Origin of the sequence: Hymenobacter montanus (assembly GCF_014699115.1) — a bacterium.
In the GTDB taxonomy this organism is placed as follows: Bacteria; Bacteroidota; Bacteroidia; order Cytophagales; family Hymenobacteraceae; genus Hymenobacter; species Hymenobacter montanus.
Genome location: NZ_JACXAD010000027.1, coordinates 1 through 57,671, shown reverse-complemented (window position 1 = coordinate 57,671; position 57,671 = coordinate 1). Strand labels below are relative to the sequence as shown.

The 57,671-nt window shown below is 60.2% G+C and carries 47 protein-coding genes; 30 read left to right on the top strand and 17 right to left on the bottom strand.

The annotated features are described in order from the left end of the window. Positions 1 to 6 precede the first annotated feature (6 nt). The 4 genes from IC235_RS19380 (at position 7) to IC235_RS19365 (ending at position 3,298) form a co-directional block, all read left to right on the top strand. Positions 7 to 432 carry a hypothetical protein gene (locus tag IC235_RS19380; RefSeq protein ID WP_191006865.1) on the top strand — a complete coding sequence of 142 codons (426 nt, stop codon included), beginning with the start codon at positions 7 to 9 and terminating at the stop codon, positions 430 to 432. Between the two features lie 542 nt (positions 433 to 974). Further along, positions 975 to 1,418, top strand: a complete 444-nt coding sequence (locus tag IC235_RS19375) for a tellurite resistance TerB family protein (protein ID WP_191006864.1) — start codon at positions 975 to 977, stop codon at positions 1,416 to 1,418. Positions 1,419 to 1,422: 4 nt separating this feature from the next. Further along, entirely contained in the window at positions 1,423 to 1,875 is a 453-nt protein-coding gene (locus tag IC235_RS19370) for an NINE protein (protein ID WP_223847425.1), read from the top strand. Between the two features lie 7 nt (positions 1,876 to 1,882). Next, positions 1,883 to 3,298: a DUF4041 domain-containing protein gene (locus IC235_RS19365; protein WP_191006862.1), complete on the top strand. Its 1,416-nt coding sequence runs from the start codon at positions 1,883 to 1,885 to the stop codon at positions 3,296 to 3,298. Between the two features lie 246 nt (positions 3,299 to 3,544). On the opposite strand, the gene IC235_RS19360 is transcribed toward IC235_RS19365, so the two are convergent. The 5 genes from IC235_RS19360 to IC235_RS19340 all read right to left on the bottom strand — a co-directional run bounded on the left by IC235_RS19360 (position 3,545) and on the right by IC235_RS19340 (position 8,848). Next, entirely contained in the window at positions 3,545 to 4,489 is a 945-nt protein-coding gene (locus tag IC235_RS19360) for an N-acetylornithine carbamoyltransferase (protein ID WP_191006861.1), read from the bottom strand. Positions 4,490 to 4,761: 272 nt separating this feature from the next. Beyond that, complete coding sequence (locus tag IC235_RS19355; RefSeq protein WP_191006860.1) at positions 4,762 to 6,021, bottom strand: aspartate aminotransferase family protein; 1,260 nt, start codon at positions 6,019 to 6,021, stop codon at positions 4,762 to 4,764. A 67-nt stretch (positions 6,022 to 6,088) separates the two neighbouring features. Continuing rightward, on the bottom strand, positions 6,089 to 7,069 hold the full coding sequence (gene argC, locus IC235_RS19350; protein ID WP_191006859.1) for an N-acetyl-gamma-glutamyl-phosphate reductase: 981 nt from the start codon (positions 7,067 to 7,069) through the stop codon (positions 6,089 to 6,091). Next, positions 7,059 to 8,249 carry an argininosuccinate synthase gene (argG, locus tag IC235_RS19345; protein ID WP_191006858.1) on the bottom strand — a complete coding sequence of 397 codons (1,191 nt, stop codon included), beginning with the start codon at positions 8,247 to 8,249 and terminating at the stop codon, positions 7,059 to 7,061. Before argG ends, argC begins: the two co-directional genes overlap by 11 nt. Then, on the bottom strand, positions 8,246 to 8,848 hold the full coding sequence (locus tag IC235_RS19340; protein ID WP_191006857.1) for a GNAT family N-acetyltransferase: 603 nt from the start codon (positions 8,846 to 8,848) through the stop codon (positions 8,246 to 8,248). Before IC235_RS19340 ends, argG begins: the two co-directional genes overlap by 4 nt. Before the next feature lie 410 nt (positions 8,849 to 9,258). Between IC235_RS19340 and argB the strand changes: the two genes are divergently transcribed. The 3 genes from argB (at position 9,259) to argH (ending at position 12,598) form a co-directional block, all read left to right on the top strand. After that, positions 9,259 to 10,041 (top strand): acetylglutamate kinase, encoded by a 783-nt coding sequence (argB, locus tag IC235_RS19335; RefSeq protein WP_191006856.1) that lies wholly within the window; start codon positions 9,259 to 9,261, stop codon positions 10,039 to 10,041. Further along, entirely contained in the window at positions 10,029 to 11,117 is a 1,089-nt protein-coding gene (locus IC235_RS19330) for a M20 family metallo-hydrolase (RefSeq protein WP_191006855.1), read from the top strand. The genes argB and IC235_RS19330 overlap by 13 nt, the downstream gene beginning before the upstream one ends. 167 nt (positions 11,118 to 11,284) lie before the next feature. Beyond that, complete coding sequence (argH, locus tag IC235_RS19325; RefSeq protein WP_191006854.1) at positions 11,285 to 12,598, top strand: argininosuccinate lyase; 1,314 nt, start codon at positions 11,285 to 11,287, stop codon at positions 12,596 to 12,598. A gap of 141 nt (positions 12,599 to 12,739) precedes the next feature. Here argH and IC235_RS19320 read toward each other — a convergent pair whose 3' ends face one another. After that, positions 12,740 to 13,627, bottom strand: coding sequence for a hypothetical protein (locus IC235_RS19320; RefSeq protein ID WP_191006853.1), 888 nt, complete (start codon positions 13,625 to 13,627; stop codon positions 12,740 to 12,742). Between the two features lie 312 nt (positions 13,628 to 13,939). Here IC235_RS19320 and IC235_RS19315 point away from each other — a divergent pair, with 312 nt between their 5' ends. The 3 genes from IC235_RS19315 to IC235_RS19305 all read left to right on the top strand — a co-directional run bounded on the left by IC235_RS19315 (position 13,940) and on the right by IC235_RS19305 (position 16,393). Beyond that, positions 13,940 to 14,662: a PD-(D/E)XK nuclease-like domain-containing protein gene (locus IC235_RS19315; RefSeq protein ID WP_191006852.1), complete on the top strand. Its 723-nt coding sequence runs from the start codon at positions 13,940 to 13,942 to the stop codon at positions 14,660 to 14,662. Positions 14,663 to 14,790: 128 nt separating this feature from the next. Continuing rightward, positions 14,791 to 15,393, top strand: coding sequence for a TetR/AcrR family transcriptional regulator (locus IC235_RS19310; protein WP_191006851.1), 603 nt, complete (start codon positions 14,791 to 14,793; stop codon positions 15,391 to 15,393). 73 nt (positions 15,394 to 15,466) lie between these two features. Beyond that, a complete protein-coding gene (locus tag IC235_RS19305) occupies positions 15,467 to 16,393 on the top strand; it encodes an alpha/beta fold hydrolase (protein ID WP_191006850.1) in 927 nt (308 codons plus the stop codon). 340 nt (positions 16,394 to 16,733) lie between these two features. On the opposite strand, the gene IC235_RS19300 is transcribed toward IC235_RS19305, so the two are convergent. Both IC235_RS19300 and IC235_RS19295 read right to left on the bottom strand, forming a co-directional pair. Then, complete coding sequence (locus IC235_RS19300) at positions 16,734 to 17,756, bottom strand: J domain-containing protein (RefSeq protein ID WP_191006849.1); 1,023 nt, start codon at positions 17,754 to 17,756, stop codon at positions 16,734 to 16,736. 45 nt (positions 17,757 to 17,801) lie between these two features. Beyond that, a complete protein-coding gene (locus tag IC235_RS19295) occupies positions 17,802 to 18,704 on the bottom strand; it encodes a histone deacetylase family protein (RefSeq protein WP_191006848.1) in 903 nt (300 codons plus the stop codon). 1,016 nt (positions 18,705 to 19,720) lie between these two features. Between IC235_RS19295 and IC235_RS19290 the strand changes: the two genes are divergently transcribed. The 6 genes from IC235_RS19290 to IC235_RS19265 all read left to right on the top strand — a co-directional run bounded on the left by IC235_RS19290 (position 19,721) and on the right by IC235_RS19265 (position 29,076). Further along, entirely contained in the window at positions 19,721 to 20,884 is a 1,164-nt protein-coding gene (locus IC235_RS19290) for a PcfJ domain-containing protein (RefSeq protein WP_191006847.1), read from the top strand. Between the two features lie 57 nt (positions 20,885 to 20,941). Next, on the top strand, positions 20,942 to 22,468 hold the full coding sequence (locus tag IC235_RS19285; protein WP_191006846.1) for a TROVE domain-containing protein: 1,527 nt from the start codon (positions 20,942 to 20,944) through the stop codon (positions 22,466 to 22,468). Positions 22,469 to 22,744: 276 nt separating this feature from the next. After that, positions 22,745 to 23,596 (top strand): TIGR02452 family protein, encoded by an 852-nt coding sequence (locus tag IC235_RS19280; RefSeq protein ID WP_191006845.1) that lies wholly within the window; start codon positions 22,745 to 22,747, stop codon positions 23,594 to 23,596. A gap of 924 nt (positions 23,597 to 24,520) precedes the next feature. Next, on the top strand, positions 24,521 to 25,810 hold the full coding sequence (locus IC235_RS19275) for a PcfJ domain-containing protein (protein WP_191006844.1): 1,290 nt from the start codon (positions 24,521 to 24,523) through the stop codon (positions 25,808 to 25,810). 356 nt (positions 25,811 to 26,166) lie between these two features. Beyond that, positions 26,167 to 27,567 (top strand): RtcB family protein, encoded by a 1,401-nt coding sequence (locus tag IC235_RS19270; protein WP_191006843.1) that lies wholly within the window; start codon positions 26,167 to 26,169, stop codon positions 27,565 to 27,567. Positions 27,568 to 27,675: 108 nt separating this feature from the next. Further along, the gene (locus IC235_RS19265; protein ID WP_191006842.1) at positions 27,676 to 29,076 is read left to right on the top strand and encodes an RtcB family protein; all 1,401 of its coding nucleotides are present in this window, start codon (positions 27,676 to 27,678) and stop codon (positions 29,074 to 29,076) included. Between the two features lie 236 nt (positions 29,077 to 29,312). Here IC235_RS19265 and IC235_RS19260 read toward each other — a convergent pair whose 3' ends face one another. From IC235_RS19260 to IC235_RS19250, 3 genes are all read right to left on the bottom strand, one after another. Continuing rightward, positions 29,313 to 33,194, bottom strand: a complete 3,882-nt coding sequence (locus IC235_RS19260) for a DUF4394 domain-containing protein (RefSeq protein ID WP_191006841.1) — start codon at positions 33,192 to 33,194, stop codon at positions 29,313 to 29,315. Positions 33,195 to 33,407: 213 nt separating this feature from the next. Further along, on the bottom strand, positions 33,408 to 33,923 hold the full coding sequence (locus IC235_RS19255; RefSeq protein ID WP_191006840.1) for an MOSC domain-containing protein: 516 nt from the start codon (positions 33,921 to 33,923) through the stop codon (positions 33,408 to 33,410). Between the two features lie 155 nt (positions 33,924 to 34,078). After that, the gene (locus IC235_RS19250) at positions 34,079 to 34,543 is read right to left on the bottom strand and encodes a hypothetical protein (RefSeq protein WP_191006839.1); all 465 of its coding nucleotides are present in this window, start codon (positions 34,541 to 34,543) and stop codon (positions 34,079 to 34,081) included. Between the two features lie 370 nt (positions 34,544 to 34,913). Between IC235_RS19250 and IC235_RS19245 the strand changes: the two genes are divergently transcribed. From IC235_RS19245 to IC235_RS19235, 3 genes are all read left to right on the top strand, one after another. Then, a complete protein-coding gene (locus IC235_RS19245; protein WP_191006838.1) occupies positions 34,914 to 35,876 on the top strand; it encodes a M48 family metalloprotease in 963 nt (320 codons plus the stop codon). A gap of 241 nt (positions 35,877 to 36,117) precedes the next feature. After that, entirely contained in the window at positions 36,118 to 37,032 is a 915-nt protein-coding gene (locus IC235_RS19240) for a PhzF family phenazine biosynthesis protein (RefSeq protein ID WP_191006837.1), read from the top strand. 112 nt (positions 37,033 to 37,144) lie between these two features. Continuing rightward, positions 37,145 to 38,026 carry an Fpg/Nei family DNA glycosylase gene (locus tag IC235_RS19235; RefSeq protein ID WP_191006836.1) on the top strand — a complete coding sequence of 294 codons (882 nt, stop codon included), beginning with the start codon at positions 37,145 to 37,147 and terminating at the stop codon, positions 38,024 to 38,026. 548 nt (positions 38,027 to 38,574) lie between these two features. On the opposite strand, the gene IC235_RS19230 is transcribed toward IC235_RS19235, so the two are convergent. After that, positions 38,575 to 39,126: a hypothetical protein gene (locus IC235_RS19230; RefSeq protein WP_191006835.1), complete on the bottom strand. Its 552-nt coding sequence runs from the start codon at positions 39,124 to 39,126 to the stop codon at positions 38,575 to 38,577. A 250-nt stretch (positions 39,127 to 39,376) separates the two neighbouring features. Here IC235_RS19230 and IC235_RS19225 point away from each other — a divergent pair, with 250 nt between their 5' ends. The 4 genes from IC235_RS19225 to IC235_RS19210 all read left to right on the top strand — a co-directional run bounded on the left by IC235_RS19225 (position 39,377) and on the right by IC235_RS19210 (position 41,064). Continuing rightward, positions 39,377 to 39,952, top strand: coding sequence for an RNA polymerase sigma factor (locus IC235_RS19225; protein WP_223847421.1), 576 nt, complete (start codon positions 39,377 to 39,379; stop codon positions 39,950 to 39,952). Between the two features lie 6 nt (positions 39,953 to 39,958). Continuing rightward, positions 39,959 to 40,294, top strand: a complete 336-nt coding sequence (locus tag IC235_RS19220; RefSeq protein WP_191006833.1) for a hypothetical protein — start codon at positions 39,959 to 39,961, stop codon at positions 40,292 to 40,294. Further along, positions 40,287 to 40,802, top strand: coding sequence for a hypothetical protein (locus IC235_RS19215; RefSeq protein WP_191006832.1), 516 nt, complete (start codon positions 40,287 to 40,289; stop codon positions 40,800 to 40,802). The genes IC235_RS19220 and IC235_RS19215 overlap by 8 nt, the downstream gene beginning before the upstream one ends. A gap of 103 nt (positions 40,803 to 40,905) precedes the next feature. Further along, positions 40,906 to 41,064, top strand: coding sequence for a hypothetical protein (locus tag IC235_RS19210; protein ID WP_191006831.1), 159 nt, complete (start codon positions 40,906 to 40,908; stop codon positions 41,062 to 41,064). A gap of 307 nt (positions 41,065 to 41,371) precedes the next feature. Here IC235_RS19210 and IC235_RS19205 read toward each other — a convergent pair whose 3' ends face one another. Beyond that, complete coding sequence (locus tag IC235_RS19205) at positions 41,372 to 42,415, bottom strand: SDR family NAD(P)-dependent oxidoreductase (RefSeq protein ID WP_191006830.1); 1,044 nt, start codon at positions 42,413 to 42,415, stop codon at positions 41,372 to 41,374. A 183-nt stretch (positions 42,416 to 42,598) separates the two neighbouring features. Here IC235_RS19205 and IC235_RS19200 point away from each other — a divergent pair, with 183 nt between their 5' ends. After that, entirely contained in the window at positions 42,599 to 43,111 is a 513-nt protein-coding gene (locus IC235_RS19200; RefSeq protein ID WP_191006829.1) for a hypothetical protein, read from the top strand. A 638-nt stretch (positions 43,112 to 43,749) separates the two neighbouring features. On the opposite strand, the gene IC235_RS19195 is transcribed toward IC235_RS19200, so the two are convergent. Further along, positions 43,750 to 44,706 (bottom strand): MBL fold metallo-hydrolase, encoded by a 957-nt coding sequence (locus IC235_RS19195; protein ID WP_191006828.1) that lies wholly within the window; start codon positions 44,704 to 44,706, stop codon positions 43,750 to 43,752. 109 nt (positions 44,707 to 44,815) lie between these two features. Here IC235_RS19195 and IC235_RS19190 point away from each other — a divergent pair, with 109 nt between their 5' ends. The 3 genes from IC235_RS19190 to IC235_RS19180 all read left to right on the top strand — a co-directional run bounded on the left by IC235_RS19190 (position 44,816) and on the right by IC235_RS19180 (position 49,993). Then, complete coding sequence (locus IC235_RS19190) at positions 44,816 to 45,688, top strand: helix-turn-helix domain-containing protein (protein WP_191006827.1); 873 nt, start codon at positions 44,816 to 44,818, stop codon at positions 45,686 to 45,688. Positions 45,689 to 46,265: 577 nt separating this feature from the next. Continuing rightward, entirely contained in the window at positions 46,266 to 48,764 is a 2,499-nt protein-coding gene (locus tag IC235_RS19185) for a TonB-dependent receptor (protein WP_317173612.1), read from the top strand. 29 nt (positions 48,765 to 48,793) lie between these two features. Continuing rightward, positions 48,794 to 49,993, top strand: a complete 1,200-nt coding sequence (locus IC235_RS19180; RefSeq protein ID WP_191006825.1) for a PepSY-associated TM helix domain-containing protein — start codon at positions 48,794 to 48,796, stop codon at positions 49,991 to 49,993. Positions 49,994 to 50,029: 36 nt separating this feature from the next. On the opposite strand, the gene IC235_RS19175 is transcribed toward IC235_RS19180, so the two are convergent. Next, positions 50,030 to 50,803, bottom strand: a complete 774-nt coding sequence (locus tag IC235_RS19175) for a sulfite exporter TauE/SafE family protein (RefSeq protein ID WP_191006824.1) — start codon at positions 50,801 to 50,803, stop codon at positions 50,030 to 50,032. Positions 50,804 to 50,900: 97 nt separating this feature from the next. Between IC235_RS19175 and IC235_RS19170 the strand changes: the two genes are divergently transcribed. Next, positions 50,901 to 51,617 carry an SIMPL domain-containing protein gene (locus tag IC235_RS19170; protein ID WP_191006823.1) on the top strand — a complete coding sequence of 239 codons (717 nt, stop codon included), beginning with the start codon at positions 50,901 to 50,903 and terminating at the stop codon, positions 51,615 to 51,617. Between the two features lie 328 nt (positions 51,618 to 51,945). Here IC235_RS19170 and IC235_RS19165 read toward each other — a convergent pair whose 3' ends face one another. Continuing rightward, entirely contained in the window at positions 51,946 to 52,392 is a 447-nt protein-coding gene (locus IC235_RS19165) for a hypothetical protein (RefSeq protein ID WP_191006822.1), read from the bottom strand. Positions 52,393 to 52,395: 3 nt separating this feature from the next. Beyond that, entirely contained in the window at positions 52,396 to 55,038 is a 2,643-nt protein-coding gene (gene dnaB, locus IC235_RS19160; protein ID WP_191006821.1) for a replicative DNA helicase, read from the bottom strand. 296 nt (positions 55,039 to 55,334) lie between these two features. Between dnaB and IC235_RS19155 the strand changes: the two genes are divergently transcribed. Beyond that, entirely contained in the window at positions 55,335 to 56,744 is a 1,410-nt protein-coding gene (locus IC235_RS19155; RefSeq protein WP_223847420.1) for a UDP-N-acetylmuramate--L-alanine ligase, read from the top strand. Beyond that, positions 56,744 to 57,442: an alpha/beta fold hydrolase gene (locus tag IC235_RS19150; RefSeq protein WP_191006820.1), complete on the top strand. Its 699-nt coding sequence runs from the start codon at positions 56,744 to 56,746 to the stop codon at positions 57,440 to 57,442. Before IC235_RS19155 ends, IC235_RS19150 begins: the two co-directional genes overlap by 1 nt. Positions 57,443 to 57,671 lie beyond the last annotated feature (229 nt).

Here is a 57,671-nt window from a genome sequence, read left to right as displayed (position 1 = left end):
CTGCTGATGATTCCTGCTGCTACGCCTAAACTTTACTTTGAAAACCCGGTCGGCCGCGTGCTCGAGCACCCCGACGGCTATGTTATTTTCCGATACAATCCCGGCAAGCGCAAACTTTCCGAGCTGCAAGCTGTGCTTGCCCACACCCGTAACTTACTCGCGCGCAACCGCTGGAACCGCTTGCTCGGCGACCAGCGCCTCATGGCGCCCTTCACCGACGAAGAGAGCGCTTGGATAGTGGACTACTGGCTCGATAGTTCCCGGCAAGGGCCCAACGGCCTCTACGGCGCGGTCCTCTTGGCCCACGACGTATTTGCCCGTCTATCCAATGCCCAGGTCATGCACGAAGCCAAAGCTTCGGCCCTGACCTACCGCGTCTTCGACACCGAAGAAGCCGCCGTTGCCTGGCTCAAACAACTGCCTCGCTTCTAAGCTTCTAATAGGGGTACGCTACTGACGTAACGCAACACCCCGCTGCCCTCGCTGGATTTCTTAAGAAGAAGCCTCGGCCAGTAGAACAGTCGGGGCTTCTTCTTCACTGGGTTGTTTTACTTTGCTCATGCGCCATTCTTAGCTAACTGCGACTTCGGCACCATCGCTGTCGGGGCTGCCTTAGGCCTCGCATCCGCCACCGCCCGGCGCTCACTTATATGGGGCGTAAGAACGTGAAATTCACGCTAAGAACAAATCGTCCAGGAAAAAGAAGTATCTAGCTATTCATAGCATGATTCTCAGACTTTACTCTTTGGAAAAGAGAAAATGCAGATGAAAAACTCCACTATTAAGGGGCTTTCTTGTAAATCATTCAACCAATAAGATCAAGGCTAGATAGTATCTGTTTATGGAAATGCTTATTTATTTTTTAGAAAGCTTGGTCTCTTGATAGAAGTTGTTTAGGTTACGCCGATTTTGCAAAATCGGCGTTGCTTTTTGGGCTTCATTGTTTCATCCACTTCTAACTTCTACCACAATTTATGGGACTTTTTGACAAAGTATTTAGCAGCAATGCTGTCCAAACTAACCCTTTTACTGACCCACGTGAAGCCTTCTTTGCCGTGCTCTATGCCTGCATGTCAGTTGATGGCAACGTTGCCGACGAGGAAATCAACGCGCTTGTAGTACTGACCCAGCAGAAGGCCTTATTCCGAGGCGTAAACGTCGTGGAGATGTACCGGCGCATTGTGCCGAAGGTCATCGCTCTTGGAGCCCGTAAAGAAATCATCACGCTGGCCGCGCCTCATGTTCCCGCAGACCTGCGTCTGACGCTCTTCGCCAACTGCGTTGATTTTGCGGCCTCTGATGGGGTTGTAGGAGCTGCTGAGCAGGCCATTTTAGAGCAGATAGCGCAAGCACTTGCTCTTAGTGAACAGGAAAGCCAAAATATTCTTGAGGTCATTCTTATTAAAAACAGAGGATAGTCTTATGCGTAACAAAACTACCGCAGCCCTTATGGCATTTTTTCTGGGTGGCTTGGGCGGCCAGTACTTCTATCTAGGCCGCGTCGGTGCGGGCATTGCCTGCGTCCTCTTTTGCTGGACATTCATACCGTGTTTCATTGCCTTCTACCATTTTATTAAGTTTCTCCTCATATCGGATGCTGCTTTCGACCGGCAGTATAACCGCGAACACCTCGCCAGCATGGCCAGCCAGCAATTGGCTGCTCAGCAAGCCACCCCTCGGCAGCCCGCTCTTACACCGGGTCTAGTACAAGGGACTGAGCCGGTGGTGCACACGATGACCCGTTCAGCTGCGTCGCACACCGCACCTGCTAGCTTGAACCTGACTGACGAGCTGGAGCGCTTGTTTAATCTGAAAGAAAAGGGCGCTCTCACGGAAGAAGAGTACTTGGTTCGCAAAGCCAAGTTGCTAGCCTAGTCCTGCCATGATACCTGTATTAATTTTAAGCCTGCTGTGTCTAGTCTTGGCAGCTAGCAGCTATTGGTTCTGGAAGAAGTCTCAACAGAGCGTAGCTGAGTGCGACGCCGCTCGGCAGGAGGGCGAAAAAAACCGACAGCAAATCAGTGCCTTAGAAGACCGTTTTCGTTCCGTGGTAGATGCCGATGCCGAGGCTAAGCGACTTGTCAGCGAGGCAAACGCCGAGCGCAGCCGCATTATCCAAGACTTGACCGATACCAGGGGGCGACTGACGCAGACCATCTCGGACCTTGCCGACCAGCACGAAAGGCAACTAGAGGAACAGCGGGCCTTGCAGAAACAGATTGGAAACTTACAGACAGAGTTTGCCGCTCTTGACGAAGAGGCCAACCTGCAATCCTTTGGCTTCTATAAACCCAAGTTCGACTTCGTTACCTCGGTGGAGTACCAGCAGAAGCTGGAGTATACGCGCACGGCCCAGAAGAACCTTATTATCGCCGGCACCGCTGCTACTTGCAGCATCGAGTGGCAGGTCAACGGTAGTGTAGCCGAGGGCCGCAAGCAGACGGCTCAATACCTAAAACTCATTCTTCGCGCCTTCAATGGGGAATGCGATGCAGCAATTGCACGGGTGAAGTTCAACAACGTGGGGGTGATGGAAACGCGCATTCGGAAGTCGTATGAGGCCATCAACAAAATCAGCAAGCCACAGCACAGCAGCCTTGCCGCGACTTACTTAGACTTACGCCTACGAGAACTTTACCTTATTCACGAGGTGCAAGAAAAGATTCAGCAGGAGAAAGAAATCCAGCGGCAGATTCGGGAGCAGATGCGCGAGGAGGAAATTGCCCAGCGCGAGTTGGAAAAAGCGCGCACCGATGCTGAGAAGGAAGAAAAACGTTATGCAGACGCCCTTCGCAAAGCACAGCAGGATGTGCAGAAAGCTACTGGAGAAGCCCAGCAGAAGCTACTGGCACAAATCGAAGCCTTGGAACTTCAGCTCACCCAAGCTCAGCAGATTAAACAACGCGCTATTTCTCAGGCCCAGCTTACTCGCTCAGGCCATGTGTACGTCATTTCTAACATTGGTTCTTTCGGGGAGGACGTGTATAAAATTGGTATGACACGCCGGCTTGACCCCCTTGACCGAGTGAAAGAGCTTGGCGATGCTTCGGTGCCTTTTCAATTTGATGTGCATGCCATTATCTACTGCGATGATGCTCCTAAGCTGGAAAACACCCTGCACCGCTTGTTCCATCAACGGCGCTTGAACCGTATCAATGAGCGCAAGGAATTCTTTCGGGTCACACTTACGGAAATTGCCGAGGCGGTACGAGCTAATCACGGAGAGATTGAGTTTCTTCATGAAGCTGAAGCGCAGGAGTACCGTAAGACTATGGCCTTGCTTGCAGAAATAGCCTAAGCCATCATTAAAATCAGCATTTGTAGAAGCTTGTATAATGAAATAGCCTCAGTATCACTGGGGCTATTTTGTGCTAGCGGGTCATAACCAACCATTGTAGTCCCCTAACCAAGTGCTCATCGCCGCTGCTCAGTTCTGAGGCGTTAAACGTCTGCCAATGCAGGGTGTTTCCTCTCATCTAAGAGTGGTCACCGTTTGATTCCCGGTATCGACTGCGATAAAGATAATGCGTGGATCACCGGCTAGCTACTTCAGCAGCTCGTGCAGCACGGTTTGCATAGAGAACACGCGGTTGGCCGCTTCCTGAATAACCAGCGAGTTGGGCGAGTCGAGCACGGCATCGGAGACTTCCACGTTACGGCGCACGGGCAGGCAATGCAGAAATTGGGCATCGTTGGTGCCCGCCAGGTGCGCGGGCGTGAGCATCCACGAAGGGTCGTTTTGCAGCACCTGGCCGTAGTGGCGGTAGCTGCTCCAGTTTTTGGCTTGCACGAAGTCGGCGCCTTCGAGGGCCTGGTGCTGGTCGTACTCAACGCGGGCGCCCTTGGTGAACTTCTCGTCCAGCTCGTAGCCGGCTGGGTGGGTGATGACGAAGTCGACCCAGTCGACTTCCGAGAACCAGTCGGCGAAGGAGTTGGGCACGCACTGGGGCAGGGCGCGCACGTGCGGGGCCCAGGTGAGCACCACTTTCACCCGCTCCTTTTTCCTGGCTTCGGCCACGGTAATTAGGTCGGCGAACGACTGCAAAGGGTGCAGGGTAGCGCTTTCCAGGCTGATGACGGGCACGGTGGCGTACTGCAAAATCTTGTTGAAAACGACTTCCTCGTAGTCCTCGGCTTTGTTCTGGAGCGTCGGAAACGTGCGCACGCCCAACACGTCGCAGTACTGGCTCATCACGGCAATGGCCTCCTTGATGTGCTCCTGGGTGCCGCCGTTCATCACCGCGCCATCGGCCATTTCCAGGGTCCAGGCGTCGGCACCGGCGTTGAGCACCCAGGCTTGCGCGCCCAGGTTGTAGGCCGCTTTGATGGAGCTCAGACGGGTGCGCAGGCTGGGGTTAAAGAAAATCAGTCCGACGGTTTTATTCTTACCAATGTGCTGGTAGCCGTAAGGATTGGCTTTGATTGCCAGCGCTTGCTGGAGCAAGGCTTTGTAGTCGCCGACATCGGCGAAGGAGGTGAAGTTTTTCATGGCATAACGCAAGCTCTGTAGTTCGCCCCGGCGCCGTTACAAACAAGTGCAACGACTACTGTTCAGCGACCCGAGCTGCAAAGGTCGCGCTACAATGAGTTATGGCCACTATCAGAAAATAGGAGAGAAGGCACCTTAGCTGCCGCTGACCTTCGGTTACGACTGCTTATTACCCAGTTTGGGGTCGCTACGGCCCCAAACATTTGCGGAACCAGCCACTCCAGAAACTCATTTCCAGCACTCTGGGTATGAGTTGGTGAAGCGTAGGCAGCCTAACCGCAGCAGCCGTCGCTTGGGAGGCCAGTGCTGCGCCCTCTTTGAAGGCTTCGCGCCTCAAGCGAACAGGGGTCTAGGAGGTGTTTTAGAACTAGTTCCCCCTCTCCCCCGGAGAGGGGGCTAGGGGGTGAGGCAACCCTCAGCGCATACAGGGCCTGCAAAAACCGGTCAACTTCCGCCCGGGTGATGTTCAGCGGCGGCAGCAGCCGGAGCACGGTAGGGTCGGAGGCATTGCCCACGAAAATGTGGTGCTCGCTCAGCAGCCGGTCGCGCAGGTCTTTGATGGGGAAGCCATACTTGATGCCGACCATCAGCCCCCGGCCGCGGATTTCTTCGGCCCCGGCCTGAGCTTCCAGTTCGGTGCGCAGGTAGTGGCCTAGCTCGGTGGCGTGGGCTAGCAAGTCTTCGTTCTCAATAACTTCCAGTACGGCCAGGGCCGCTGCGCAGGCCAAGTGGTTGCCGCCAAACGTGGTGCCCAGTAGGCCATAAGAAGCCTGCAAAGCCGGCGCAATCAGAATGCCGCCAATGGGAAAGCCGTTGCCCATGCCTTTGGCTACCGAAATGATGTCGGGCCGAATAGCCGCGTGCTGATGCGCGAAAAACTTGCCGCTGCGACCGTAGCCGCTTTGCACCTCATCGGCAATCAGCAAAACCTCATGCGCCCCGCACAGCCGGGATAGGCCCACCAGAAAATCATCGGAAGGCCTGAGGATGCCGCCCACGCCTTGAATGGGCTCCACGATAACGGCACACACGTCGCCACCCCGCAGAATTTCAGCTACGGCCTGCAAGTCGTAGTCGACGAAGGAGATGGCGTGGCCGGCGTTGAAGGGGGCCACGATTTTGGGGTTGTCGGTGGCCGCCACCGCACCGGACGTGCGGCCGTGAAAAGCGCCTTTGAACGCCACCACTCGGGTTTTGCCAGTGTGAAAGGACGCCAGCTTCAACGCATTCTCGTTCGCTTCGGCGCCCGAGTTGCACAGAAACAGCGTGTAATCCTCGTAGCCCGCGACCCGGCCCAGCTTGTGCGCCAGCTCCTGCTGAATCGGAATTTGCACCGAGTTGGAGTAGAAGCCGATATTTTGCAGCTGCTCGGTAAGGCGCCGGACGTAGTGTGGGTGGCTGTGGCCGATGGAAATCACCGCGTGCCCGCCGTAAAAATCCAGGTACTCCCGGCCCTGTTCGTCCCACAGCTTGGCGCCCCGGGCCCGGACCGGCGTGATATCGACGAGCGGATAAACGTTGAAAAGCTCCATAGTTAGATTATGTATTTAGCACATCCCGCCGATAGAACGCCATGCTTCGGCCAGCTCAGCATGAAAGTCAAAAAAGCGCTGATTTAAGGTGAAGGCCGGTTGTTTCCGGCAGGCCAAAAAGCAGGTTCATATTCTGAACCGCCTGCCCGGAAGCCCCCTTCACCAGATTATCAATAGCCGAGGTGATGAGTAGCTGCCGACCTATTTTCTGCACGTGCAGCAGGCATTTGTTGGTATTCACTACCTGCTTGAGGTGAATTTCCCGGTCGGCTACCGTCGTGAACGGCGCGTCGGCGTAGAACTGCTGAAACAGTTGCCGCGCCTCGTCCTGGCTCAGGTCCGAAGGGGTGTAGACGCTGGCGAAAATGCCCCGCGAGAAATTGCCGCGGTAGGGAATGAAGTGAATGGCCGTTGCCAAGGGCGTTTGCAGCTGGGTCAGGCTTTCGCCGATTTCGCCGAGGTGCTGGTGCGTGAAGGGCTTGTAGACCGACACGTTATTGGTCCGCCAGGAGAAATGCACCGTCTCCGATAAGCCCTGGCCCGCGCCGGTAGAGCCCGTGATGGCCGATACGTGCACGTCGTCAGCGAGCTTCGCCGCGGCGGCCAGGGGAAGCAGCGCCAGCTGAATAGCCGTGGCAAAACACCCGGGATTGGCAATATCCCGAGCCTGCTGAATGCGGCCCTTGTTCAGCTCCGGCAGCCCGTACACAAACTCCCGGCCGGCAAATTCCCCGTCCGCCTTCAGGCGGAAATCGTTGCTCAGGTCGATGACGCGCGCAGTGGCGGGCAGGTTGTTGCCCTGCAAAAAAGCCTTGGAGTTGCCGTGCCCTAGGCACAGAAATACCACGTCCTCGTCGCCGGCCAGCTCGGAGGCAAACAGCAGGCTGGTTTCGCCCACCAGGTCGTCGTGCACCTGGGCCACTGACTCGCCCGCGTGAGAAGAGCTGACGATGGCACCCAGCGCCGCATACTCGTGGTGAAGCAGCAGGCGGATAAGCTCGCCCGCCGTGTAGCCGGCCCCGCCTACGATGCCGACCTTAATTCTCATCGTGAAGGCTATTGCTGATCTTCAGCTGATTGCCGAAAATCTTGATAAAACCTTTGGCGTCACGGGCATCCCAGGCGTTGTTTTCCTCGCCGTAGGTTGCCACTTTCGACTGCATCATGTCGTACTTCGACTCCATGCCCAGCAGCTCGAACTGGTAGGGCTTCAGCTCCACGAATACTTTGCCCGACGCGCGGCTTTGCGACGAGGTCAGGAACGCTTCCATGTCGCGCATCACCGGGTCGAGGTACTGGGCCTCGTGCAGCAGCGTGCCGTACCAGTTGGCGATGTAGTCCTTGTGCAGCAGTTGCCAGCGCGTGCTGGTGTGCTTCTCCAGCAGGTGGTGCGCCTTGATGAGGATAAGGGGCGCCGGCGCCTCAAACCCTACCCGACCCTTGATGCCCAGAATGGTGTCGCCCACGTGGGTGTCGCGGCCAATGGCGTAGGCCGAGCCCAGCTCGTTCAGCCGCTGAATCAGCCGCACGGGCGCCAACTTCTCGCCGTTCAGCGCGACGGGCTCGCCCTTTTCGAAGGTGATTTCTACGCGCGTCGGCTCGGTGCGCTGCAGTTGCGATGGGTAAGCACTTTCCGGCAAAGCCTGGTGCGAAGTCAACGTTTCTACGCCGCCCACGCTGGTGCCCCAAATGCCCTTATTGATGGAATAGCGGGCCTTCTCCCAGCTCATGGCAAACCCCTGCTGCTGCAGGTAGTCGATTTCCGCCTGGCGCGACAGCTTCAGGTCGCGGATGGGCGTGAGAATCTCCGTGTTGGGCGCGATAACCGCGAAGGCCACGTCGAAACGGACCTGGTCGTTGCCGGCCCCGGTGCTGCCATGAGCGATGTAGTCGGCCCCGTTGGCCCGCGCGTATTCGGCAATAGCCAGCGACTGAAACATGCGCTCGGCACTCACCGACAGCGGGTAGGTGTCGTTCTTCAGCACGTTGCCAAACAGCAGGTAGCGCAGGCAGTCGCAGTAAAAGCGGTCCGTCACGTCAATGACCTCGTGCTTCGCCGAGCCCAACTCGTAGGCGCGCTTTTCGATGGCCGCCAACTCGTCCGCCGAGAACCCGCCGGAGTCGACAATAACTGTGTGCACTTCCAGGTTCAGCTCGCGCGATAAATAAACCGCGCAAAACGACGTGTCGAGGCCGCCGCTGTAGGCGAGGATGGCTTTTTTCTTCATGATGCAGAATCGGGAGAAACGAGTTGGGGGTCGTGAGTGCCGGCCGAAAAGTCCGGCACCTGGAGCTGCACGAGCGGGGCGCTGCCGTCGAACAGCATGCCCGTGCACAGACACATTCGGCGCTCGTTTTCCGTCAGGATGCCGTAGTTCTTGCAGCTCTTGCAGCCTTTCCAAAAATCTTCGCTGCTGGTCAATTCCGAGAACGTGACCGGCTTATACCCCAGCTCCGTGTTGATTTTCATGACCGCCAGGCTGGTGGTGATGCCGAAAATCTTGGCATTCGGGTATTTCGACCGTGAAAGCTCGAACACGGCCTGCTTGATGGCCCGGCCTACGCCGTGCTTGCGGATTTCGGCGTTTACTACCAGTCCCGAGTTGACGACAAAGGTCTTGTCGTCGAACGTCTCGATGTAGCAAAACCCCGCTAGCTGGTCATCGACGAACGCAATGACGCTGTCGCCGCTGGCCATCTTGTGGGCCACGTAAGCCGGTTCGCGCTTGGCGATGCCCGTGCCCCGTTGTTTGGCCGAGTCAATGTACCATTGACATAATTGGTCAGCGTACTGCGCGTCCGCTGTCGTTGCAACCCGAATAGTCATTGTTAGTTAGAAACTTAGGGATAGATGCGCGGCTGCCCGGACGCCCGCTTGCGGCGTGTCAGCTAAAGCCCAAAATCTGTCGGTAAGCGCTGAGCGGATACTAACCCGGCTCAAAGGGGCTGGCCAAGGGGCCAACGGGCGGCTGTCGAAGCCGCTAGGGTCGTCGCACCAGGGGGCAGGCGGTTGCGCGCCGGCTAGCTGCTCCCAACCAGGAGGTGGGTGCGAGCGAAGCAGACAGGTAAACCGGGTGGTCCATAGTGGAGGTTTTGACTTGGCCGCTTTAACGAGTGGCCGAACCAGGAGGTTCCATTCAGCCGCAAATGTAAAAGCCCCTACTTTTGTTCGCAACAAATCCCCCGTTTATTTTAAAGCCAGCCCGGACTCCGCACGCGCGCCGGCCGAAAGTACCTATGAAGCCTCGGTTGAAAATAGTTAAAATCGGCGGCGGAATAATTGACCACGAGCCGGCCTTGCGGGAGTTCCTGCGGCTGTTTGCTGAAATAGCCGGGCTGAAAATCCTGGTGCACGGCGGCGGCAAAGGGGCCAGTGAAATGCTGGCGGCGCTGGGGCAGGTTCCGCACCTCGTCAACGGCCGGCGCATCACCGATGCGGCCACCCTGGAGGTGGTCACCATGTTTTACGCCGGTAAAATCAACAAGCAAGTAGTGGCGGGCCTGCAAAAGGCGGGCGTCAATGCCCTGGGTCTCAGCGGGGCCGATGCCAACGTGATTCAGGCCCTGAAGCGCCCCGTACAGGAGGTAGACTACGGTTTTGTGGGCGACCTCAACGAGTCGAGTGTCAACGCCGACATCATTCACCAGTTTCTGCAGCTCGGACTTACGCCCGTATTCTGCCCAATCAATCACGACGGCCGGGGGCAGCTGCTCAACACCAACGCCGATACCGTCGCGGCTTCGGTGGCCAAGGCCTTGAGCCGGCAGTACGCCGTGGAGCTACATTTTTGCTTTGAGAAAAAAGGAGTTTTGGCGGATGTCAACAACGATGAGTCGGTCATTAAAAAAATAACACCCGCTGAGTACATCGAATTAAAACAGCGCGGAGTCATTGCCAATGGCATGCTGCCAAAGCTGGAAAATGCCTTTGAGGCGCTGCGCTACGGCGTCGAAAAAGTAATTATAGAGCATGCGCTGCACATCGGGGAAGCCCTGAAAACCGAGCTATGCCTGAGTTAGTCGACCTGCTTAGCGAGGCAGCCGTAGCCTTATTGACCCAGCTAATCCAAACCCCTTCCATTTCACGGGAAGAAGCGGGGACGGCCACCCTGATTCACGAATTTTTGGCGGCCCACGGAGTAACTGCGCAGCGCAAGCACCATAATGTGTGGGCCATTGCGCCGCATTTCGACGCCGCCAAGCCCACCCTGCTGCTCAACTCGCACCACGATACGGTAAGGCCGGGCGCCGGCTGGAATCATTCACCTTTCGAGGCGGTCCGGGAAGGCGATAAATTAATCGGCTTGGGCAGTAATGATGCCGGGGCTTCGGTCGTGAGCTTGCTGGCGACGTTTCTGTACTTCTGCGCCAAGGATAAGGCCTTTAATGTAATTTGCGCGATTACGGCCGAGGAAGAAGTTTCAGGCGCCCAAGGGATCAGGAGCGTACTGCCGGAGCTGGGCCGGATTGACGTGGGAATTGTCGGTGAGCCCACGGGCATGAATCTGGCCATTGCCGAGAAAGGACTGATTGTACTGGATGCAACCGCCCACGGCCGCACCGGGCACGCGGCCCGCGATGAGGGAGATAATGCCCTTTACAAAGCCCTGGACGACATTCAGTGGCTGCGGCACCATCAGTTTCCGCGGGTCTCGCCGCTACTGGGGCCGGTGAAAATCAGCGTAACGCAGATAACGGCCGGCCAGCAGCACAACGTAGTGCCCGACCGCTGCCAGTTCGTGGTGGACGTGCGCCCCAATGAGCTGTACCAAAACCAGGAAATCGTCGATATTATCCGGGCCCACGTGCAGTCGGAAATAGTGCCGCGCTCCCTGCATCTCAATTCTTCCTGCATCAGCGAAACGCACCCGCTGGTGCGCCGAGGAATAGCCATGGGCAAGCAGGTTTACGGCTCGCCCACGCTATCCGACCAGGCAATGATGCCTTTCACAACGTTGAAGATGGGGCCGGGGGAGAGTGCTCGCTCGCACACCCCCAACGAGTACGTGCTGGTGAGCGAGATACACGCGGGAATCCGTGACTACATCACCCTGCTCACCGATTTTGAGATGCCAGATTTCGCGCCCCGGAAATAAGGCCGCTCCATAGTTATGAACAGTACTACGGATGCTTCGCCGGGTTCAGCCCCCGCAGATACGAGTTCATCACTGAGCCGCAGCTGTAGCAGTCCATTTCATTCCAGCCTCCTAACCCCGATTTTAACTTTGCGAAACCTAACATCACCTTCGCGAAACCTTGCGCTATGAAGATTTGGGAAAAAGGATTTTCGATCAATGACACCATCGAGAAATTTACGGTGGGCCAGGACCGCGACTTGGACCTGCAGCTGGCCTATTTCGATCTGCGGGCCTCCCAAGCGCAGGCTAACATGCTGGCCAAAGTAGGCTTGATCTCAACCGAAGAGCGGGCCCAGCTCATTGCCGGCCTGGATGAGTTGCTGGCGCAAGTGGCCGCGGGCACCTTCCGGATTGAGGCTGATTTTGAAGACGTGCACTCCAAAATAGAGCACTATCTGACCGAAAAGTTTGGCGACGCTGGCAAGAAGATTCACACGGCTCGCTCGCGCAACGACCAGGTACTGACGGCTATTCAGCTTTTTATCAAGGATTATACCCAACGGATTGCCGCTCAGGTCGTGGCGCTGGTGGCCGTGCTGCTGCAAAAAGCCGAAGCGCACCAGGCCGTTTTATTGCCGGGCTACACCCATTTCCAGGCGGCCATGCCGAGCAGCTTTGGGTTGTGGTTTGCCGCGTACGCCGAGCATCTGCTGCTTGACCTGGCGCTATTCGAAGCCGCGCACACCGTGGCCGACCAGAACCCGCTGGGGTCGGGCGCGGGCTTTGGCAGCAGCTTTCCCATCGACCGGGAAATGACCACCCGGGAGTTGGGCTTCGGCCACGTGGCCGTGAGTGCCGTGGGCGCCCAGATGCTGCGCGGCAAAACCGAGAAAACCCTGGCGTTTGCCATCGCGGGGGCCGCGGGCACCCTGGGCAAGCTGGCGTACGATTTGGTGCTTTATAACAGCCAGGATTTGGGCTTCGTGACCCTGCCGCAGGAGTTCACCACGGGCTCCAGCATCATGCCCCACAAGAAAAACCCCGACGTATTCGAGCTGGTGCGGGCCCACGCCAATCGCCTGCAGGCGCTGCCCAACGACATTATGCTGGCCACCAGCAACCTGCCCAGCGGCTACCACCGCGACTTCCAGCTGCTGAAAGAATTGCTGTTCGGCCCAATGATGCAGTTCGCTGATTTGCTCGATATCCTGCTGTTTGCCCTGCCCGAAATCAAGATTAACTCCGGCGTTATCGAGCAGGCCAAGTACGACCCCATCTTCTCCGTCGAAAACATCAACCAGCTAATCCTGGCCGGGGTGCCGTTTCGGGATGCCTACCAGCAGGTGGGCCGGGCCGTGCAGGACGGCAGCTACGTGCCAAAGCGAGAGTTCCAGACCACGCACTTGGGCAGTATCCATAACCCCGGCCTGGCTGAAATTGCAGCTAAGCTTGAGTGGTGGAAGGAGCGGAGTCCGTTGCTAAATTCTCCAGTGGGCTAGGATACGCAACCTGGAGAATGGGGTAAGGCGCATAATCCGTTATAATAAACCGGCCCTATGAACTCTGATAGTCAGTTTAGTAAGGGAATTCTCTAATCATCGTATGAGCAGGGGATAGCGGCGCGGCGCAGGATCGCAGGGTTAGTGATGATGGTGATGATGGTGGTGCCCGCCAGTATCAGCGGGGCCTAAGGCTGCTTCCAGGCCTTCGACGGAGTGGTAGCTACTGCCAGAGGGCAGGTCGAAGGCATGGGAAGGTGGACGAGAGGAGTCGAGCCCACTAAACTGGACGTCTGGAAAAAACTCCCGCCGCAGCCGGTTGCGCAAGTCGTCGAACAGGCTGGACCGGCTGTCAGGATCTGGCGTAGCGTAATGCACCGCTAAGGCCAAGGAGGGTAGCGTGGCGGGCGAATTATGCTCTACGTACGCAAGCACCTCGGCTGGCGCTCGCACCTGTTCCGAGTAGATAACCTCGCAACGGGTTTGCTTTTCGAAAAAGTACAGTATTTCCCGGCAGTCATGCAATGAGCCTAGGGTAAGCACGGGCTTCACTACCTGATGCAGCGAGCCGGCGTCGCTGGGCAACGGGGCGAAGACGGAGCTGTAGGGCCGCTTGTCGGGCGACGTCAGGATGGGCGTATTAGCCCGCACCCGTTCCAGGTATTCGGCGCGTTTGAGGCTACAGTGGTCGTTGTGGGTAGCGTCCTGCACGTAGTAGGTGACACTATCGGTACGCAGGTCGGCAATAATGCCGTGGCGCTCGGTGGAGTCGGTGAAGCTGTGGGAGCGTACCTCCCTTCGCAGCCGGGGGCCATTCAGGGTAATGATGACGTAGTCTAAATCATCTCCTAAGGTGGCCTGGCGCTCTAGCAGCCGGATAGTACCCACGAAAAAGGCTGGTTCCGCTTTCTTCGGGGTGGTTCCCGCTTTCGACCCAGTGTTATTCTTATCGGTGTCGGACGGAGAACAGGCAAACAAGAGGAAGCTCAAAGCTGCTGCTATGGGCAGGCGCAAGGCATCAGTTGTCATCAGAAGCAGAAAAAACGGGATTATTACGCGTAAGCGGCGGTAAGATAGTGCGTAGCCAACGGCCGCTCTACGCTCGCTGATATTGTGAGATCAATTAATCCGCTCGCCATCGTTCTGATTCTGGAAAAAGTTAAACGCGGTTCTAAGTAGCAGCAGTGGGCAGTCAATCCAGGAATCGGTAGCCAAACTAAATAAGTGGCCAATCGAGGACTGCATCCTCATCTATGTCGGCCGAGCCGAAACCGCCCGCGGCCCGGACGAGTAGTAGCTACCAGGAGCTATTATGTTGAGTTTGCTGTTACCTTTTCACTTATGCCTGAAACCGATTCTTCCTTCCGCCGCCCCGACCTGCTGCGCCTCGACTACGATACTTACCGGGCCCTGCCTGCCGTTGCCAATTCCGACCTTTCGCGCCTGCGCGACGCGCTCGAAGGTCGTGCGCCCCGGCCTCAAAGCAGCTCCAACGAAGGGGCCCTGGGCTTCGGCACGGCTTTCCACACCGCCCTGCTCGAACCCGACGACTATGTAGCCGGCCAGCCCGGCCTCAACGACACCCTCGTGTGGTGGCTGGTGGAAGGAGTGAAGCTCAACTCCCAGCTGAACCGGCTGCTCGAAGAAGGAATTCCCGAAGCCAGTGTGCTGTTTACCGAGCCCACGACCGACACCCTGTGCAAGCTGCGGGCCGACCTCATTGTCGACCGGCCCGATCAGCCCTTCACCGTCATCGACTTTAAAACCACCATGGCGCGCGACGCCGACCAGTTCCTCTGGCAATGCTCTGCCTACGATTACGACCGGCAGGCCGCCTTTTACACCGATGCCCTGCACGCTGAACGGTTCTTGCTGGTGGGGGTGCAAAAAGTGGAGCCGTTCGGCGTCTTTTCCATCGAAGTGAGCGAGCAGATGCTAGCTGAAGGCCGCAGCAAGTACCAGCGCCTATTGCGCCTGCTCAAAGCCCCGGCCACCGCCCCGGCCTACCGCGCCGAAGCCGTACAAGCCGCTGTCGATGCCCTGGGCCTGTCCGAGGAGGAGTGAAAGCTCAGTAAAAGAATAAGTTGCAATGCTTAATCCCCACTTGAAAAAGTGGGGATTTTTTTATGCGCACCGCTAAATGGCAACTTACTTACTAGTTAGTAAGTAAAAAGTAGTAGCTTTGCGACCCTATGCCACTCCAATCTGCTCCCGCTGCCGTACCCGCCGATACCCGAGCCCGCATCCTCGATTTAGCCGAAGGGCTGCTGCTTGAGCGAGGGTTCAATGCTTTTAGCTACCAGCACATTGCCCGTGAGTTGGGCATTAAGCCCGCGGCGGTACACTACCATTACTCCAGCAAAGACGACTTAGGTACCGCCATCGTGGCTCGCCAGCTGCGGCGCCTGCGCAAGTGGCGCGACTTGCCCCGCGTGGCCGACCTGCCGCCGGCCGAGCAGCTGGAGGCCCTGCTGGCGGTGTATGATAGCCACGCCCGCCACGCCTGCCGGGTGTGCCTGTTCGGAGCCCTCGCCGCCGATTTCCGGACCCTGCCCGCGCCCATGCAGGCCGAGCTGCGCACCTTCAACCGCGAGCTGACGGAGTGGCTGGCTCAGGTGCTGGCCGCTGGGCGCGCCACCGCCAGCCTGCGCTTCGTGGGCAGCCCGGCGGCTAAGGCGGCGCAGGTGCTCACCACCCTGGCCGGGGCCCTGCAAGTAGCCCGCGTGCACGATGAAACGCCGTTTCAGCTCATTGTAGGGCAGTTGCGGCTCGAGCTTCTTTCACCTAATCCCTAAGCGCTGTGGGGCCGCGCTTACCGCGGTAACGGTCTTCGCTGCTTACTCATCTCTAATAACAGCCCGCCTCAGCATGATTAACACGTATTCTCCCGCCCATTACTTGGGTCTGGCTGATGAGCCGGTAGCCGCTGTGGCGCCCCGTCTGCGTTATCCTTCGCCGCCCCCGGCCTTGCGCTGGCTGCGGCTACAGCTCAAAGTGCTTGCCACGGTAGCTCCCGAGTTGGCCTTCCGGCAGGCCTGGAAGCTGTTTTGTACGCCCCGCCGACTACCCACTAAGCCCTGGGAGGAGCTTGCTCTGGCCACCGCCCGCCGCCGGACCTTGCCTTACGAAACGGGTCCTGTGGCGGTGTACGAGTGGGGGCCGGCGACCGCGCCGGCCGTGGTACTGGTACACGGCTGGGAGCTGCGGGCCAGCTTTTGGCGGGTTTGGGTGCCGCTGTTGATAGCGGCCGGCTACCGGGTCGTGGCGCTGGACGGCCCGGGGCATGGCGCTTCAGCCGGCCGGCAGGTCACCCTCACGACCTTCGCCGGAGCGGTGCAGGCCGTGGTGAATACATCGGGCGCGGTGCAGGCCATTGTGGCGCATTCATTCGGGGCGGCTTCGGTGGCGGGCTTACCGGTGCGGCTGCCGGCAGCGGCTCCACTGCCGCGCCTGGTGCTGCTCAGCGCGCCGGCGAGTCCGCGGGAGGTGGCTAGGCGCTTTGCGGATTTCCTGCATTTGTCGCCGCACTTCGTGGCGCGGTTTGCCGAGCACGTGCAGCACGCTACTGGGCGGCCCGCCGATTCGTTTGCGGCCGCGGCCGCTGGGCCCGGCAGCGGAGCCGAAAAGGTGCTGGTAGTGCACGACGAAGACGATGAAGTCGTGCCCTGTACCGAAGGCCGGCAGATTGCCGCCGCGTGGCCCGGTGCGGTGCTGCACCTTACGCGGGGCCTGGGCCACAACCGGCTGCTACGGGAGGCTGGTACCGTGCAATTTGTAATAGAATTTATAAAGTAACCTAACAGCTGCAAGCCAGCAGCGGGCCGGTGGCAGCCCCTGAACGGGGAGGCCATGGGCTTTTTTAGCCCCGCCGTGCCTATCTGGCGGGAGACGCCGAAGAGGCGCACTCACACCCGGCAACGACGTGTACTCCGGATAGACCCACAGGATTTCTGCTTTGCGTACTTGCGAGTATGCGCCTTACCCGGACAAGCAGCTCGTGCGCCCGCAATGGCGGCAGATGAAGCATTGCTTGCCATTCGGCGCCAACCCGTGCGTACTTGCTTCTGTCGTTTGCCGATAGATGGGCGACGACGGGACTTCCTAGCTTGAGCGCTTTTAGCCACGTTCAGCCAACTTATATCGTATCCAGCCCTTCGGCGGCCAGTTGCCGAAGCAGGTCGCGCAAGCTCTCGGGGGCTTGCAAAAGCCGTCCGACGTGCTGCACGTATTCGGCCTCGGCTCGCAAGTCGCGTTTGAGCTGGCGCAACTCCGCCTCCTGCTTTTTAGCCGACGTGCCCTGAAAACCGTGGGGCCCGTATTTTACCTCGTTCATTTCCTGCTTCAGCGCGACTTGCTGCTGGAGCAGGGCCTGGGTGTAGCGGGCCAGCACGTCGTCCGATTCGGCGTCGGCCGGACCTGATTCGGCCAGCAATTGTAGTAGCGTATAGAGGTCGTCGGCCTCGTAAGCCTCGGTGATGCGCTGCATCTGAGCCGTTTTGTCGGCTTGCTTTGTCGGGTCCTGCTCCAGGTCGGGGTGGTGAGCACGCGCCAGTTGCCGGTAGATGGTTTTAGCGTTAGACTCCAACTGCTTTTGCTCGGCCTGCGCCGCGCGCTCGGCGGCTTCCTGGGCCCGCTGAGCTTTGGTTTTGCGGTGCGCCCGGGCGTGGGCCGCCTGTTCGTGCGGCGGTAAAGTAGCGTGCGGAGTAGCCTCCGCAGAGTAGTCAACACCTGCTTTCCCGGGGTTTTGGGCAGTTGAGTTAGCGCCATTGCGGGGCGTGGCCGGGGCATACTTACCGATTATGGCGCTTTCGTCTTCCCCGAACCGCTCCGCTAGTGTCCGGGCATTGCCCAGAATCAGGTCGGTAATCTGCTGTTCCTCCAAGCGGCTGAAGTAGCTGAGCAGCAGCGCCTCTTCCAGGGCGGGGAACAGGGCGCGGCGGGCCGCTACCACCGCGCTGGCCGCCGGGCCAACCTGCTGCCAGTAGCGCCGGCGCGCTTCGGCCTGTTCGGTGCGTAGGTCGCGGAGCCGTTGCCGCAGGTTTTCGACGTCCAGAATAGCCTGCCGGAAAGCCTGCTGAGCGGCCGAGCCCCCGGCTTGCTCGTTCGCTCGAACGGGTACAATGATGGGTGCGGGCGACGAGGAATCAACTTCTTCCATTGATTACAAAGGTATAATTGACTGTCCTGAGGGAACAGATGACTGCTACGGCCACAATTCAAATGCTACCCGAAATGTGTTGCAGTGCGCGTCCACGATGTCGGCCAGCCGCTCGGAGTAGCCGCCGCCCATGGTCACGGCCACGGGAGTTTGGCAGGCGTGGCACAGGCCCAGCACGAGTTCATCGCGCTGTCGGCAGCCGGCCGGCGTCAGGGCGAGCTTGCCGAGCTTGTCGGTGGCCAGCACATCCACCCCGGCCTGGTAAAAGATGAAGTCGGGCCGGACCTGGTCTAGTAGCGCCGGCAGCGTATTGCCAAGCAGCCGCAGGTATTCGTCGTCGCCGGTGCCCAATTCCAACGCCACATCTAAGTCGGAGCGCTCCTTCCGTAGGGGGTAGTTGGCCCCGGCGTGCATAGAAAAGGTGAATACGCGCGGCTCGTGCCGGAAAATGGCCGCCGTGCCGTCGCCTTGGTGAACGTCCAGGTCCACAATCAAAACCTGCGTTGCCAGGCCCTGCGCCAGCAAGTGCGCGGCGGCAATGGCTTGGTCGTTGAGCACGCAAAAGCCCTCGCCCCGATCGGCAAAGGCATGGTGGGTGCCGCCGGCCAAGTTCAAGCCGATGCCCGCGCGCACTGCCTGCCGGGCCGATTGCAGCGTGCCGGCGCTGCTACTTCGCGACCGCCGCACCAACTGCGGGCTTTGCGGCAGGCCCAGGCGTCGGACCTCGGCCGGACTCAAGCCGAGGTCGCGCACTTTGTGCCAGTATTCGGCGGTGTGCACCCGCAGGATGTCATCCTCAGCGCAGAGCCCCGGCTCATAGAAATCCTCGGGAGCGGCAATACCCTGCCACAAGAGCTGCTCCCGGATCAGGGCGTATTTGGCGATGGGGAAGCGGTGCCCCGCGGGTAAATCCAGGGTGTAATGGTCGGATGTGGCAAGGCGCGGCATGTGGGCTATAGTACGGCGAAGCGGTTAGGTGAGGGTAAGCGGCTAATGGTTCGGTCGAATTAATCGGAATTAAAAAATGGCCTATTTGGTGTGATTACGCACTTTCGAAAAATTATTTGTGATTTATTTGCGAAATAATTTGCACGATTAAAATTGATTATTAATCTTTGTCGCACCAAAAGCAAACAATCATGTACAGACATCCACTACTCACCAGCAATTCGGATAAGATGCAGCCAGAGACGCTGCTTCCGCTCGGTACGTTTGCCTGATTCTAGCCTTCGCTAGAACCCGACACCGCCCGAGCCCATGACGCTCGGGTTTTTTGTTTCTATTCGGTTTATCAGCCGCTTAGCTCATTCAATCCATGCGCAGTATCCGCCTCAGTTTCCTGCCCCAGCAGCCTCAGCGCCGGCCCGATAGCGGCTTGCTGAAACGGTGCGGCCGTGCTTTTCTTCTTTGTTGGATACGTCGATAACTTCGGCGTAAATCACGCGAAATAGAAAAGCCCGGCCCGTAAAAGCCGGGCTTTTTCGTGTTATTAATTCCCAAATAAAAACCTGGTTTTTATTTGAACGGGTAAAATATGCCCAATCAATACTGAATTATTGAAAGCGGAATTAATTGCTTACTGACTTAAAAAAAGAAATACTCACTCCCCATTAACCCGCCTTTTTACCATGTTTTCTCTCTGCTCTAGAGTTCGTCGGCACGCCCCGTTCGGCGCCTTGGCCGCTCCGGCCAGCGTTCCCTCGCAAGCCCTGGCCCCTGAATGTGCGGCCACGAAACCGACCACAGCAGAGGCGTCTGATGCGGGCGCCCGCCACCCATTTTTTCTCACTAGCTAGGCTCTGTCTGCGGGCAGGCTCCCGCTTATGGCAAATCGTAATAAACCTATTTCAGCCGAAGCCCAACGTTGGCAAGAGGCTGGCGCTGTCCTTGCACAGCACAAAGACTGGCGTAAATGGCGCCCGACCAAGCAAGTTGACTACCTGTTTTCCTTTGCCTCGCCCCATTTGCTGTACGAGCAGCTGGGGGCCAATTCGGAATTGGCGCAGCTGTATGCCGCATGCGTAGTGGGTCAGCCCGCCGAGGCTCATGACAACGTTCGGGCAGTGCTGCTGGCGTTGGCAAGCAAGAGTAAGTCGCTATTACTGCGCCCCGAGTTAGCTCAGGGAGTTGCGGCGGTGGTTGAGCGCTATAACCGGCGAGTACGGGAAATCACCGACTGGACACCCAAGAGTAATAACGTTTTTCGGCAGTTCAAGAGCCTGGTTCGGCACTTGTTTGACCGGTACGGCAATGCTCCCGACTGGCTAATTGACTCCTGGACGCGGTCCGTGCGGCTGGAGGATGGCGTGGACCTGGCCGACCTCACGCTACACCTGGGGCAAGGAAGCTCGCTCCGTAGCTTTCCCAACTTGCCCGTGCCGCTCACCAAACGGCTGGAACACGGCATGCGGGAAGCACCCGCGGGCTGCACCTTCCGCGAAGCCCTGCGCTACGCCCAACTCGCGGCCCGCAACGCGCTGGCCTGGTGGGGGGGGGTGATGGAATCGCGCCTGGGCCGCGAAGCCCTGGTGGATGATGAGTTCTGGTTGAGCGTAGTAGACTTTTTCGTTGCTACGCCCATGGTGGACCCATGGCATTTCGGCCCCGTTTGCGACTGGATTTATCAGAAGCGCAGCGTGGGCATCGAGCCGGAGCCCGCCCAACCCGGCTTCTCGCTCAAGGGCCGGTCCCTGCCTTCGGTGCTGGCTCAAACGGAGCGTTGGCACCAGGCCCTGGCCCGGCAGCGCCGCCAATCGGGCGACGCCCCTGTGTCTACTGCTCAAACCCGTTGGACGGGCCTGCCCGTGGCCAACTTCCGGGCTGGATCGGTCAGTATCGAGCAACTCCTGACCTACGAACAGCTCGTGGAGGAGGGCCGCGCTCTGCACCACTGCGTAGCCACTTACCTGTATTCGTGTCGGCAAGGCCGCTGCGGCATCTTTTCACTCAAGGTGGACGGGGCGCGGGCCCTGACTATGGAAGTGTCGGCGCACCGCACGGTAGTGCAAGTGCGCGGCAAATACAACCGCCGGATGACCCCCATCGAACGCGGTTCAATAAATCAGTGGCTTGGCCAGGCCCGCCTGGTCTTGTCCAAACACGCCGGAGTAGAGGAGCAGTACGCCTAAAAGGCTGCCTTCAGCATTCGCTTCCTTTCTATAAATCAGCTACAAAATTCCCACATTATGCGCTTCAACTCCTTCTTCTCACGAAAAAGCGCCCCCACCGTAAACCACGAAGGGGCCGCTGCCTTCACCCTCACGCCCCAAATAGAATTGTACGCCGCGGTGGCTACGGCCGCCCTCAGCGACCAGTTCTATGAGAAGGCCGACACCCGCTTGCAGCGGTTGCGCGAGTTGGTGGCCCGGAACGAGCCTACTTTTGTGGCGCAGTTAGCAGTATATGCCCGTGAGAGCCTCAATTTGCGCTCGGTGCCCTTGGTGCTGTGCGTAGAATTGGCCCGCTTGCACCGCGGCGACAACCTCGTAAGCCGCTTGGTGGCCCGCGTGGTGCAGCGCCCCGACGAAATCACGGAGTTGCTGGCTTTCTACGCCCAGGCCAACGGCCGGGTCGGAACCAAAATCCTCAACCGCCTCTCCAAGCAGCTGCAAAAAGGGCTGGCGCTCAGCTTTAACCGTTTCGATGGTTACCAGTTGGCGAAGTACGACCGCAGTGGGGCTGTGCGCCTGCGCGATGCGCTCTTTCTGGTTCACCCTAACCCGAAAGATGCCGCCCAGCAAGCCCTGTTCGACCAATTGGTGCGCGGGGAACTGCCCACGCCCTACACCTGGGAAACCGAGCTGTCGGCCGCCGGCCAGCAAGCCTACGCCGACCCCACCGAGCGGGCCGCAGCCGTGGCCCGCACCTGGGAGGCGCTTATTGCCAGCGGCAAGCTGGGCTACATGGCCCTGTTGCGCAACCTGCGCAACATCCTCGAAGCCAACGTGTCGGCCGAGGCCATGACGCAAGTGTGTGCCACCCTAGCCGACCGGACCGCAGTGGCGCGCAGCAAGCAACTGCCCTTCCGGTTTTTGGCCGCCTTCCGCGAGGTGAAAGCCTTGTCCGGCGGGCCCGTAGCGTCCGTACTCGCGGCGCTGGAAGATGCCATTGCTCACAGCGCGGCTAACCTGCGCGGTTTCGGCGCCGAAACCCGGGTGGTGGTAGCCTGCGACGTGTCGGGCTCCATGCAGCAGCCCATTTCGCCGCGCAGCAAGGTCTTACTCTACGACGTGAGCCTAGTGCTGGGGATGTTGCTCCAGAGCCGTTGTCAAAACGTGGTTGCCGGCATGTTCGGTAGCAAGTGGAAGCGCATCAGCCTGGCCCGGGGGCCCGTGCTCCGCAACGTTGAGGAGTTCTACCGCCGCGAAGGGGAGGTTGGCTACAGCACCAACGGCCACCTCGTGGTTCAGGACCTGCGCCAGCGGCGCGAGGTAGTCGACAAGGTGATGATTTTCACCGACGTGCAGCTTTGGAACAGCAACGGCGACGGTGGTACGATAGCTCAGGAATGGGCCGCCTACCGCCGCAGCGTGGCCCCCAATGCCCGCCTCTACCTCTTCGACCTGGCCGGGCACGGCGCCACTCCACTACAGGTGCGCCCCGAAATGGGGGTGGCCCTCATCGCGGGCTGGTCCGACAAGATTTTCGACGTGCTCACGGCGCTCGACAATGGCGGCTCCGCGCTCATTGAAATCGCGAAAGTAACCCTGTAAATCAATTTGAAAAGCGGCCGGACAGTAAAGCGGAACCTCCGGCCGCCGCGGCGCAAGGTGCCGTAGGCCGGGCCTACTTCGCGGGTGCCAGGAGGGCCGTTTCGGCGGCAAGGGTTCGATTCCCTTCACTCATTGTGGCCAGGCCGCTTGTTGCTCTTGCTTGTGGACTCATCAACAGTAGTTTATTCAACATTAGGCAGACCCGGGAATGACCTTATTTTTACTAAAGCGGCCGTCGTTCCCGGGCCGCTGTTCAACAACTTCAGCCTTTTACTCATGAACCGCGACATTCGACTGCGCATTGCCCAAAGCACGCTCGCCGCGCTGGCGCAAGGCCGGTATCAATCGCATAATAACCAGATAGTCGGGCTGGCCGATGCTCAGCGGGCCGCCGAAGCCGGCAGCCGGCTCTACCGGCCCACCGATGCCGATGATTTGCTACGGGAGTTCGACCAGCCCGGTGGGGTACCAGCGGAAGTGCGGGTGTACGCCGCCACTACCTTGCAAGCCGCCGCGGCACTGGTCGGGGCCGGTGGCCGGGTCGGCTGCCTGAACTTTGCTTCGGCCCGCCACCCGGGCGGTGGGTTCCTGGGCGGCAGCCAGGCGCAGGAAGAAAGCCTGGCGCGCTCGTCGGGGCTGTACCCTTGCCTGACGCAGTTTCAGGAAATGTATGCCCATAACAGCCGATCCGAAAGCACGGGCCTCTACAGCGACTACTTCATCTACTCGCCAGGCGTGCCGGTTTTCCGGAGCGAAGCCGGCGAGTGGCTGGCCCAGCCCTTTCGGATTGATGTACTCACGGCCCCAGCCGTCAATGCCGGGGCGCTGCAGCGCAACAACCCGGAGCTGTTGTCGGAATTGCTGCCCACCATGCGGCGCCGCCTCCGACTGGTGCTGGCCGCGGCCGCCCGACACGGCATCGATACCTTAATTCTGGGGGCCTGGGGCTGTGGGGTGTTTGCCAACGACCCCATGCAGATTGCTGAGTTGTTTGCCGAAGCCTTGGCCGAGCCCAACATCCGGGGTCGATTTCGCCGCCTCGATTTCGCGGTGCACGACCCCAAGCCACCCCAGGCCGTCCTGCAGGCGTTCGAGCGCATCCTAGAAACCATTCCGCTAACCGTTTAATCATTTTCATTCTAAGTGCCGAAATGAGGAAGACGGCTGCTCACTAGGAGCAGTCGTCGGCCGGGACGGTGCCGCCGCGCTGGCGGTGGCCCGCCCCAACCCGGCTGAATCCGCCTGGTTCAGGTGCCGTAGGTGAGCGCTACTTCGCTGGTTGAAAGAACTGCTCCACGAGCAGTTTAGTTGGGTTCGACTCCCCCTCCGCCGCTTCGGCTGCGGTTGACACGCCCGCCGCCCGTTGCCCTGAATTTCGGATAAAGCCAGTAAATACGTTTCCGGATGGGTACCGTAGCTGGGCTTTTGCTTGGCATCAACAAAACCGTCCCCGGTTGCCCCCCAGAAACAGAAACAGCGTATTGGGTGCCGTAGGTGGGCGCTACTTCGGATACAGCTCCGCAAGGAATACGGGTTCGAGTCCCGTCCGGGGCTTAAAAACCCAGGTGGCGAAATTGGTAGACGCACTGTTAGTTCGCCCCCCGCTTTTTGCCCCAATACGTTAATGAGCCAACCCCTGCCGGGTGTCGTAGTTCGGCCATACTTCGCGCTTTTAACGCCCAGGACGCGGGTTCGAATCCCGCCGGAAGCTGCTGTAAAGCGGCGGCCGTAGCTCAGTGGTAGAGCAGGACTAGGAGGCCTGGCGCTTGTTGCCCCGGCAGGGGAAGGAGTTGAAAAGGTGTCGTCGAGCAGTCTTACTTCGTCTATAGAATCTGTTGACTGCTCAGTCTTTTACCCTTTTCAGCTTTATTTTCTTAACTGACCACGCCTCACCGGGCCTTTGCCCTGGCCAGTGGTCGGATTCTTTAACTGCCATTCCGGTGGCCTAACCAGGTTTTTGCTCATGTTCAGATGTCCTAAATGCTTCCGCGCTGCTGAATCATTCTGTCACTTTTCGCTGGCTACCGGGCCTGCCCTGGTCGCCGCTTCTGTATGGCTAACCGTAACAAACCCATTCCGGCCCACCTTGCGAGCACGCAACGGGCCGTAGCCGTGCTGGCCGGGCATGTCAACTGGCGCAAATGGTCGCTCGTCCGGCAAATTGAATTTCTGTTTCTGGCCGAGTCCGCGAAAGATTTCTACGCCCAAGTCGGGGCTGATTCGATGCTGGGCCAATTGTATGCGCACTGCCTAAATGGTCGCTCGAAGGTGGAGCGCCAGCACAGCAAAACGTTTCTGTTGGCCCTGGCGGGCCAGCGCAGCACGCTGCTTACCCGGCCCGACCTGGCCGCGAGCCTGGGGATTCTGTGCACCCATTACCGCGTTCGTCTGCGCTCACTGGCCGACTGGACTCCGCACCGCAAAAACGTGCACTTCCAGCTCGAAAGCCTCGTGCGCCACCTGTTCGACCAGTACGGCGACATACCGGCCTGGGTAATTGGCGCCTGGACGGCCACCCGCACGGCCAACCTGGGCCTGAACCTGGCGGAGCTAACCATCCACCTGGGGCAGGGCCGCTCGCTGCGCAGCTTCCCGAGCCTGCCCGTGCCGCTCACCAAGCGGATGGAGCACGAAATGCGCCAGGCTCCCGCCGGCTGCACCTTCCTCGAAGCCTACCGCTATGCCCAACTGGCCGTGCGCGATGCCCTCGACTGGTTCGGAGTGGTACTGGAGTCGCGGCTCGGGCGCGAAGTCGTGGGAGCCGATGATGATTTCTGGCTGGGGGTGGTCGACTTTTTTCGCGCCGCGCCCATGGTCGACCCGCGGCAGTTTGGCCCGGTCTGCGACTGGATTCATCAGAAGCGCAGCGTGGGAATCGGTACGGAGCTGCCGCAGCCCGGCTTCTCGCTCAAAGGCCGGACCATGGCCAGCGTGCTCGCCCAAACCGAAGCCTGGCACCGCAGTCTGGCCCGGCTACGCAGCCACACCCACAGCCTCTTGCCCTTCGAGACGGCTTGGGCGGGGTTGGAGGTGCCCAACTTTACGGGCGGTGACGAGGGGCGCGTGCACATTATGCAGCTTACTAACTTCGGCCAACTGGTGGAGGAGGGGCGGACCCTGCAACACTGCGTGGCGTCGTATGTAGACTCGTGTCGGCGCGGGCGCTGCGCCATTTTCTCGCTTCGGTTTGATGGTCGTCCGGCCGTCACGCTCGAAGTAACCCCGGAGCGCATCGTGGTACAGGCCCGGGGTCGCCATAACCGCTCCATGGCCGCCGACGAGCGGTTCTGGGTCAACCGCTGGCTGGGCGAAGCCCGGCTGACGCTCGCAAAACACGTGTAAGACCATTATTTTTTGCTGTGAATTAAATTCAACCAAGGCGGGCTAAAATCCGCACCACCTCCTTAGCCGGATGCCGTAGGCCTGCGTTCCTTCGACCTGTCACGTCTTGGCCCAACGCAGGCCGCCCGTTGCTCCGGCTTTTCTTCTGACGAAACGGACCGGTGCCGTAGCACCGCCTTACTTCGTTTGGGACGATGGAATGCTGGTTCGAATCCAGCCCGTCGGCCGCGCCGACGGTCGCATAAACTGGTAATGCCCATGTATAGGCGCTGCGTTTCTTGCCCGGTCCGTTTTATTTTTCTTTTCATCAACGATGGTATGCCCACTCGTGGGCTTTCCTGTAACGACCATTTATCATGGCCACTATTTTACGCGGCAACGACCTTCGGGCCCTCGGGTTTCCGGAAGGCCGGGCCATTGGGCTTGCCCTCGCGCAACTGCAGCGCAAGCACCTCAAAAAACTCTCACCAACCGACCAGCTAGCCTTGCTGGGCCAAGTGTTGGCTAATCCCAATGACTACCTCACCGACTTGACTTGGAGCCAGACGGCGGCGGCTTTATTGCCTCCACCCAGCCGCCACATCGCTTTGGTAGAGCCCAAGCCCTACGTCGCGTTCGGCGCCGAGCACATCGACCAGAGCGCGACCCGGCAGATGGAAACGGCCATGAAATTGCCGGTAACCGTCGCCGGTGCCCTTATGCCCGACGCCCACCACGGCTACGGCCTGCCCATCGGTGGGGTGCTGGCAACCGACAACGCGGTGATTCCTTACGCCGTGGGCGTGGACATTGGCTGCCGCATGGCCTTGTCGGTGTTCGACCTGCCGCCCAAGTACCTGACTCAGCGCGTGCGGGAGCTGCGTAAGATTCTGCTCGACAATACCCGCTTCGGCTCGGGCCGGGGCTGGGAGCGGGGCCAGCGGCTGGCGAATGCCGTGCTGGAGCGTGCCGAATTTCTGGAAATTCCTTTCCTGAAAAACAAGCGCGATAAAGCAGCCGAGCAGGTTGGGACTTCGGGTTCCGGAAACCACTTCGTGGAGTTCGGCATTGTCGAAATTACCGAAGCCGAAAACGGGCTGGGTGTGCCAATAGGGCACTATCTGGGCGTGCTTTCGCACTCCGGCTCGCGGGGCCTGGGGGCCAGTATTGCTGAGCACTATACCCGCTTGGCCAAGGACGCGTGCCAACTGCCCACCGAAGCCCAGCACCTCGCCTGGCTCGGCCTCGACACCGAAGCGGGCCAGGAGTACTGGGCGGCCATGAACCTGGCCGGCGACTACGCCTCGGCCTGCCACGCCCAGATTCACCAGCGGCTGGCCAAAGCCTTGGGTGAAAGGCCCGTAGCCCGGGTGGAAAACCACCACAACTTTGCCTGGAAGGAGCACTTGGCCGATGGTCGCGAAGTGGTAGTGCACCGCAAGGGCGCGACTCCGGCCGGTGAGGGGGTGCTCGGCATCATTCCCGGCTCGATGACTGCCCCCGGCTTCATCGTTCGAGGGCGGGGTCTGCCCGAGTCATTGGGGTCGGCCTCACACGGGGCCGGTCGGCTCATATCGCGGACCCGCGCCAAGGCGGAGCTGACCGAGTCGGCCGTGCGCAAGTACCTGGCCGAGCACGGCGTCGAGCTTATCGGCGGGGGGCTGGATGAAGCACCAATGGCTTACAAGGACATTCAGACCGTAATGGCCAGCCAGCGGGAACTGGTGGACGTGCTAGGCTCCTTCACCCCGAAAATCGTTCGCATGGACGGGGCGTAAAGATTCCTCTCTAACTAAAAGCCTCAACTGTATCAGTTGGGGCTTTTTTAGGGCATAACATCGGCCTCAAGGCGTCGTACACCACCTCCTCCCCATGTGTCTCCCATTATGGCCAATCAACTTCGCGGCAACGACCTGCGCAAAATCGGCTTTCCTGAGGGCCCGGTCATTAGCCGCGCCCTCGATGTACTGACTCAAAAAAACTTCCGCAAGATGGACAAGGGCAGCGCCCTGGCCCTGCTGAAGCAAATCAAGGACGACCCGTTCAAGTACGTGCGCGACGAAAACTGGCGCCCGGTGGCCGAGCTGCTCGTGCCGCCGCCTTCGCGCGACGTGGCCCTGAACCCGAAAATCAAGGACTATCGTCGCTACGGCAACGACTTCATCGAAGATGGCGCCCGCAAGCAGATGGACGTGGCCATGCAGCTGCCCATCACCCTCGACGGGGCCCTGATGCCCGATGCCCACCAGGGCTACGGCCTGCCCATCGGCGGCGTGCTGGCCGCCGACAACGCGGTGATTCCCTACGGGGTGGGCATGGACATTGGTTGCCGGATGGCGCTGTCGGTGTTTGAGCTGCCCGCGACTTACCTGGAGCAGCGCCGGCAGGAGCTACGCAAGCTGCTGCTGCATCACACCAGGTTTGGTAATAAGGAGGTTTTCAAAAAGGTGAACCAGGACGACCCCATTTTCGAGCGGCCCGAGTTCCGGGAAATAGCCGTGGCGCGCCACAAGCTGGACTCCGCGGTGAAGCAGCTGGGCTCCTCGGGTTCCGGTAACCACTTTGTTGAGTTTGGAGTGGTCGACCTCACCGATCCGGCCAATGATCTGAAGCTGCCCGTGGGCCAGTATCTGGGTGTGCTCTCGCACAGCGGCTCCCGGGGGCTGGGCGCGGCCATTGCCCAGCACTACACCAAAGTGGCGATGGCCAAATGCCCCCTGCCCCCGGAAGCGCGGCATCTGGCCTGGCTCTCCCTCGACTCGCAGGAGGGGCAGGAGTACTGGGCGGCGATGAACCTGGCCGGCGATTACGCCTCGGCGTGCCACCACGACATTCACCGGCGCATCAGCCAGGCCCTGGGTGAAAAGCCCCTGGCCCAGGTTGAAAATCACCACAACTTCGCCTGGAAAGAAGTGTTGGCTAATGGCCGCACCGCCATCGTGCACCGCAAGGGTGCTACTCCGGCCGGTGAGGGGGTGCTCGGCATCATTCCTGGCTCGATGACCGCTCCCGGCTTTATCGTCCGAGGGCGGGGCGAGCCGGATTCCCTTAGTTCCGCCTCGCACGGAGCGGGCCGGCGCCTTTCCCGCACTCAAGCCAAAACGCAGATTAGTGCAGGCCAGCTGCAGCGTGAGCTGCGCGACCACGGAGTAGAACTGTTCGGCGGGGGCCTCGACGAAGCCCCCGCCGCTTACAAAGACATCCGCCAGGTGATGGCGCATCAGCGCGAGCTGGTGGATGTGCTCGGCTCCTTCACCCCAAAAATTGTACGGATGGATGGCGCCTAGAAAATTCCGGCTGGGCAATCCAATTGTCGAGGTTTAACGTAGGTTCAAGTACGTTCCTTTGGGACAGTTGTTTTCATAGCTTGGAAAACCTCTCGTTATTGGCGAGGGGTTTTTTTCTGGGAAAAATGCAGCCTGTGGCACCATGCTCTGCTGCCCCAATGCAAAAAGCCCCAGCTGCATTAGCTGAGGCTTTTTGAACGTTCGAAAAGTAAGGTACCTACCGCCCTTACCGCGGCTTATTGCACCACGAGGCGCTTGGCTACGAGGCCCGCCGTGGTGCGCGCCAGCACGGAGTAAACCCCTGGGTTGAGGTTGGCGACGGGCAGCTCCAAGGTTTCGCCGGCCCCGGCCGCGAGCGTGCGGCTCAGGACTATGCGGCCCACGTTATCGACCACCGACACCGCCGTGGCCCGATTACCGCGCAGCGCCAGGGGCAGGAGTAAGGTGGCGGTACCATGAGCCGGGTTGGGGTACACGGCCGCGAGCTGGGCCAGTGCGGCCGGGGCGGTTGCCAGTAGGCGGGCCTGCGTGGTGAATAGCACCGCGTAGCGGCCGCTAGGAGCGGCGCCAGCGGCCAAGGTCAGGCTGAGCGTTGGCGTGGTGGCCAGGTCGGTGTAGGCACCGGTCAGGGCATCGCGCAAATAGGCGTGGTAGTTGTCAGGGAGGTTCCGCAGGGCATCCACAGCCAGCGTGTAGGTGCCGGCGGTCCGGCTGGCCACGCGGAGCGGCACCAGTACGTCGGCCCCGGTGAGGGCCGCTTGCCCGTTAATGGCGAGCGGCTCGGCCGCGGCAGTTTCGCTTGCCAGGGTCAAGCCATTGGGCGCGGGGAGGGCGCGGGCATCAAATGCCTGGTCGAAACCCGGGGTGGCGCCCTGCTCAAAGTATACCACGGCCTGGGTACGGGCGGTGGCATTGCTCAAGGCCAGGGTCAGCTGGGGGCGGGTGTCGGTCGTGCCCCGCTGGAAGGGCGTGGCGTTGGGCGTCGTCACCCGGTCGGCGTTGCTGAAGGTGATGCTGCCGGTCTGCCCGGCTACGGTGCGAACCAGGAAGCCCTGGCCGAGGGGCAGCACGTTGGTGCCGGAATTGGTGCTCTGGCCGTTCACATAGGTGGTGTAGGTGCCGCTATACTGGCCGCTGCTCTTAAACACGTACAGCGCGTTTTCCAGGTTTGTCGCCCGGCCGTTGTTCACCAGCGAAGCCCAATCGAGCGGCGAAGGGTAGGGGTTACCGCGCAGGTGCCAGCCACTCTCGGTCTGGCTGCCCCGGGTCAGGCTGGTTACCGGCAGGGTGCCATTGTTGAGGGTGCCGACGAAATCAACTGTCGCCTGCCCCGAGATGTTTACCGTGTAGCCGCGGGTTACTTCCAGGGCGTCGCTAGTGGCATTGGGGGAATAAAAGCCCTGGTCAAAGTTCTGCGAAGCTGAGTTGCCGCTGGTCGTCACCCGGCTTTCGTTGTAGCCGTACACGTTGGGAAAGGGCGTAGCGGTATTGCCCACGTTATTATAAGCCGGATTCACGATGGGCAGGAAGCCCGGAGCGGCCAGATCGGCCACCGAGCTGTTGGCCACGGGCGAGCTGTAGTGACGGTAGCCCAGGCCCGGGTTCGAGCCGGCATCGATGTAGCGCTGCACGGTGGCCGTACCCAGTACCGCGCCACCGGTGTTATCAACCAAGGCCGTACCCGCCGCCGAAGAAAGCAGCGTCAGGTCATTGCCGGCCGTGGTTAGGTTGCCCAGTTGCAGCGCCACGACCTGCGCCACGCGTACGGCTTGGCTCAGGGTGAGGCCCGCAGCGTTGCGCACGCCAAGATTAAGCACTTGGCTCGGCAAGCCGGAGCCCGTTACCTGGGCCACGGTGCCATTGTAGGCATAGCTGGCGGCCGGGCTGAACGAACGGCTGCCCGTTACCTGTATCGCACCGACGGCGCCGCTGCTGGCAATGCCAGCGGGGTCGCAGATGGCCAGGGAGGCGCCGGCCTGCAGGACAAAGTTGCCGGGGCCGTTCAGGGGCTGGCAGTTTTGCACCAGCGCGCCGCCGGGCTGCACCGTAAGGGTACCGGCTACGCTGAGGGTGCCGCTCAGGATAGCCACGCCTGTGCTCGTAATGGTCACGTTGTTGTAGCTGCCCGCAACGCTTTGCGTGGTGCTTACGATGAGGTCTGGCAAGACCCCGGTGCTGGTGCCCTGGCCACTCAGTTTAATGACGAAAGGATTGTTCGCTATACTGTTATTAGGGATGGTGAGCGTCCCGGTGTCGGTGCCCACTGCCGTGGGAGTAAAGGTGACGTTAAACGTAGCTGAGCTGCCGGGGGCGATGCTCGTCGGCTGCGCCGTGCTCAACGCGAAAGGACCGGTGGTGGCAAAAGTGCCCAGGGTCAGGTTGTCGGTGGTGCTGCCATTGGTAATAGTAAACGTCACCGGGGCCGATGTGCTGCCCTGCGCGGTATTGGGAAAGCCAGCGAAGGTACTCCCATTGCTGACCGGCGTACCGCCCACGCTTACCGCAATCAGCGGGTTGGCCAGGGCCGCTGCCCCGGCGCCGTCAAGGTTCACGGTGTAAGTGGCTGCGTTGGTGGCGTTCGACCTAATCACTAAGGTTCCAGGGCGGGCACCGATGGCCGTGGGTGTAAACGTCACGCTCACCGTCGCCGTACCGCCGGCCGCCACCGTGGTCGGAGCAGGGCCGCTCACGGCGTAGTCGCCGGTAGTGCTGATGCTGCCGATGGTGAGAGCATCGGGGCCGCCGTTGGTGAGCGTGAAAGCCACCGGCACGCTGGTAGTGCCCACTATCTGGCTGCCGAAGCTATAGGCGGTGCCATTGTCCGGGTAGCTGGTACCGCCCTGGGTCACGTCCAGGGTCGGAGTTGGGGCTGCCTGCGTATTAAAATTCACCGTGGCGGGGGTGGAGGTGAGCAGGCCGCCGAAGCAGTTGCTCACGATGCTCACAGTGTAGTTGGTGTTGGGCGTCAGGTTCGAAAAGGCTACCGACGTGGCCGAGGCCAGGAGCGTTTGGGGCGGTGTGGCCGGGGTTGTGGTCACGGTGTAGGTTGTGGCCGAGGGGCTGCCGGTGAAGTTCACCGTGGCCGAATTACTCGTTACACTCGCTACTAGCGGGCTGCTGGGCCCATTGCACACCGGCGGCGCGATGACCACGGCAATATCGCGGATGTCGAACGGTGAAAGGGCATTGGCCGGCACGAGGTTCTTTTTTGAGCTCGCCAGGCCAGTGGTCAGGTTTAATACGTACAAGTTGCTGCTGGAAAGGCCATTAGCATTAGGCTCGGTTACTTCCGATAAATACGCTACGTTAGTCCCGCTGGCGTAAGCAATGTCAAGGCTCAGAATGGCCTTCACCGAGCTGAAGCCGTTGAGTGACACGGGCGCCACGGTGTTGAGGGTACCGTTATTGGGCGGGTTTTGGATTGCCAGGATGCTCCCGTTGTTCAGCACCTTGTCCTGGTCGACGTCGTAGAGCGTGGTGCTGGTGCTCGTGATAAACGAGTTGGTGTACGCCGCCGCGCCGACGGTTGGCGTCCGGCTCGCATTTGCATCGCCGGGGGCGTAAGCCAAGGCCGTATCGGTAGCATCCAAGGTGCCGGTAACCGGATTAAGGCGGACGTTGGTGCCATTGCCACTCACCACGCGGATGCGGTCCACGGTCGGGTTGAAATCGAAGCCGATGCGAGTCGAGGCGTCGCCCAACGCCAGCGTGAAGGGCGCCGCTACGGCCGTGGCCACGCCCGTAATGGGATTTAGGGTGTAAAGCTGAGCGCTGCTGGCCGCGGCGTCATAGCCCAGGGCGTAGAGCTGGCCGGTGTTGGGCCGGTAATCCATGCCCACCAACACCTGGGGGGCAGTCGTGCCCGAAATAGGAATGGGCGCATTCATCGGGAAGCCGGAAGGTGCATCGAACGGCACCAGGCCTTGCGACCCGGCCGTGGCCCCCGCCGGAAAGTATGGGTTGCCCACCGGTACGGTGCGGCTCAAGGTACCCAGGCCATAGATAGTTTGCGCCTGGGCCTGCGAGCTGCCTAACACTAATGCCGCGCCCAACGCGGTTCTTAGTAAGTGACGAAGCCGACGACCCGAAGGTAGCCGCAAAGGTAGGTATGTGGACATAGGAGTATTAAGTAAGTGGAGTAGTAAATATAAGAGAAGTAATAATTATGTAAGGAAAAGATAGTAAATAGAAAGGAGAAAAATAGCAAGAAAAAACCAGTAGCTGCCAATGGAGCTACGTACGCAGCCCACTCGCTTAGAGATGTTTGTTTGGAAAAGTGCATTTATGGCCAGCGAGTGGCTAGCATCCGAAAGTATAATGCGAGCTAATCATTAATCTACGACCCGTACTGTATCGCCCAGTCGAATGAGGCCGCCCTGGGCGATATGCGCCGTAAGGCCGCCATGACCCCGCATAGCATTATAGCCGCCGGGCCCGAGTTCTTCCTCCATGCGCGAGCAGGGGTGGCACTCGCCAGTAATGTCGAGAATGACCTGTTCGCCGATTTGGATTTGGCGGTTTTTCAGGGCCAGCAGGTTCAGGCCGCTCACGGCCAGGTTGCGGCGCAGGCGGCCGGGCGCGAGCGGCGCGTCGAGCCCCAGGTAGCTGGCCACCGCCGCCAGGTGCTCGTACTGAATAAGGGTGATTTGGCGTTTGCCCCCGGCCTTGGGGCGGGCGTGGTCGCCGAGCAGGTGCGAATCGGTTTTCAGCTCTGCTTCCGGCACCGCCACCAGGGGCTCACGCCGTACCGGGCGTTGGCCAATCCACTCGAGGCGGCCGGTTTGGGGCAGGGTGGACAGCAGGCGCGCTACGGTTGATTTGTCATCACCAAAGAAAGGGAAGGCCATTTTTTAGTTGTTGGTTGCTGGTTGTCAGCGGTTAGTTGGCGATTGATCGTTAATAACTGGAAGCAAAGTAATTGCTGATCCTGGTCGGCGGTTGCGAGCTGGTCGTTTGCGCAATGTTATCCAGCGTAAACTAGAAAACGGACCACTAGCGACCCTTACAACTCGTTGGGCCGGCCGAGCCCTTCGCGGATTTCAGGATGGCGAATTTGGCCGCCCAGATAGCCGGCCCGCGCCAACAGGCTGAAGCTCAGCCCTACGGCCACCCACGCCAATAAGGCTAGCCGCCGCGCTTGGGGGGAGGCATCTTTCAGCAGCCGGAGCGCGAACAGGGCCAGGGCCGCCGCGGTTTCCAGCACCCAGAAACCCTGCTCGGCCGCCGCCGCGTGGTTCTGGATGAGCGCCCGGCTGACGCGGGGCAGGTCTTGCACGATGCTGGCCGCTCCCTCGCCCGTGAGTTGGGCGGGCAGGCATAACAAGCCGGCCCCCAGCACGCCGACCAGCCCGGCCTCGATTAGGGTAGTGTTTTTTCGTAGTAAGCCCACTCCCAGCAGTATCAGGGCGAAAAGGCTGCCAGCAATCGGCAAATGATTTACAATAAGGTGGATGTGGGCTTGGTTCATGTAGGAAGCTGAAAAATAGAGCTCGCCGTGCCAACTGGGCCGACAAAGCTACCTCGGGCTCAAATGGAGTGGGCCGGGGCGCAACCATCCGCGGCTATCCGTGACGCTATTTTGATGAACTACTGGCTTACCCCAATCGTTATTCACCCAACTGCTGCCGAGCCTTGCAAAGCGGCGGCTCGCAGCTACTTCGCAATGAAAATCAGGCCTTGTCGTTGCGTGCTCAAGCCCCAGTCAAGCGGCGAAAAAATTTCTGGTGGCTTCGCGGCTGGGTCGCCACTTTAATCACTCTGTAACCCGATTGAAGGGTTGGCCCTGGTACCGCCTTTGTCACTTGTTTGGTTATAAGATATTTAGATTCAAATACGCCATGGCTTTCTTATCTCGTATCATTAGTCGTCGGGCCGCTCCGTTGTTCCTGATGTTTCTTTTGGTGGTTGGCTCGGCCGCCCGCGCCCAGACCGCCCCGGTACCTACCGACGTAATCCGGGAAATCACCGATGCAGTCGGCCTTAAAGCTCGCTTTGAGCTGCGCGCCACTCGGGCCATCAGTAACGCTGCCGCTGTGGTTTACAACGGCAAGCGCTTTCTGCTCTACAACCCTGACTTTTTGAATGCCGTGAACCGTGCCGGCCACACCGACTGGGCGGGCATCAGCATCCTGGCCCACGAAATGGGCCACCACCTCAACGGCCATACCCTGCGCTCTGGGGGCTCGCAGCCTGCCGACGAGCTGGAAGCCGATGAATTCTCGGGCTTCGTGCTGCGCAAGCTAGGAGCTAGTCTGGCTCAGGCGCAATCGGCTATGGCCACCGTGCCCGATGAAGGCAGCTCGGCCACTCACCCCAGCCGGGCGCCGCGCCTGGTGGCCATCAGCCAGGGTTGGCAGCGGGCCAATGGCCAAATTGTAGCTAGCACTCAGCTGCCAGCTCCTTCGGCGGCCCCTGCGGTGGTGCCGGCCCGCCAGCCGCAGCAGCCCGCCCCCGCAACGTACGACGACAGACCAGTGCGGCTCCTGTCCACGGAAGCCGATAGCAATGCTCCGGAAATGGTCGCCATCAGCCAGTCGAGCGGCAACGCCGTGCGTCTGGTCGGTCAGCTGACCTTCCGCAACGACCCCAGCCGGCGCTACTACCTTACTAATGCCCTGAAAGTAGTACGGGTCGACGACGAGGATAATGCCGAAGAAGTCGGCCACCTCACTCGCACAACCAACCAGATATTTCCCTACGTGCTGACGGACAGCCAGCAGCGGCGCCTTTTCATCACCGCCCGCGGCGATGTATACGACAAGCAGGGCCAGCGTGTAGCTAAGTTGCACGACCCTTCCTGACGGCAGTTTGTTATGACGCAGACTGAGGATAGCAATGCCCCATCCGTACCGGTAATAGTCTAAAGCTAGGGTGGGGTGGTGGCACGACTTTTTTGTCGTGCCACCACTAATTCCAGAACAGGCGGTGGGCTACTATTCGAGGTGATCCGGTAACATAAAGCCCGCCAGGAAATTAGCTTTGCTGGCCTTCGGTTCATACCAATACCAACCAGCCCACAGCTCTTTTTTAATCCCTAATCGCATGCCCGAATTGCCGTTTTTACTCGTCGACGCCTTCACCACCCAGCCACTCCAGGGCAACCCCTGCGCGGTGGTGCTCGATGCCGACGCGCTGTCACCGGCTACCCGCCAGCGGCTGGCCCGGGAGTTCAACCAATCCGAAACGGCTTTTGTGGATGCTGCCGCGGTGGGCAGCACCGAATTCACCGTTCGTTTTTTTACCCCGGCTGAAGAGATTCCGCTGGCGGGGCACCCTACCATTGCTACCGTGACGGCCCTGTTGCAGCTGGGCCGGGTGCTGCTGCCCGCTGATGGCTCCCCGCTGGTATTAACGCTCAATCTGTTGCACGGGCCCATTCGGGTCGATGTACTGCCCAGCGTGGCAGGAACCCCCGCCCTGATCTGGATGACCCAGCGGCGGCCGGTATTCGGGGCAGTGCACTCCCCGAAAGAGGTATTGCCATTGTTCGGCCTCCTGCCCGACGACCTGCTGCCCGGCGCTCCTATTCAAACCGTGAGTACGGGCACGCCCCAGCTCATGCTGCTCCTGCGCGACCACGCCGCCCTACGCCGAGCCTCTGTGCCCGATGCTGCCGCCCTGAGCCGCTACCGCGCCGGGAGCGACTTTTTCAGCCCTCACCTTTTTTGTTTAGGCGGAGCTACACCGGCCGGCCACACGTTTGCCCGCCATTTCGGTACCCCGCCCGATGTTGCGGAAGACCCCGTTACGGGCTCGGCTACGGGCGGCATGGCGGCTTATCTGTGGCGCTACGGCTACCTGCAATCACCGAATTTTTTAGCCGAGCAAGGCCACGACCTGGGCCGGGCCGGTACCGTGCAGGTACGGATTAGCGGTGCGCCCGAGGCCATTGAAGCGGTGCAGATTGGTGGCACGGGCGTACTGGTGTTGGAAGGCCGCTTGCGCAACTATTTATAAGGCGCCGGCCGTTTTTGCAACCTGGGCCGAACGTGCGTTGTTAGCACAGCACCCTGCCGAGCGAAGCCGGCTACTCAGTTGCTCTGCCGTTTCCATCACCCAATTTCCCGCTGTGCCCGAACTCCCCGAAGTCGAAACTTACCGACGCTTCATCAACGAATTGGCCGTGGGCCAAACCATTGCCGCCTTGCAAGTCAACGACGCTCACGTGCTGGCCACCCCGGAAGACCAGCTGCGGGCTGGTCTGGTGGGCCGCACCATTACCGGCACCAGCCGCCTGGGCAAGAATTGCTATCTGGAGCTCGATAGTGGTCAGGTACTGGTCCTTCACTTTGGCATGACCGGCGACGTGGGGGCTTACCGTGACGAGCCCGATGCCCCGCGCTTCACCCGCGTGGCCCTGCACCTCGACGATTCGGGACTGCGCCTGGCTTTCATCGACCCGCGTAAATTTGGCCGCATTCGCCTCGCCGACAGCGTTGCCGCGCACCAGAAAGCCAAGAAAATCGGCCCTGATGCCTTGGCTATCACCGCCGCCGAGCTTCATCAAAAGTTAGCCCGCCGCAAAACCCTGTTAAAACCGTTGCTGCTCGACCAAAGCATTACCGCCGGCCTGGGCAACTGGATTGTGGACGAAGTGCTGTTTCAGGCCAAAATTCACCCCGAGCGCCTAGGTACCTCGCTCACCGAAAAAGAAGGCCTGGCCCTTCACAGCGCGGTGCAGCTGGTGCTGAACACGGCCATCAGCCAAGAAGCCAATTACCGCTATTTTCCGGCCTCCTTCCTCATACACGCCCGCGAGTGGGATACTCCGGCCACGCCCGGCAGCCCCGATGCGCATACCTTCTGCCCGCGTCACCCCAAAGTAAAAATCAACAAATACTACGTCGGCGGACGGGCTACCTACACCTGCCCTAAGTGCCAGTCCATGCCCCCTGTCGGGTGTCCGGGGCATGCTGGCGGCGCAACGAGCGGCGGCAGCGCTTCCAGGTAGTCCTGGTGTCGGGCGCAGTGGTGCAAGCTGTTCCGACGTAACCAGCCGCGGCATTGTTGCCGCGGCTCAGGCCCGGCCGTCGTTATTGGGTGGCCGAGCTAGTCAGTTCTTTTTTGTGCCTCGGACGGCCATTTTGGGGCCATCCGGCCCGTCAGTAGTCGTCGAGTCCGGTAGTGGCAGTGCCCGGCCTGCCTTCAGGCGTGGACCGTCACGTAGCGCCCGGCCTAGCATGTAGCCTGCTAGCCTGGGGGCGGTCCCGGTGGTGACCCAGCACGGCCTGGGCCGGGCGCCGGTAACACGGGGGCGGCCTGTGCAGGTTGCAGGTTTCGTAGGGGCCGACCTCTTCCTTAGTTAGGGACCGAGGAGAAACATCAATAAAACCTATTTGAGTAGTTGGTCTTTTTCGTTGTGTGCTAGCAATGTCAGGGTGTGCATTGTGCCAGGATGCTAGCTCTTAAAGGCTGATATTTCGACGGTGGAAATCCATCTTCTGCTTTGGAAAAGCAGAAGCGTTTCCAGGGGCCAGGCATTGACATGTGCCATTTTGCTTATTGCTCTCCGTCTGAGCTGAGTAGCTTGGTCAGGTCAGACAAAGCCCGCATTTCTTCCATCTTCCGGACCGGAGAAAGGTGCAACACATCTTTTCTTAGATAATTAAGAGTGGCTGTATCGACGGCTCCCGAATTACCTTTTTGCCAGATGAGCAGGGCAATGGCCGTTTTCAAGGTAGCTGCCTTGACGCGCAGTGTGTAGGGCGAGAAGCGGCCCGGATGGATATGAACATATTTAGTTTCTTTCTCTCCTAGCCTCAGCACCCACTGCGAGGTATCACTCAGAACAATGGTTTTGTACTGTTCTGGTAATAAGAACTGTTGGTAGGCCGGTTCAGATAAGGCATTCAATTCAGTCAGGTAATGAATTACTTCCTGGCAGATTGCGGCTTCAGGCAATTCTCCTTGGTACAAATCCATTTGCGAACCGCCAATTGTTAGCAGTGAGAGCGACAATTCGGTCAGTTGGCTGGTATCGTATTTTCTGATAAAAGAGCGGAGGGCATGACAGTGGTGTTTCAAGCCGTTAAACAAAACTGGAACACTCATAAGAAAGTAATAGAAAATTCTATTTTTGAAATTGAAGCTGCCTACCGAAGCGCCTGCCGTAACTCGTAGGCGGTTATCTGGCGCGGATAGTTAGCATAAAATATGTTGTCTTCATTCAGCCGATGCCCGCTGGCAGGGGACTAAAAAAATGGTGCCGACCGCAAGTTTTCCTGATCAGTGGGGCCTAAGCCACAACAACCCTTTCTCGGTTCACGTGTCTTTTCCCCATGGCCTTCAATTTTGTTTCCGTTTGAGCTGTCTTTCTCCCGATGCCGAGCTAGTGGCGCAATTGCAGGGTGGCAGCGCGGTGGCCTTTCGTGCGCTGGTGGAACGCTACCAGGGCCGGGTGTACCGCACGGCGCTAAGTTTGCTCCGCTCCCCGGAAGAAGCCGAGGACGTGACCCAGGAAGTGTTTCTCGAAGTGTACCAAACCATTGGTCGGTTCCGGGGAGAGGCCTCGCTTAGTACCTGGCTCTACCGCCTGGCCACCTCCCGAGCTTTGAAAATTCAGCGGAAGGCCCGCACGAAAAAGCGCTTCGCGGTGCTTACCAGCCTCTTCGGTACTGGTAATGAAGTCCTCCACGACCCGCCCAACCACCGGCACCCGCTAACCTTGCTCGAAGGCCAGGAACAGATGCAGGAGCTGCTCGACGCCATCGCCCGCCTACCGGCCACCCAGCAGGTAGCCTTCACCCTGCGCCACGAGCAGGAGTTGAGCCACGAGGAAATTGCCGCCGTGCTGCAGGCTACTATTCCAGCCGTGGAGTCGTTGCTGTTCCGGGCCCGGCAAAGCCTGCGCCGGTTTCTTCAACCCCGCCTAATTTGAAAATCCATGTTGACTTCCGATAACTTGCCCGAAGAGGACGAAGCCTGGACTGCCCGGCTGCGTTGCCTGCGCGAGCCCGAGCCCCCGGAGCCGCGACCATTTTTCTACACGCGCCTGGAGGCGCGCCTGGCCGCCGAGCTGCTGCCGTCGCTGGCCCGGCCCTGGTGGCGGCGCCATCCGGCCTACGCCGCTACGCTGGGCGTACTGGTAGTGGCCCTTAATGCTGGTGCGGCCGTGCACTATGCTCGTCACCAGCGCCCAACCCCCGGGCCGGCTCCTCACGGCTACGCGGCTTTCGTCGCTGATTATCAGCTGGACCCGTTTTACCTGCCTCATGAATAATCTCCCGCCTTCGCTTCCAAACCGTTCCAACCGCTTGCCGTGGGTGCTGGTTGGTATTCTGCTGCTGCTCAACCTGGCCCTGGTAGCTTGTCTGTGCCTGACGCCGGCGACCAACTCCTCCGCGGCCCGGCCGGCGAGCGGCGCGATTTTTCTGGCTGATACGCTGCGGTTCTCGGCGGCGCAGCGGGTGCGCTACGACACCTTGCGCAGTGGCTACCTGCGGCAAGTGCAGCCGCTGGCCCGTAGCTGCCGCCGGTCCTGCCGGCAGTATTTCGCTACGCTTGATTCTCAGCTGACCGATGCGCAGCTGGCTGAGCGTTCCCGGGAAGCGCTCTCCCATAAGGTGGCCGTGGATGTGGTAACCGTACGCCACTTGCAGCAGGTAGCCGCCTTGTGTACGCCAGCCCAGCGCCAGCTCCTGCAACGCCTGCTGGCTCAGCCCCCCGGCGACGGCTGTGTGGCGGGCGAGAAGGAGGGCGTCGAGTGCATCCTGCCCCTGAACCGCTAGCCCGGTAGATTTTTTTCGGGCCGGCCGCTGGTTCTGTCAGCAGTTGGGGCCTAAGGAGCTGAACGTTCAATCAACCCATCTTTTCACTTCACCTCGCGTACCCATGTACAAGCTCCTGTTTACCGGCCTGCTGGCCGTTTCCTCTCTGGCCTATGCCGGCAGTGGCACCCCAAAAGATAAAAAGGGCAAAGCCAAGACTTCCGCCGCCTGTGCCAAGGCCTGCAGCTCCAAGCCCGGCTGCCCGCTGCCCGGCAGAAAATAGCCTCGTTCGGCTAGCAAAATTCTCAAATGAAGCAAAAAGCCAGTCTTCTCAAGTAGAGGAGATTGGCTTTTTTGCTTGCGCTTGCCGCACCCCTTGCTGGCTTTAGTTGAAGTCTGGAGCAGCCTGGTCGTAAGGGCTTTTCGGTAGTGGAATCCTGACACCGCCATAACGTCGGGCTTCGCATAAGATAATTTGGAGCTTAATAGCTTAAGAAGGAAGTACCGGAGCACTTTGGGAGTATAAAGCAAGCCAGGCCAGAGACTACCGCAGTGGTCTCCTGGCCCGGCTTGCTTATCGGATTCGATTTTTACGCCTCGTTGTTTTTAGCCGCCGCTTTGCGGGTAAGGGCCGTGAGGGGCGAGCGGGTGATGGCGGTTTCGCTCTCGTAGCCGGTGCGGCGGGCGTTAGCCGCCGCGCTTTCACCGGTGGCGGGCAGGGCCCGGTTCAGCCAGCTGAGGATGTTGGTGGTGGTGCCGGGCAGCAGGCCGTGGAAGGCGGCTAGTAGCTTGGCGGGCAGGGACAGGATGATTTCACCGTCGCCCCGGCGGCAGGCATTCCAGATTTGCCGGGCTGCCTGCTCGGCGTTCATGGTCAGGCCCGGCAGCGAATCGGCGATGCTGAACCAGGCGAACTCCTTCTTCTGCTGCCCTTTCACCAGGGCGTGGCCGGCGCTGCCGGTGCGCAGTAAGCCCGGGCACACCGTGGTCACGCTGATGCCGTGTTGCTGCAGCTCGGCCCGGAAGCCCTCGGATAAGCCCACCAAGGCAAATTTACTGGCGCTGTACGGGGCCATGTGCGGCAATGCCACCTTGCCGCCCAGCGACGAGATATTCACGATGCGCCCTTCGCCCCGGCGGCGCATGCTGGGCAGCACGGCTTGCATGGCGTGCAGCGGGGCCCAGAAATGAATGGCCATGGAGTCTTCATAATCGCGCGAGTCCATGTTGTCGAGGGGCCCACCGAGGATGATGCCGGCGTTGTTGATGAGCACATCCACCGGTCCCAGGCGATTTTCGACCTCGGCCACCATGGTGCGCACTTCCTGCTCGTTGGTGATGTCGCGGGGGAGGGTCAGAAGGTCGGCTTCGGCACCACCGGCCAGCAGCAAATCCTGGCGGGCCCGGGCTAGTTCGGCCTCATCGCGCGCGCAAATGGCTACCCGGGCGCCTTCGGCCACGGCCTGCCGGGCCAGGACCAGGCCCAGCCCCCGCGAGCCACCCGTGATGAGCACGACCCGCTGGTTCAGGTCGTAGGAGCCGCGGCGGTTGCCCCAGAGGGTAGCGGTTAATGCCACGGCGCCGAGGCCCGCAGTCAGCAGCCAGTTCTTGTTGGTATAATTGTCGTGTTTCATAAACGGTTGTATGCCGAATGGAGCCGAAAGGTTGCAGCAGGCCCCTCAAAGTGACGTTTTTCTGGCGGGCCCTGGCACGAAATGGGCCGGGCATGGCGTTGGCAGCCTAACAGACCAGTTTTTCATTCGATATTTACCTCATTTCCGTGCTTCCGCGCCAGTGGTGCTTACCATTCTTATTCTATGAAATTAGTGTTGCTTTCGTCGCTGCTGGCCCTGGCGGCCGTTTCGCCCGCATTGGCCCAGGCACCGACTGCGGCTACCGTCAAGACCAGCGTAAAGCCGGCCGGCCAGCCCGGCGTCAAAACCAAAAGCCCTCAGGCCAGCAGTGCTCCTGCCAACGTAGCCGGGCCTACTGATGAGGAGATTGATGCCAAGGCCAATGCGCTCACGGCCAACATGCAAAAGAACCTGGGCCTCTCGCCCCAGCAAACCGAAAAATTACGCGCCATCAACCGCCGCGGCGTCGATGCAGTCGAATTGGCCCGGATGCGCTACCGAACCGACCCGCGCAAGCTATCCGGCGTGGTCGAGAGCATCAGCAGCTCGCGCCTCTCCGCCATCAAAGACGTGCTGACTCCGGCGCAGTTCGATAAGTATCAGCGTAAGCGCGAAGAAAAAATGGGCATTCCCAACGTGCAAGGCGTGCAGGGTACGCCGCCCCCCGGCCTGGGTGGCAGGAGCGGCGACCAGTAAGCAAGCGCAGCGCTGGTTTGTGCCATTCAGCATGGTGCGAGGTGGTGCCACGAATTCTGCGTAGCAGTTCGTGGTACCACTAAGTATCCACTAAGCTTAAGCACCCACCCAAGAGCACTGCCCCTAAGTATTCTATCCCGCTTATCTGGCTTCCGCTAACCCAAAGGTCGCCGTAGTAGCAGCCAAGGCGCTTGCCAGCATCACCTACCCAAGGTTTCTATCGAAAAAGCCAGCATCAGCCTCCAGGCTTCGGTGGCCATTATGGTTGGGCCGCTCGTCGCAGTTGAAGCCGTGGCAGGGTAGGAGGCGGTACTGATGAACGGCTGGCCAGCCCCTGACACCGGATCTGGTACTCGGGCATATCCTCTTTGCGGGTGGGCTCATCCAAGCCCCCCCAGAAGAACAAGTGTATTGTGCACAGGTCTTTGGTCCGGTCTTACAACTGGTGCGCCGCCGTAGCAGGATGAGGCCACCAACAATTGCTTTGCTTCCCGCACCGCGCCGTTGCTGCTACCAACCGCCACTACGCGGCTAGGCCAAAACCACGATTAAGTAAGAGGCCGTAGTGCCCTTCCCAAAATGAAAAGACCAAGAGGATGCCTCCTTGGTCTTTTCATGGCTTCTATGGCAGTCTATGACTATAGGCTGTTTACCAACCCGTAGGCTCCGTAGCTTATCATGTAACTCAGGCCGTAGCCGGGAAATTCGCGCTCAAATGCCTTGGTGAGGGTTGCGTAATCCACCTTGGCCTTCTTATCAGCCAGCGAATTGCCGGGGAGCGACTCAACGTAGCTCCGGGTAATGGTTTCGGCTTGCGTGAGGTACCTGATTTGGTCGGCGAAAGCCAGCGCTGCTGGTGCGGCTTCACCGCGGCCCCCGTATACCCTGGCCGTGGCAGGGTATTCCTTTTGCAGCCTTCGCAGCGCGTTTACCCACGGCTGGGTCTGATAAGCAGCTTTGCCCTCAACAATGGGGCCTTCTAGCCAAGCGTGTACGCGATGATGTACCAGGTCGCCGACAATCAATAGGTTGGCCTGCTTGATGTAGGCCACCGTCTGGTTGCTCGAGATGCCAGCCTGGTGTAACTCGCGCAACTCGACGGTGCCGCCGCCAGCAGTCGGGATGGTGTAGGTGTCGGCAAAGGTTTTGTCGGCGGTGACGGGCTTGGGAAAGGAGCTATCGGTGAACGACTTGGCTATGTTTACGAAGTAATACTTCTTGTAGTCGTACACCGCCGGCATATGCTGGGCCGTTTCTTGCGACATGATGACCGTGGCCCCCACTTTCTTGAAGGCTGGGACGCCCAGGAATTTGTCGGGGTTGGGGTGCGTGACTATCAGGTATTTGATGGGGTGACTGGTTTGCTGCTTGAGGAAGGCAATGGCCTGTTCGGCGGACCCCTCGGTAAATTGCGCGTCGAAGGCAACTACCTGCTGGCCGTCGTCATAAAAAACGGTTTTCGTGTTGAATCCGCTGGCGTCGCTCTCGAAGACGTACACTTGACCCTTAGGCGGGCGAACGACGGGCGAGTCGGCAGCGCAGGAGGCTGACAGCATAGCTACGGTCAGGAAAGTGGTGCAAAACAAATGGCGCATTGGTGCTGGTGAAACGGGAAAGTTTTGTCCGTTTCGACAATGCAAAATTCCGGTGACGCCCCGGCCTATAACAGGTAAAAAAAGCGGAATACTCGGTAGAAACGACCACATGATTACCCTATCCACCCACCAGGCGCTGGACCTGACGATTTACGAGGTCGACCAGTGGGACCTGCCAGTTCACTGCCACCAGTTTCTGGAGATTATTTATGTACTGGAGGGCCGTGGCACGCACACCATCAACCATAACAGCTACTCCTACGAGGTGGGCAGCCTGTATCTGCTCACCCCGCACGATGCCCACACGTTTGTGGTGCACGAGCCCAGCCGCTTCTGCATCCTGGTCATTACGGAGCTGTACGTCCGCAACTCGGCCCATTCGCTGACTTCCGATGCCGGCTCCGTATACAAGCAGCTGGAATACATCTTCCTGAACCATAATCAAACCAACGGCGAGCCGGTGCGGCAGCTCGCCGACCAGCAATGGATGCAGCAGCTCATGCAGCGCCTCATGGCCGAAGTAGAGCAGCCCGTGCAGCACGAGGCGGTGGTACAGCACCTGGTGGCGCTGCTGTTGCACCAGGTAGCCCGCTCCATCCGGGAAAACAACCGGTTGGAATTCACCGTCGCTCATCCCCACAACCTGGCGTACGACATCAGCAGCTACATTCAGCAGCACATCTACGATAATGAGAAGCTGCGCCTGGCAGCCATTGCCGAAGCGTTTTACAAGTCCAAGAACACCCTCAGTCAGCATTTCAAGACGCAAACCGGGGAAACCATCAAGGAGTACATCCTCTCCTACAAGCTGAATCTGGTGAAAGCCCGCTTGCAGTTTAGCGACCTTACTATTTCCCAGATTGCCGACGAAGTAGGCTTCACCGACGAAAGCCACCTGAATAAAGCCTTCAGGCAGCGCGTAGGAAGCACGGCCACGGAGTTTCGGCGCCGCCACCGGCAGGAGAAGTTGGTGGGCAATTAGTAGGTTTTCGAAGAATGCGTATGAGGCTCGACTGTATTGGCGTGAAAGCTCATTCACTTGAATTACGGGAGCCGGTGGCAGCCGCTTGTACGGAGCTAGCCGCCAAGCCGAAGGAGGTTGCGGCTTAACCATCTCGATGCGCCACAGCTAGTCCCCATTCTTTTGGGAGCGTATGGCGTCCACAAAATGAGAACCTTGATTTCCACTGATTTTCGGGCCGGGTGCTGCTCTTATGAGTTGCCTGCGGAAGAGATTTAAACTGATTCTCGTACGGTGGGCCGAATAGCCGAGCTGGCTGACTAAACCGAATTAATGTCGATGAGCAAAGGAAAGAGCCTGATAGGGGAGGGTGCTTCACCGCAGAAAACTGACTTATAAGCAGAAGTTGCTGCTGAAAGATGGCTCGTTGGCTGCGAGTAAAAGCTTTCAAGCAACTCCCAGAGCCGCCGAAAGCTAATTTTTATTTGGAACAATTCTAAATAGACTGCACCTTTGCAGTCTATTTAGAATTGTTCCAAATAATACCATGCGTTACTTCTTCGCTCTATTACTCGCCAGTGGCCTACTACCAGCTGTTGTGGCTGCTCAATCCGGCCCGGACCTGCGGCATAATACCCAGCGCAAAGCCGGAGCGGGCACTATTACCGGGCGCGTGATACTGGCTGATGGGCGGCCAGCCGACCAGGTTTCGGTACGGGTGAAGGGAACCGGGCTCGGTACCACGCCCGCCGCCGACGGCAGCTTTCGGCTGAGCGCCCCGGTGGGCTGGCAAGTGCTGCTGGTGAGCAGCCTCGGCTATGCTCCGCAGGAAATAACCGTAGAAGTAAAAAACGCGGAAACCACCGAGCTGGCCGCTCTGACCCTAGCCCGCGGGGAGCAGAAGTTGCAGGAAGTAACCGTAACCGGCGGTAAAAGCCTGAACCAACGGCCCACCAGCGTAGGCAAGCTCCCCATTGCCCCGCTCGATAACCCGCAGAGCACCCTGACGATAGAGCGGGCCGTGCTGGAACAGCAGCAGGCCCTGCGCCTGAGCGACGTGCTGGCCAATGTGAGCGGCGTGTACGTAATGGGTACCACCGGCGGTGCTCAGGAGGAAATTGCCAGCCGGGGCTTCGCCTACACCAGCGCCAACACGTTTAAAAACGGCGTCCGCTTTAACAACGGCATCATGCCGGAAGTTAGCTCCCTGGAGCGAATGGAAGTGCTGAAAGGCAGCGCAGCCATTCTCTACGGCAACGTGGCCGCCGGCGGGGTATTGAACCTGGTGACCAAGAAACCACGGTTTGAGCGCGGCGGCTCGGTGGGTCTGCGAGTGGGCAGCTACGGCTTCGTGAAACCGCAGTTCGACGTGTACGGCGCCGTGGGCCAGAGCGACAAGGTTGCTTACCGCCTCAATGGAACGTACGAGCGCGGCGACAGCTACCGCGACGGCGTGCAGGGCCGCCGCACGTACCTCAACCCCTCGGTGCTGTTGCGCCTCACGCCCCGCACCGAGCTGCTGGTCGAAGGCGATTATTTGCGCGATAATCGCACACCTGATTACGGCATCGGTGCCATCGACTACCAAATTCAGGAGTCGCGCAGCCGCTTCCTGAACGTGCCCGACGCCCGCAACGCCACCAGCCAAACCAGCGCTACGGCCACCCTCACCAGCCACCTCAACGAGGCGTGGCAGGTGCGCGCTATTGGCGCGTTCCAGCGCTACGACAACGAGCTGCGCAGTGCTGCCCGCCCGACCGGCATCATCAGCACCCCGGGCAGTACCTACGGCAACTGGAGCCGCGGCCTGCAGCGTACCGAAACCGCCGAGAACTATTACCTGGCTCAGCTGGACCTGACCGGCACTTTCCGCACGGGTTCCCTGGGGCACACGCTGCTGGTCGGCGCCGATGCCGACCAGTACAACAGCACCGTGGTGGCGTACACCAACCCCCGGTCGGCCACGAGGCCGACCACGGCGGTCAGCACGTACGACGTTATCAATATTTTGGACCCCCGCAAGGAAATAACGCAGCCCGTGGAGCGGCTCACGGGTTTCAATAGCCTGGTGCGCAACTCACTGACCAAGGGCAATACCCGCCGCGCCGGCTTCTACGCCCAGGACTTACTCAGCCTTTCGGAGCGGGTGAAGGTGCTGGCCGGCCTGCGCTGGAGCTATCAGGAAACGCCCAGCGACGTGTTTAACTACAACACCGTCGCCAATGTTAACAACAAGATAGCCGACACCTACGTGGAAACGCGGCGCTACGACAACGCTTTCTCGCCCCGTTTGGGCCTAGTGTACCGACCCATCAAAACGACCTCGCTGTTTGCTTCTTACGCCAACTCGTTCACGCCCAACGCCGGGATTGACTTACAGGGCAATACCCTCCCGCCTTCGCTCATCGACCAGTACGAGGCGGGGATTAAAAATGAGCTGTTCAACGGGGCCCTGTCAGCCAACGTAACAGCTTACCGCATTGTGAACAGCAACCAGGCCCAGGCCGTGCTGCCCACGGACCCCCGCTTCAGCACCGCCGCGACCACTAGCCCGCAGGAATTGGCGGGCCAGGTAACCAGCAAGGGCGTGGAAGTTGACGTGCAGAGCCGACCCGTAGATGGCTTTTCCCTGATTGCGGGCTATAGCTATAACTACACGGCTTACACCAGGAGCAATATTTATGAAGACGGGAGCCGCCTGCGCTACAATCCCGCTCACACGGCCAACGCCAGTTTGTTCTATAACTTCAATACCCGGTTTGCCAGCAATGTGCTCCTCCGGGGCCTGAATGCCGGCGTAACGGCCTACTACGTGGGCGACCGGCTCGGCGGCCGTAATAACCGGATCCTTAATCCCGCTACCGGCCGGCCCTGGGTCGATGCCAATGGCAACCCCACAACCGATGCGTTCAAGCTCATTGCCGTGCCTAACTACTTCCTCTTCGATGCCTCGCTGGGCTATGCCTACGAACGGCTCTCGCTGCGAGTGAAGGTGGCGAATTTGCTCAACGAGCTGAGCTACAACCTGCACGACGATAACAGCGTGAACCCCATTGCGCCCCGCACTTTTTCGGCCACCCTGGGCTACAAGCTGTAAGTCGATACCCGCTTCAACCTTAAAAACCGATGAGTCCGACTAAATCCCTGCTTCGGAGCATCCACCGGTACCTGGGCCTGGCTTCGGGTCTGGTCATCGTTTGGGTGTGTCTGACGGGCAGCATCCTGGCTTTTGAAAAGGAGATTGAGCAGGCCTGGCACCCGGAGCGCTACTTTGTGGCGCCGGCCACCACTGCCCCCTTGCCGTTGGCCCAAGTGGTTGAGGCGGTGCGGGCCCGCAAGCCCAAAGCCAAAATAGCCGGTCTGAAAGTGTACAACGACCCCACCCGCACCGTGGAGGTAAGCCTGGCTGGCGGCCCTGGGGAGGGAAGTAAAGGCACTGGCCCCGCGGCCACCTCTAAAGCAGGCTCGCCCAAAGGCAAGGGTAAGGGCGAGGGGGGCGGGCCCCGCGTGTACGTTAACCCCTACACGGCGGCCATCACGGGCGAAGTGAACCCGCGGGATACCTTCTTTCACACCGTAGAGCAGCTGCACCGCGGGCTGGTAGCCGGCAAAATCGGCAAGCTGGTGATGGGCGTGAACGCGTCGATGTTTCTATTTATCCTGGGCACGGGCCTGGTGCTGTGGTGGCCCGCCACGCGCCAGGCCCTCACGTCGCGGCTGCGCGTGAAGTGGAGCAGCGGCTGGAAGCGCGTGAACCATGACTTCCACCTCGTGCTGGGCTTCTACGCGTCCTTGTTCCTGTTCGTCCTGGCCCTGACGGGCGTGGGCATGTCGTTCGACTGGGTTGGCGAGGGAATTAATAAGCTCACCCATTCGCCCCTGAAGCGGCCCGAGCCACCGCTTTCGGCAGCCCCGGGGGCGGGAGCCGCCCCATTTGCGCCCGCGGCCGCGTTGGCCCTGGCCCGCCAGCAAGCCCCGGATGCGGAGTCGTACACCATCCAACTGCCCAAGGAATCTACCGGCAGTATTCGCGTGGCCATCCTGTGCCCCGGCGCCGTTAGCGAAAATGCCACCGACGAAGTGTACCTCGATCAGTATTCGGGCCGAGTTATCAGCGGGCAAACCTACGAGCAACGTCCGTTGGGGCAGCGCATCCGCGGCCTGTTCAAGCCGGTGCACACCGGCGCGGTAGGGGGGTGGCCCACTAAAGTGCTGGTGCTGGCGGTGAGCTTGCTGGGGGCCACGTTCCCGGTCACGGGCACCGTAATGTGGCTGAACCGACGGCGCAAGCAGCGCCGGAACTCCGGCCGCCTGCAGCCGGCCTAAAGGGGAAAGGCTGGTGATGGCGTTTGGGCGGCTGGGCTAAGCCAGGAAAGTGTCCCAGCCCAGCTTTAGAATGAAGGCTCCGACCACCACCAGAAACAGCAGTCGGACGAAGCCTGTACCCCGCCGTTGGGCCAGGCGGGCGCCCAGGGTGGAGCCCAGCATGTTGCACGCCGCCATGGGCAGCGCCACTTGGTAGAGCACTTGCCCGGTGGTGGCGAAGTAAAACAGGCCGGTCAGGTTGGTGGCCACGTTCACCAGCTTGGCCGAAGCCGAAGCGGCGATGAAATTATAGCCGAACAACCCCACGAACGCAAACAGCAGCAAGCTGCCCGTGCCCGGTCCAAAGAAGCCGTCGTAAAAGCCGATGGCGGCTCCCAGAGCTAAGCCGGTGAGAACTTCGCGGCGGCCGGACAGTCGTGGAGCGTGCAGGCGGCCAAAGTCTTTGCGCCAGAAAGTATAAATGGCCATCACAACCAGCAGCCCGAGCACCAGGGGCCGCACCGCTTCCTTGGGTAGCAAGCTCACGGCCCGCGCGCCCAGGAATGCGAAACCGCCCGCGGCCACCGCCGTGAGCCCAATAACCGCCCACCGGATGGGTAGTGGCTCTGGTCCGCTCAGGTAGCGGCGCAGGGCCGCCAGCGTGCCCGCCAGGCTCGACACCTTGCCCGTGCCCAGGATCGTGGGCACGGGCACGCCCGGCAACAGCAGCAGCATGGCCGGCAGCTGAATCAGCCCACCCCCACCCACTATGGAATCAATAAAACCGGCCAGAAAGGCAAAGAAACAAAGCAATGGTAATGCGGCACCCATGCCGCGAAGGTAAGGCCCTACGTCTCGGCCCCCGAAACGCAGCCAGCTGCGCAATGTTAAACTTAACATTGCGTTTAGTGACTCAAAATATTCTGTTATGACTTCTTACGTACGCTACGCCCTGCCCTTACTGACTGCCCTAGCTGCCTGCCAGGCTGGACCCACCACCGGTCCGCCGTTGCGCCAGGTGCGCAGCGTGGGCTACGGCAGCGTGACCGTCTACCCCGATTACGCCGAGCTGACGGTGGATGCCGAGTTTACCCGCCCCAAGCTCAAGGACGCCGTGGCCGAGGTGCAAGGCGTGGTCGACCAGGTACTGGCCTTATCCAAGCGCTACGCGCCCGGGCCCAACGAGGTGCGCGTGAGCAGCACGTCTTCGAACAAGGAATTTGGGTACGTGCGCGGCAAGGAGGTTTTCACTGGTTTCAATTCTTCGCAGTCGGTCACGGTGCGCGTTACTGACCTGCGCCGCCTGCCACCTTACCTCGAAGAGCTGCTGGCCACCCGCATCAGCCGCATCAAGGACCTGAGCTACGGGCACAGCCGCGCCGATAGCCTACGCCGCGAAGCCGACGTGCTGGCCTTGGCCGATGCCGTGAAAACGGCGGATAAAATGTGCGCCGCCCTCCACGTGCGCCGGGGGGCCGTACTCGAGGCCAGCGACTCCTCCAGTCCAGAAAGCAACGGCAACGGGCGTAGCCATTCCGCCGACATCGAATTGTACAGCAAGAGCTTCGGCGGCCGTGGCTTCAAGATGAGCCCGGAGCTGCTGCGCTTCGACAGTACCTGTAGCCTCACTTCAGCGCTGGAGTAACGCTAGGCGCTCATTCCATTTATCAGCCGAGTAGCCTCTTCACAGGAAGATATGGCGTGAATCCTGCTGATTCACGAGCCTGAACCTGTTTGGGCATTCAGGTATTGGTCCTGCTCTATCTAGCGTCCGCTAGTCGGAGCCGCTCTACCGCTTCGTTGAACGAGCCCGGACGAAGGGGTAGTAGATGCTTCGACAAGCGGACGCCAGATAGAGCAGGACATTCTAAGGGGCCGTTGAGCATAAGCCAAACACGCTTGAACGGGATACGCGCGGACTCGCAGAGTCCGCGTTACGCTGTTGAGCAAAGCTAAACACGCTATAAACTCGCTCAAAGAGCGGTCCAAGGCATCTCTCCAAAGATGATTGCTGAGAAAAGTACCAGTACAAATAAGGGGATTACAAAAATCAGCAAGCAAACCACCAAGGGAGTACGGATGCTCTTGGCGGGAAAATCATTGCGATGCTGCACGAATTGACCAAAGTACCATTCCAGGCCCGCACTCCCGGCGTACCCCACCACCACTGCAAGCCAGGAATGGCCCATCGAATCGGGTAGGTACGACGTGAGCCACAGCAGCAGCGCCAGATAGATAATGCTGCCCCACAGCGCTTTGCGGGCCGCCGTGGGCTGGCCCACATCGCGTAGGTTCCGGGCCGTGAGGGCTCCTCCGGCAATGGGGCTAAAGAAGATGGAAAACAGCCGGACGGCCCGCGCCGAGTACAATGGCATGTTAGCCGACAACGGCGCGCCCGAAAGGTGGTTTTCAGTTGCCATTGCTTAAAACGGCGGGTCCTCGTGCTTGTTGATGTTTCCTTTCGGGAATGGCACCGGCGACTCGTTGATCTTCGAGCCCAGCCGAATGGTGTTGGGCGCGTAGCTGCCGCTGGGCTCGCTGTCGAAGGTGCTGGCGGGCAGCCCCATGGGCTGGTAGCCGCTGGTGTCGAAGGCACCCGCGCCGTCGAGGTCGGCGAACTTGGTGAAGCGGCCGATGAACTTGAGCTGCACGGTTTCGAGCGAGCCGTTGCGGTGTTTGGCGATGATGACTTCGCCCACGCCCTGGGTGGAGTTGCCTTCGGCATCCTGGTCGAGGCCGTAGTACTCGGGGCGGTACAGGAAGATCACCATGTCGGCATCCTGCTCGATGGAGCCCGATTCACGCAGGTCGCTCAGTTGCGGGCGCTTCTCGCCGCCGCGGGTTTCCACCGAGCGCGAGAGCTGCGACAGGGCCAAGACGGGTACGTTCAGCTCCTTGGCGATGCCTTTGAGCGCCCGCGAGATGCTGGCAATTTCCTGCTCGCGGTTGCCGCCGCGGCCGTCGGTGTTGCCGCTCATCAACTGCAAGTAATCGACGATAATCAGCTGCACGTCCTTCTGCGAGCGCAAGCGGCGGCACTTGGTGCGTAGCTCGCGAATGCTGAGGGCGGGGGTGTCGTCGATATAGATCGGGGCGGCCGAGAGGTCGGTAATCTTGTGGTTGAGCTGCTGCCACTCGTAGTCGGCCAGCGTCCCTTTTTTGATTTTGTCGGAGTCCAGCTCCGCCTCCGCCGAAATCAGGCGGTTGACGAGTTGCAACGACGACATCTCCAGCGAAAAGATGGCCACCGGCCGCTTGAACTCGACGGCCGCGTTGCGCATGGCCGACACTACGAAGGCCGTATTGTGCGTCACGGTCATGTCCTGGAGTAGGAACAGGCGGTTGCCATCGATTTCAAATCCGTAGTAGTCGTCAACTTTGTCGAATTCCACCGAAATGCCGGTTTGGCGCCAGTCCACGGGCGAGGCCCACGGGTTGGCTTTTTTGCGGGCTATTCGCACCGGAATCCGGTCAAGGTCACCGTAGAAGCGCACGCGCCACACCTCGCTTTCGTAGCCGATGCTTGAAGTTGCGGCTCGCTTCTTTGTGAGGGAGGTGCGGAAGCCAAGAGAGTCGCACAAGAACTTGATTTGCCGGGCCAGATGATGGCTTTTCTGGGTGATTTCGTAGCCGTTGGACACCGCGTTTAAGTGGCCGTCGCTGTCAATCAGGCCAGCCAGTAAGCGCAGGCGGTTGTCGGTCGAGTTGATGGCGTAGGCGCGCGGGATGTGCTTGTCGCCGAGCACCCCGAGTTGGCGCAACTCATCTTGCAGGGAGTATTCGGCAATGCTGCCCCCCTGCCGGCCGCGGGTGATGCCGTAGCTGTTGCCACGGTTTTCGACCACGCCTACCGTCACCTGCCTGTGCAGCCCGGCGGCGTAGTCGTGCAGGTAGTCAATGACTTCCTGGTCCGGACCCGTGATTCGGCAATTGTTGGAATTGCCGTCGCCCAGCCAAAGCCCCAAAAAGTACGGATCAATAGGCAGCTCTTCGGCCGCAAATTCCACCGGTACCTTGTAGCCTTTGTAGTTCGAGCGAAACTCCGCACTCTTCGCCAGCCAGTCTTTTACCGTGATGTTGAGCACCTCGCCGTGGCAGTGCGGGCCCTCGTTGCGCGAGCGTTTGAGCGAGAGAATGTGGCTCTCATTCACGCGGTAGTCGTCGCCCTTATTCTGGCGCACCCAGTACATGTTTTCGCGGCCCCGGGCGATGCTCAGCACCCGGCGCGGGGTGGAATCGTCGCCCATCAGCAGCTCGCCGGCGCGTACGTCTTCCACGTTGCGCAGGTCACCGTTATACATCAGCACCTTGGTGCCTTTGCCCAAACACTTTCCCATGCCGGGCCGCGCCGCGATAATCACTAAGTCCGACGGTTGCCAGCCGCTCGTGACGCGGTCCAGCGCCGTGAAACCGGTGGGGACGCCGGTTAAGCCATCTTTCTGATTCTTCTTTTCCTCCAGCTCCTTGATGGCTTTGCCCATCAGGCTGCGCATGTCGTCGAAGTTCTTGCGGATGTTCGATTCCGACACTTCGAACAGGGCCGACTCGGTGTCGTCGAGCAGCTTGAATACGTCGGTCGTGTCCTCGAAGGCATCGCGCTGGATCTCGCTCGAAATCCGAATCAGCTCGCGCTTGATGGCGGTTTCGGTGATGATGCGGGCGTGGTACTCCACGTTGGCCGCCGAGTTGACTTTCAGCGTGAGGTTGGCCACGTAGAAGGGGCCGCCGCAGGCTTCGAGCTCGCCCATTTCGCGGAGCTCGTGCACCACCGTGAGCTGATCGATGGGCTCGGATTTATCGAACAGCCGGATGATGGCCCGGTAAATGCGCTGGTGGCTGTCTTTGTAAAAGCTCTCGGGCTTGAGCAGGTCGATAACCGACGTGAGGGCGTCTTTTTCCAGCATCAGGGCACCGAGCACGGCCATTTCCAGTTCGGGGGCCTGGGGCGGCAGCTTGCCAGCGGCGCTACCGTTGAAGGCCCCGAGCCCCGCCGACCCGCGATTAGCCAGCGCGGCCTTGGCGCGGGCTGCGGATTGCTTTAGGCGGTCGTCCATCCGGTCTTGCATTGGGTATCAGGAGGTATTGAGGCAATAAGAAATGACGTTCGGCTGCTTTTACTTCCTGAAGAAGCCAAAAGAAGCCAAACCGTTATGCTGTATGAAAAACATACAAGTCATACAAAGTATACAAAGCTAACCCCGGACCCGCGGAAAAGATTAGGGTTGGACCATCGATTCTTTGGGCTATGGCAGAGTTCCGACGGCCGAGAGTTTGTACTTTCGCGGTCCACCCTTCGGGGTTGGGGGGTGGGTGAGGGCTGATTTCGCAAAATGCCACCCCGCCCCCGCAACCCATAGACCTTTTGGAAGCAGAAACCAGAAATCAGACCGGTACGTCGACCGCCCAACCAGAAGCCATCCACCTCATTGCCGTAGGAGGCAGCATCATGCACAACCTGGCACTGGCGCTACAGCGGCGCGGGGCCCACGTGACGGGCTCCGACGACGAAATATTCGAGCCCGCGCGCGGCCGCCTCGCCTCGGCCGGCCTGCTGCCCGCCCAGGAAGGGTGGGACGCCGCCCGCATCAGCCCCGACCTCAGCGCCGTGATCGTGGGCATGCACGCCCGCCCCGACAACCCCGAGCTGCGGCGGGCCCAGGAACTGGGCCTCAAAATCTACTCTTTTCCCGAGTACATCTACGAGGCCAGCCGCGACAAGCAGCGCATCGTGATTGGTGGCTCGCACGGCAAAACCAGCATCACGGCGTGCATTCTGCACGTGCTGCGCTACCACAACCGGAAGTTCGACTACGCCGTGGGCGCCCAGCTGGCGGGGTTCGACTTGATGGTGCAGCTCACCGAGGAGGCGCCCATTATCATCATCGAAGGCGACGAATACCTGTCGTCGCCGGTAGACCGGCGGCCTAAGTTTCACCTCTACCAGCACCACATCGGCGTGATTTCAGGCATTAGCTGGGACCACATCAACGTGTTTCCGACCGAGGAAAACTACCGCGAGCAGTTCCGCATCTTCGCCGACATGACGCCCAAGGCCGGCGTGCTCATCTACGACAAGGATGACGAGCAAACCCAGCTCATTGCCGTGCCCACCAACCCCGACGTGACCTACATTGGCTACGGCCCGCACGAGCACGTCGTCCGCGGCGGGCGCACGTTCCTGCTCAATAAAAAGGACGAGGAAGTGCCGATTCAGGTGTTTGGCGAGCACAACCTGCGCAACATCTCGGCGGCTAAGGAAGTGTGCAAGCAACTGGGCATCAAAGGCAAGGACTTCTTCAAGGCCGTAACGTCGTTCCCGGGCGCGGCGCGGCGGCTGGAGCTGGTGCGCGAAGGGGCCTCGTCGGTGGTATACAAGGACTTTGCCCACGCCCCGAGCAAGCTCAAGGCCACGTCTACCGCCCTGAAGCAGCAGTTTCCGGCGCGGCGCCTGGTGGCGTGCCTGGAGCTGCACACGTTCAGCAGCCTGAACCCGGCGTTTCTGCCGCAGTACGCACACTGTTTCGATGCGCCCGACGTGGCGGTGGTGTACTTCAACCCGCACGTGCTGGCGCACAAGCGCCTGCCGCCGCTGGCCGCCGCCACGGTGGCCGCCGCGTTTCAGCGCCCCGACCTCCGGGTGATTACCGACAGCGCCGAGCTGGCGGCTTTCCTGCGGGCGCAGCCCTGGACCCACGCCAACCTGCTGCTGATGTCGTCGGGCACGTTTGATGGCCTGGACCTGGCCGCCCTGGCTACCGAAATCACCGACTGATGAGCAAGCCCACGCTTTTACTGCTGCACGGCGCCCTGGGCAGCCCCGCCACCTTGCAGCCGCTGGCCGAGCGGCTGGCGGCGGACTTTACCATTAAGAGCTTCGCCTTCGCCGGCCACGGTGGGAGAGAAGTACGCCCCGAAACGTTTACGCTGCCGCATTTTGCCGCCGAAATACTGGCCTTCCTCGCCGCGAATGAAAGCGAGCCAGCGCGGGTGTTCGGCTACAGCATGGGCGGGTACGCGGCGCTGCTGGCGGCCCACCAGGTGCCGGCACGGTTCGCGTCCATCACCACGCTGGGCACCAAGCTGGACTGGTCGCCGGAAGCGGCTGCCGCCGAAACCCGCCTGCTCGACCCTGAGAAGATCCGGGCCAAGGTGCCCGCTTTTGCCGAGCAGCTGCGGGAACGCCACGCCCCGGCCGACTGGACCGCCGTGGTGCGGGCCACCGCCGCGCTAATGCAGGCGGCTGGGGCCGCCCCGCCGCTCTCGGCCGCCGACCTAAGCGGTATCGCCGTACCGGTCCAGGTACTGGTGGGCGACGCCGACCCCACGGTCGGTACTGAGGCCGGGGCCGCCCTGGCCGCCCGGCTTCCCCGTAGCCGCTACGAGCTGCTGCCGGCCACGCCCCACCCGCTCGAACGAGCCGACCTGACGCTGCTCAGCGAAAAAATCCGGGCCTTTGCCCTGTCTGCTTAGCCGGCAGACGTATACTGGACGCTATTCGTGCTACTCGGTGGGCTTTGGCGGTGTTTTCGGCGCCGGCCGACGGGGCCGGTCGGTGGTGATGAGCAGGGCCAGGGCCGTGAGGCTGAGGCGCAGCAGCCATTTGCCGGAGGTACTCATCGGATACTAGGTTGTACGGACAATTAACGAAGCCATAACAGGGCTGAGACGAAATGCACCATTCCCAAGAAGCTGGTGGCCG

Excerpts from the sequence above, each read along its gene's own strand:
- argB (WP_191006856.1), top strand. The coding sequence starts at position 9,259 with ATGAAGCCTCGGTTGAAAATAGTTAAAATCGGCGGCGGAATAATTGAC.
- dnaB (WP_191006821.1), bottom strand. The coding sequence starts at position 55,038 with ATGCAAGACCGGATGGACGACCGCCTAAAGCAATCCGCAGCCCGCGCC.
- IC235_RS19200 (WP_191006829.1), top strand. The coding sequence starts at position 42,599 with ATGAAATTAGTGTTGCTTTCGTCGCTGCTGGCCCTGGCGGCCGTTTCG.
- IC235_RS19270 (WP_191006843.1), top strand. The coding sequence starts at position 26,167 with ATGGCCACTATTTTACGCGGCAACGACCTTCGGGCCCTCGGGTTTCCG.
- IC235_RS19245 (WP_191006838.1), top strand. The coding sequence starts at position 34,914 with ATGGCTTTCTTATCTCGTATCATTAGTCGTCGGGCCGCTCCGTTGTTC.
- IC235_RS19255 (WP_191006840.1), bottom strand. The coding sequence starts at position 33,923 with ATGGCCTTCCCTTTCTTTGGTGATGACAAATCAACCGTAGCGCGCCTG.
- IC235_RS19285 (WP_191006846.1), top strand. The coding sequence starts at position 20,942 with ATGCGCTTCAACTCCTTCTTCTCACGAAAAAGCGCCCCCACCGTAAAC.
- IC235_RS19210 (WP_191006831.1), top strand. The coding sequence starts at position 40,906 with ATGTACAAGCTCCTGTTTACCGGCCTGCTGGCCGTTTCCTCTCTGGCC.
- IC235_RS19175 (WP_191006824.1), bottom strand. The coding sequence starts at position 50,803 with ATGGGTGCCGCATTACCATTGCTTTGTTTCTTTGCCTTTCTGGCCGGT.
- IC235_RS19220 (WP_191006833.1), top strand. The coding sequence starts at position 39,959 with ATGTTGACTTCCGATAACTTGCCCGAAGAGGACGAAGCCTGGACTGCC.
- IC235_RS19280 (WP_191006845.1), top strand. The coding sequence starts at position 22,745 with ATGAACCGCGACATTCGACTGCGCATTGCCCAAAGCACGCTCGCCGCG.
- IC235_RS19265 (WP_191006842.1), top strand. The coding sequence starts at position 27,676 with ATGGCCAATCAACTTCGCGGCAACGACCTGCGCAAAATCGGCTTTCCT.
- IC235_RS19165 (WP_191006822.1), bottom strand. The coding sequence starts at position 52,392 with ATGGCAACTGAAAACCACCTTTCGGGCGCGCCGTTGTCGGCTAACATG.
- IC235_RS19300 (WP_191006849.1), bottom strand. The coding sequence starts at position 17,756 with ATGGAAGAAGTTGATTCCTCGTCGCCCGCACCCATCATTGTACCCGTT.
- argC (WP_191006859.1), bottom strand. The coding sequence starts at position 7,069 with ATGAGAATTAAGGTCGGCATCGTAGGCGGGGCCGGCTACACGGCGGGC.
- IC235_RS19260 (WP_191006841.1), bottom strand. The coding sequence starts at position 33,194 with ATGTCCACATACCTACCTTTGCGGCTACCTTCGGGTCGTCGGCTTCGT.
- IC235_RS19240 (WP_191006837.1), top strand. The coding sequence starts at position 36,118 with ATGCCCGAATTGCCGTTTTTACTCGTCGACGCCTTCACCACCCAGCCA.
- IC235_RS19180 (WP_191006825.1), top strand. The coding sequence starts at position 48,794 with ATGAGTCCGACTAAATCCCTGCTTCGGAGCATCCACCGGTACCTGGGC.
- IC235_RS19375 (WP_191006864.1), top strand. The coding sequence starts at position 975 with ATGGGACTTTTTGACAAAGTATTTAGCAGCAATGCTGTCCAAACTAAC.
- IC235_RS19150 (WP_191006820.1), top strand. The coding sequence starts at position 56,744 with ATGAGCAAGCCCACGCTTTTACTGCTGCACGGCGCCCTGGGCAGCCCC.
- IC235_RS19355 (WP_191006860.1), bottom strand. The coding sequence starts at position 6,021 with ATGGAGCTTTTCAACGTTTATCCGCTCGTCGATATCACGCCGGTCCGG.
- IC235_RS19275 (WP_191006844.1), top strand. The coding sequence starts at position 24,521 with ATGGCTAACCGTAACAAACCCATTCCGGCCCACCTTGCGAGCACGCAA.
- IC235_RS19360 (WP_191006861.1), bottom strand. The coding sequence starts at position 4,489 with ATGAAAAACTTCACCTCCTTCGCCGATGTCGGCGACTACAAAGCCTTG.
- IC235_RS19365 (WP_191006862.1), top strand. The coding sequence starts at position 1,883 with ATGATACCTGTATTAATTTTAAGCCTGCTGTGTCTAGTCTTGGCAGCT.
- argH (WP_191006854.1), top strand. The coding sequence starts at position 11,285 with ATGAAGATTTGGGAAAAAGGATTTTCGATCAATGACACCATCGAGAAA.
- IC235_RS19305 (WP_191006850.1), top strand. The coding sequence starts at position 15,467 with ATGATTAACACGTATTCTCCCGCCCATTACTTGGGTCTGGCTGATGAG.
- IC235_RS19330 (WP_191006855.1), top strand. The coding sequence starts at position 10,029 with ATGCCTGAGTTAGTCGACCTGCTTAGCGAGGCAGCCGTAGCCTTATTG.
- IC235_RS19190 (WP_191006827.1), top strand. The coding sequence starts at position 44,816 with ATGATTACCCTATCCACCCACCAGGCGCTGGACCTGACGATTTACGAG.
- IC235_RS19195 (WP_191006828.1), bottom strand. The coding sequence starts at position 44,706 with ATGCGCCATTTGTTTTGCACCACTTTCCTGACCGTAGCTATGCTGTCA.
- argG (WP_191006858.1), bottom strand. The coding sequence starts at position 8,249 with ATGAAGAAAAAAGCCATCCTCGCCTACAGCGGCGGCCTCGACACGTCG.
- IC235_RS19310 (WP_191006851.1), top strand. The coding sequence starts at position 14,791 with ATGCCACTCCAATCTGCTCCCGCTGCCGTACCCGCCGATACCCGAGCC.
- IC235_RS19340 (WP_191006857.1), bottom strand. The coding sequence starts at position 8,848 with ATGACTATTCGGGTTGCAACGACAGCGGACGCGCAGTACGCTGACCAA.
- IC235_RS19205 (WP_191006830.1), bottom strand. The coding sequence starts at position 42,415 with ATGAAACACGACAATTATACCAACAAGAACTGGCTGCTGACTGCGGGC.
- IC235_RS19315 (WP_191006852.1), top strand. The coding sequence starts at position 13,940 with ATGCCTGAAACCGATTCTTCCTTCCGCCGCCCCGACCTGCTGCGCCTC.
- IC235_RS19320 (WP_191006853.1), bottom strand. The coding sequence starts at position 13,627 with ATGACAACTGATGCCTTGCGCCTGCCCATAGCAGCAGCTTTGAGCTTC.
- IC235_RS19215 (WP_191006832.1), top strand. The coding sequence starts at position 40,287 with ATGAATAATCTCCCGCCTTCGCTTCCAAACCGTTCCAACCGCTTGCCG.
- IC235_RS19380 (WP_191006865.1), top strand. The coding sequence starts at position 7 with ATGATTCCTGCTGCTACGCCTAAACTTTACTTTGAAAACCCGGTCGGC.
- IC235_RS19250 (WP_191006839.1), bottom strand. The coding sequence starts at position 34,543 with ATGAACCAAGCCCACATCCACCTTATTGTAAATCATTTGCCGATTGCT.
- IC235_RS19295 (WP_191006848.1), bottom strand. The coding sequence starts at position 18,704 with ATGCCGCGCCTTGCCACATCCGACCATTACACCCTGGATTTACCCGCG.
- IC235_RS19230 (WP_191006835.1), bottom strand. The coding sequence starts at position 39,126 with ATGAGTGTTCCAGTTTTGTTTAACGGCTTGAAACACCACTGTCATGCC.
- IC235_RS19170 (WP_191006823.1), top strand. The coding sequence starts at position 50,901 with ATGACTTCTTACGTACGCTACGCCCTGCCCTTACTGACTGCCCTAGCT.
- IC235_RS19370 (WP_223847425.1), top strand. The coding sequence starts at position 1,423 with ATGCGTAACAAAACTACCGCAGCCCTTATGGCATTTTTTCTGGGTGGC.